General features: G+C 29.4%; 46 protein-coding genes and 1 riboswitch (2 of these 47 only partly in view). Of the genes, 32 read left to right on the top strand and 14 right to left on the bottom strand.

Annotated features, from left to right (window positions below):
• Window positions 1-289: the final stretch of a uroporphyrinogen decarboxylase family protein gene (locus tag FNZ64_RS01685; protein ID WP_142413151.1), read on the top strand. Its footprint begins 794 nt before the window's first position; only the last 289 of its 1083 coding nucleotides appear in the window; its start codon lies off the left edge, out of view; it ends in the stop codon at window positions 287-289.
• Between the two features lie 112 nt (window positions 290-401).
• On the opposite strand, the gene FNZ64_RS01680 is transcribed toward FNZ64_RS01685, so the two are convergent.
• A complete protein-coding gene (locus FNZ64_RS01680; protein WP_142413150.1) occupies window positions 402-1718 on the bottom strand; it encodes a hemolysin family protein in 1317 nt (438 codons plus the stop codon).
• Between the two features lie 278 nt (window positions 1719-1996).
• Window positions 1997-5005 (bottom strand): vitamin B12-dependent ribonucleotide reductase, encoded by a 3009-nt coding sequence (locus FNZ64_RS01675; protein WP_142413149.1) that lies wholly within the window; start codon window positions 5003-5005, stop codon window positions 1997-1999.
• A gap of 331 nt (window positions 5006-5336) precedes the next feature.
• On the opposite strand from FNZ64_RS01675, the gene FNZ64_RS01670 reads away from it, so the two are divergent.
• From FNZ64_RS01670 to FNZ64_RS01655, 4 genes are all read left to right on the top strand, one after another.
• Entirely contained in the window at window positions 5337-5843 is a 507-nt protein-coding gene (locus tag FNZ64_RS01670) for a gamma carbonic anhydrase family protein (protein ID WP_142413148.1), read from the top strand.
• 157 nt (window positions 5844-6000) lie between these two features.
• Window positions 6001-6074: riboswitch (Fluoride riboswitch) on the top strand.
• 39 nt (window positions 6075-6113) lie between these two features.
• Entirely contained in the window at window positions 6114-7289 is a 1176-nt protein-coding gene (locus tag FNZ64_RS01665; RefSeq protein WP_142413147.1) for a cation:proton antiporter, read from the top strand.
• Between the two features lie 86 nt (window positions 7290-7375).
• Window positions 7376-7858, top strand: coding sequence for a GAF domain-containing protein (locus FNZ64_RS01660; protein WP_142413146.1), 483 nt, complete (start codon window positions 7376-7378; stop codon window positions 7856-7858).
• Between the two features lie 15 nt (window positions 7859-7873).
• Window positions 7874-8923, top strand: a complete 1050-nt coding sequence (locus FNZ64_RS01655) for a S1-like domain-containing RNA-binding protein (RefSeq protein WP_142413145.1) — start codon at window positions 7874-7876, stop codon at window positions 8921-8923.
• Window positions 8924-9283: 360 nt separating this feature from the next.
• On the opposite strand, the gene FNZ64_RS01650 is transcribed toward FNZ64_RS01655, so the two are convergent.
• Window positions 9284-11953, bottom strand: coding sequence for a calcium-transporting P-type ATPase, PMR1-type (locus FNZ64_RS01650; RefSeq protein ID WP_142413144.1), 2670 nt, complete (start codon window positions 11951-11953; stop codon window positions 9284-9286).
• A gap of 982 nt (window positions 11954-12935) precedes the next feature.
• Between FNZ64_RS01650 and FNZ64_RS01645 the strand changes: the two genes are divergently transcribed.
• From FNZ64_RS01645 to FNZ64_RS01630, 4 genes are all read left to right on the top strand, one after another.
• A complete protein-coding gene (locus tag FNZ64_RS01645) occupies window positions 12936-14273 on the top strand; it encodes an MFS transporter (protein ID WP_185903645.1) in 1338 nt (445 codons plus the stop codon).
• 108 nt (window positions 14274-14381) lie between these two features.
• Window positions 14382-16445 (top strand): helix-turn-helix domain-containing protein, encoded by a 2064-nt coding sequence (locus tag FNZ64_RS01640; protein ID WP_142413142.1) that lies wholly within the window; start codon window positions 14382-14384, stop codon window positions 16443-16445.
• Window positions 16446-16676: 231 nt separating this feature from the next.
• Complete coding sequence (locus tag FNZ64_RS01635) at window positions 16677-18089, top strand: MATE family efflux transporter (protein WP_142413141.1); 1413 nt, start codon at window positions 16677-16679, stop codon at window positions 18087-18089.
• A gap of 97 nt (window positions 18090-18186) precedes the next feature.
• Window positions 18187-18609: a YaaR family protein gene (locus FNZ64_RS01630; protein ID WP_142413140.1), complete on the top strand. Its 423-nt coding sequence runs from the start codon at window positions 18187-18189 to the stop codon at window positions 18607-18609.
• 265 nt (window positions 18610-18874) lie between these two features.
• On the opposite strand, the gene FNZ64_RS01625 is transcribed toward FNZ64_RS01630, so the two are convergent.
• Window positions 18875-20806 (bottom strand): NAD(+) synthase, encoded by a 1932-nt coding sequence (locus FNZ64_RS01625; protein ID WP_142413139.1) that lies wholly within the window; start codon window positions 20804-20806, stop codon window positions 18875-18877.
• Between the two features lie 439 nt (window positions 20807-21245).
• On the opposite strand from FNZ64_RS01625, the gene FNZ64_RS01620 reads away from it, so the two are divergent.
• The 15 genes from FNZ64_RS01620 to FNZ64_RS01550 all read left to right on the top strand — a co-directional run bounded on the left by FNZ64_RS01620 (window position 21246) and on the right by FNZ64_RS01550 (window position 36355).
• Window positions 21246-21674, top strand: coding sequence for an NfeD family protein (locus FNZ64_RS01620; RefSeq protein ID WP_142413138.1), 429 nt, complete (start codon window positions 21246-21248; stop codon window positions 21672-21674).
• Between the two features lie 21 nt (window positions 21675-21695).
• Window positions 21696-22643, top strand: coding sequence for an SPFH domain-containing protein (locus FNZ64_RS01615; RefSeq protein WP_142413137.1), 948 nt, complete (start codon window positions 21696-21698; stop codon window positions 22641-22643).
• A gap of 180 nt (window positions 22644-22823) precedes the next feature.
• Window positions 22824-24449 (top strand): YceG family protein, encoded by a 1626-nt coding sequence (locus FNZ64_RS01610; protein ID WP_142413136.1) that lies wholly within the window; start codon window positions 22824-22826, stop codon window positions 24447-24449.
• A 16-nt stretch (window positions 24450-24465) separates the two neighbouring features.
• Complete coding sequence (locus tag FNZ64_RS01605; RefSeq protein WP_142413135.1) at window positions 24466-25563, top strand: toxic anion resistance protein; 1098 nt, start codon at window positions 24466-24468, stop codon at window positions 25561-25563.
• Between the two features lie 43 nt (window positions 25564-25606).
• On the top strand, window positions 25607-26368 hold the full coding sequence (locus tag FNZ64_RS01600; RefSeq protein ID WP_142413134.1) for a tRNA threonylcarbamoyladenosine dehydratase: 762 nt from the start codon (window positions 25607-25609) through the stop codon (window positions 26366-26368).
• Window positions 26369-26957: 589 nt separating this feature from the next.
• The gene (locus FNZ64_RS01595) at window positions 26958-28298 is read left to right on the top strand and encodes a Na+/H+ antiporter NhaC family protein (RefSeq protein ID WP_142413133.1); all 1341 of its coding nucleotides are present in this window, start codon (window positions 26958-26960) and stop codon (window positions 28296-28298) included.
• Between the two features lie 357 nt (window positions 28299-28655).
• A complete protein-coding gene (locus tag FNZ64_RS01590) occupies window positions 28656-29453 on the top strand; it encodes an amino acid ABC transporter substrate-binding protein (RefSeq protein WP_142413770.1) in 798 nt (265 codons plus the stop codon).
• 9 nt (window positions 29454-29462) lie between these two features.
• On the top strand, window positions 29463-30104 hold the full coding sequence (locus tag FNZ64_RS01585) for an amino acid ABC transporter permease (RefSeq protein WP_142413132.1): 642 nt from the start codon (window positions 29463-29465) through the stop codon (window positions 30102-30104).
• Window positions 30105-30120: 16 nt separating this feature from the next.
• Window positions 30121-30801 (top strand): amino acid ABC transporter ATP-binding protein, encoded by a 681-nt coding sequence (locus tag FNZ64_RS01580; RefSeq protein WP_185903679.1) that lies wholly within the window; start codon window positions 30121-30123, stop codon window positions 30799-30801.
• Between the two features lie 198 nt (window positions 30802-30999).
• Window positions 31000-32979, top strand: a complete 1980-nt coding sequence (gene tkt, locus FNZ64_RS01575; protein WP_142413130.1) for a transketolase — start codon at window positions 31000-31002, stop codon at window positions 32977-32979.
• A 169-nt stretch (window positions 32980-33148) separates the two neighbouring features.
• Window positions 33149-33721, top strand: a complete 573-nt coding sequence (locus tag FNZ64_RS01570) for a xanthine phosphoribosyltransferase (protein WP_142413129.1) — start codon at window positions 33149-33151, stop codon at window positions 33719-33721.
• A gap of 43 nt (window positions 33722-33764) precedes the next feature.
• A complete protein-coding gene (locus tag FNZ64_RS01565) occupies window positions 33765-34304 on the top strand; it encodes a ribonuclease FAU-1 family protein (RefSeq protein WP_142413128.1) in 540 nt (179 codons plus the stop codon).
• 122 nt (window positions 34305-34426) lie between these two features.
• Complete coding sequence (locus tag FNZ64_RS01560; protein ID WP_142413127.1) at window positions 34427-35458, top strand: FAD:protein FMN transferase; 1032 nt, start codon at window positions 34427-34429, stop codon at window positions 35456-35458.
• Entirely contained in the window at window positions 35442-35822 is a 381-nt protein-coding gene (locus FNZ64_RS01555; RefSeq protein ID WP_185903644.1) for a NusG domain II-containing protein, read from the top strand. The genes FNZ64_RS01560 and FNZ64_RS01555 overlap by 17 nt, the downstream gene beginning before the upstream one ends.
• Window positions 35823-35851: 29 nt before the next feature.
• Entirely contained in the window at window positions 35852-36355 is a 504-nt protein-coding gene (locus FNZ64_RS01550) for a Gx transporter family protein (protein WP_142413125.1), read from the top strand.
• A 90-nt stretch (window positions 36356-36445) separates the two neighbouring features.
• Here FNZ64_RS01550 and FNZ64_RS01545 read toward each other — a convergent pair whose 3' ends face one another.
• From FNZ64_RS01545 to FNZ64_RS01515, 7 genes are all read right to left on the bottom strand, one after another.
• Window positions 36446-37273, bottom strand: coding sequence for an RnfABCDGE type electron transport complex subunit B (locus FNZ64_RS01545; RefSeq protein WP_142413124.1), 828 nt, complete (start codon window positions 37271-37273; stop codon window positions 36446-36448).
• Window positions 37274-37288: 15 nt separating this feature from the next.
• Complete coding sequence (locus tag FNZ64_RS01540; RefSeq protein WP_142413123.1) at window positions 37289-37867, bottom strand: electron transport complex protein RnfA; 579 nt, start codon at window positions 37865-37867, stop codon at window positions 37289-37291.
• Window positions 37868-37892: 25 nt separating this feature from the next.
• Window positions 37893-38564 (bottom strand): electron transport complex subunit RsxE, encoded by a 672-nt coding sequence (gene rsxE / locus FNZ64_RS01535; protein WP_142413122.1) that lies wholly within the window; start codon window positions 38562-38564, stop codon window positions 37893-37895.
• On the bottom strand, window positions 38564-39142 hold the full coding sequence (locus tag FNZ64_RS01530; RefSeq protein WP_142413121.1) for an RnfABCDGE type electron transport complex subunit G: 579 nt from the start codon (window positions 39140-39142) through the stop codon (window positions 38564-38566). Before FNZ64_RS01530 ends, rsxE begins: the two co-directional genes overlap by 1 nt.
• A gap of 1 nt (window position 39143) precedes the next feature.
• The gene (locus FNZ64_RS01525) at window positions 39144-40082 is read right to left on the bottom strand and encodes an RnfABCDGE type electron transport complex subunit D (RefSeq protein ID WP_142413120.1); all 939 of its coding nucleotides are present in this window, start codon (window positions 40080-40082) and stop codon (window positions 39144-39146) included.
• Between the two features lie 14 nt (window positions 40083-40096).
• Window positions 40097-41422, bottom strand: a complete 1326-nt coding sequence (gene rsxC, locus FNZ64_RS01520) for an electron transport complex subunit RsxC (protein WP_142413119.1) — start codon at window positions 41420-41422, stop codon at window positions 40097-40099.
• A gap of 702 nt (window positions 41423-42124) precedes the next feature.
• Window positions 42125-42670, bottom strand: a complete 546-nt coding sequence (locus FNZ64_RS01515; protein WP_243129171.1) for a QueT transporter family protein — start codon at window positions 42668-42670, stop codon at window positions 42125-42127.
• A 283-nt stretch (window positions 42671-42953) separates the two neighbouring features.
• Between FNZ64_RS01515 and nadA the strand changes: the two genes are divergently transcribed.
• From nadA to FNZ64_RS01480, 7 genes are all read left to right on the top strand, one after another.
• Window positions 42954-43862 carry a quinolinate synthase NadA gene (nadA, locus tag FNZ64_RS01510; RefSeq protein ID WP_142413118.1) on the top strand — a complete coding sequence of 303 codons (909 nt, stop codon included), beginning with the start codon at window positions 42954-42956 and terminating at the stop codon, window positions 43860-43862.
• A gap of 185 nt (window positions 43863-44047) precedes the next feature.
• Window positions 44048-45376, top strand: a complete 1329-nt coding sequence (locus tag FNZ64_RS01505; protein WP_142413117.1) for an L-aspartate oxidase — start codon at window positions 44048-44050, stop codon at window positions 45374-45376.
• Window positions 45354-46193 carry a carboxylating nicotinate-nucleotide diphosphorylase gene (gene nadC / locus FNZ64_RS01500; RefSeq protein WP_142413116.1) on the top strand — a complete coding sequence of 280 codons (840 nt, stop codon included), beginning with the start codon at window positions 45354-45356 and terminating at the stop codon, window positions 46191-46193. Before FNZ64_RS01505 ends, nadC begins: the two co-directional genes overlap by 23 nt.
• A gap of 338 nt (window positions 46194-46531) precedes the next feature.
• Complete coding sequence (locus FNZ64_RS01495) at window positions 46532-47794, top strand: M16 family metallopeptidase (RefSeq protein WP_142413115.1); 1263 nt, start codon at window positions 46532-46534, stop codon at window positions 47792-47794.
• Window positions 47784-48419 (top strand): recombination regulator RecX, encoded by a 636-nt coding sequence (gene recX / locus FNZ64_RS01490; protein WP_142413114.1) that lies wholly within the window; start codon window positions 47784-47786, stop codon window positions 48417-48419. Before FNZ64_RS01495 ends, recX begins: the two co-directional genes overlap by 11 nt.
• The gene (locus tag FNZ64_RS01485) at window positions 48420-49598 is read left to right on the top strand and encodes a transglutaminase domain-containing protein (protein ID WP_142413113.1); all 1179 of its coding nucleotides are present in this window, start codon (window positions 48420-48422) and stop codon (window positions 49596-49598) included.
• Between the two features lie 101 nt (window positions 49599-49699).
• A complete protein-coding gene (locus tag FNZ64_RS01480) occupies window positions 49700-50713 on the top strand; it encodes a polysaccharide deacetylase family protein (protein ID WP_142413112.1) in 1014 nt (337 codons plus the stop codon).
• Window positions 50714-50850: 137 nt separating this feature from the next.
• Here FNZ64_RS01480 and FNZ64_RS01475 read toward each other — a convergent pair whose 3' ends face one another.
• The 3 genes from FNZ64_RS01475 to FNZ64_RS01465 form a co-directional block, all read right to left on the bottom strand.
• Window positions 50851-51219, bottom strand: coding sequence for a tetratricopeptide repeat protein (locus FNZ64_RS01475; RefSeq protein ID WP_279233253.1), 369 nt, complete (start codon window positions 51217-51219; stop codon window positions 50851-50853).
• Window positions 51220-51280: 61 nt separating this feature from the next.
• Window positions 51281-52072, bottom strand: a complete 792-nt coding sequence (locus tag FNZ64_RS01470) for an ABC transporter permease (RefSeq protein ID WP_142413110.1) — start codon at window positions 52070-52072, stop codon at window positions 51281-51283.
• Window positions 52056-52826 carry an ABC transporter ATP-binding protein gene (locus FNZ64_RS01465; RefSeq protein WP_142413109.1) on the bottom strand — a complete coding sequence of 257 codons (771 nt, stop codon included), beginning with the start codon at window positions 52824-52826 and terminating at the stop codon, window positions 52056-52058. Before FNZ64_RS01465 ends, FNZ64_RS01470 begins: the two co-directional genes overlap by 17 nt.
• 546 nt (window positions 52827-53372) lie before the next feature.
• Between FNZ64_RS01465 and FNZ64_RS01460 the strand changes: the two genes are divergently transcribed.
• On the top strand, window positions 53373-57671 hold the 5' portion of the coding sequence (locus FNZ64_RS01460; RefSeq protein ID WP_142413108.1) for a 2-hydroxyacyl-CoA dehydratase. The gene runs 9 nt beyond the window's last position; 4299 of the gene's 4308 nt are visible here — the first part of the coding sequence; its start codon is at window positions 53373-53375; its stop codon lies off the right edge, out of view.

The raw sequence follows: 57671 nt of genomic DNA, 5'->3' as shown, positions 1-57671 counted from the left end.
CATAGATAATGTAGAAGACTTAAGTGAAGCTAAAGAATTAGTTGGACACAAGGTTTGCTTAGTTGGGAATGTTAGACCAGTAGAAACTGTGAAAATGGGTACTCCAGAGCAGATATATGAAGAGTGCAAGAGCTGTATAGAAAAAGGCTGGGATAATAAAAAAGGTTACATATTAAGTACAGGATGTCAAATCCCAATAGGCACACCAAGAGAAAATATACAAGCTCTAATTGATGGAGCTAGAATATATGGTAGGAATTATAGAAAACCTAGAAATTCTTATCTATAGAGGTATATGTTATTTTATTTAACTTTTAAGAAAAATAAAGCATTAGAGCAGATAATCATTGTATAAGTAATAAAAATAAAACTCCTAAGACTTTTGGTCTAGGAGTTTTACTTTATATAGGATCATTAATACAAATTTTTAATTTTTCAATTCTTTTTTCATCTATTTTTTTTATTTCAAAGGTTAGATTTTCATATTTTATTATTTTATTTTCATTTTCCTTTGGAACTCTTCCTAAAAGAGTCATAACAAATCCACCAATGGTATCTGTTATTTCTGAATTTAATGAAAGATTTAAGTTTTCATTTAAATCATCTATAGAAAGTAAACCATTTACAATATACACATTATTATCTATTTTTGATATTTCAGGTTCGTTTATATCATATTCATCAAATATATTTCCCATAACCTCTTCTGTTAAATCTTCTATAGTTACGATTCCTGAAAAACCACCGTACTCATCTATTAAAATAGCCATATAATTTTTTTGGCTTTGTAGTTCTTTAAATAAATCGTCTATATTTTTAGTTTCTGGAACAAAATAAGCAGGTCTTAATATTTCTTCAAGATTTAAATTCTCTTTTCCATATTTAATAATGTTTACAAAGAGATCCTTAGTATAAAGCATACCAATAATATTATCAATATCTTCTCTATACACAGGTATTCTTGAATATTTTTCACAAAGAATTTCATCTACTATTTCATCTATAGGATCATCTATGTCTATTAATAATACCTCTGTCCTTGGTGTCATGATCTCTTTAGCGAGAGTATTATCAAAATCAAATATACCGTTTATCATTTCTTTTTCTATTTGATTTATTACTCCATGTTCCTCTCCAACTTCTATTAGTGATCTGATTTCTTCTATAGATATTTTTTCTTCTAAATTATTAGTATCAATTCCAAAAATTCTTACTAAAAAATTAGTGGAAGCTGAAAGTAATTTTATAAAAGGTAAACTTATTTTATACATAAATATTATTGGCCTTATAGAAAACATGGAAATTTGTTCTGAATATTGAAGCGCTAGTCGCTTTGGAAATAATTCTCCTAGAACCAAAGTTATATAAGATAGCAACAAGGTTACTATTACAATAGAGAGCTTATTTGCATAAGGTATATTATTCTCACCAAAAAAAGTACTTAAAGAGCGAGATATACCAGTAGCAGCAAAAGCACTAGCAAAGAAACCAGCTAAGGTAATACCTACTTGAATTGTTGCTAAGAATTTACTTGGTTCTTCTAGAAGTGATTTTAGAAGATCAGCTTTTTTATTTCCTTCCTCTGAAAGAAAATTTATTCTACTTTTGTTTAAAGAAACAATGGCCATTTCTGCCGCAGCAAAAAAGGCATTTATAAGGATGAGTATAAATATTAATAAGAGATTAAAAAGAATGTTACTACTCGGACTACCGTCCATTACATATTCCCCCTTAAATAAGTTAAAATTTATGATATTAATATTTTAATTATTATACCATAATTTTATATTTTACTACAATTACAAAAAACATTAAAATTCAATGCTACAGTATAATATTATGAGATATTTTTATAATATCTTTAAATTCAATACCATAGAGTAATATTATACTAGCTATTCTCAAAGATTAAAACTTCCGAGAGTAACATTTACCACAGAAATAATGAAAAGGAAAAAAGAGGCTTAAACCTAAAGCCTCTTTAAGAAAAATTAATTTAGCTACATCCTGTAGTGGTTCCACAGTCTAAACATACTTTACATGTTCCATTTCTAACCATTCTTGTACTTGCACAATTAGAACATACTTCAGTATATAATCTTTCTCCTGTTACATTATCTTTACTTTTATTGTCCACTGTAAAGCTTGCTTCATTTGATTTAGTTATTTCAGTATTACTGAGTGCAGAGTTATAGGGTAAATTATAGCTATCAGGTTTAACTTGACAACGACTAAAATCACCTATTTCAATATCAATAACCTTACTTATTAAATCTGAAATTGAACTTACAGATTTAATATATGGATGTCTTTGTACAAATCCATAAGGCTCATATTTTTGACCTCTTAGCATTTTTGCTATATCTTGAGGTGGGACATTATATTGGAGCATTACTGAAATTGATTTAGAAAGAGAATTTAATAGTCCTGTTATTATGGTTCCTTCTCTATCTGTAGTTATATATATTTCACAAATTTCACCATTTTCTCTTCTATTGACAGTGGTATATATTTTTACATCATCAATTTGAGCAGGGTGAGTAGTTCCAACTCTAATTCCCTCTGGTTTATCCCTCTCTGAGTACTTAGAATAATAAAGTTCCTTAGCCTTAGCTAGAAGTTCATTATAGTTTAGATCTTCTAATTTTTTATGTTCACCATCATTTAAACTTGTGTTAAGTGGTTGACTTGCCTTTGAGGAATCTCTATATAGTGCAATTCCCTTAACTCCTAATTTCCAAGATAACAGTACTGCATTTTTAAAATCTTGAACAGAAGCATTTTTAGGAAGATTTACAGTTTTAGAGATAGCTCCAGAAATTAAAGGGGTAATACAAGCCATCATTAAAACGTGACCTTCAGGTGATATATATCTTTTTCCTGACCCACATTTATTTGCAGTATCAAAAATAGGTAAATGTTCTTCTTTTAGGTGAGGTGCACCTTCTATTTTTCCATCTACTATTTTTTCGTATTCGTAACCATCTTCTTCTACGGTTTCTTTTCTTAAAATATATTCTAAAATATCATTTATTTCATCTTTGCTATAACCTAAGTTTTCAAGAGTAAGCTCTATAACTGGATTAACTATGGTCATATATCCGCCACCAGAGAGCTTTTTATATATAAAATGACTAAAATACGGCTCAATTGATGTAGCACCACAGTCCATTGCAAAAGAAATGGTTCCAGTTGGAGCTATTACAGACACTTGAGCATTTCTATAACCGTATTTTTCTCCATATTCTAAAGCATTAATCCAAGTCTTTTTAAGTTGCTCTCCAATATATTCTAAACCTTCTTCTTTTAGAATGTTATGTTTAACTTTAATTGGTTCATAGTTTAATCCTTCATAATTTGATTCTACTGCACCAGCAACTCTTGAATGGTTTCTGATAACTCTAAGCATATGTTCTTTATTTATACTGTATTTTTCAAAAGCGCCTAATTTTTCAGCCATTAAAGAAGAAACATAGTAAGAGTGACCTGTTAATAGTCCAGTTAAAGAAGAAGTTAAGTTTCTTGCTTTTTCTGACTCATATGGGTAACCCATTACCATTAACAAGGACGCTATGTTAGATATTCCAAGGCCTGTAGTTCTAAAAAGGTAAGTTTTTCTTGCAATATCTTCTGTTGGGAATTGACCCCAATGTATAGAAGCTTCAAGAGCTAATTGTAATAACCCAATTATATGAGTGTAACTATTTAAATCAAACTTTTTAGTTTTTAAATTATAAAATTTAAATATATTTATTGAAGCTAAGTTACATGCAGTATCATCTAGGAAAGCATACTCACCACATGGGTTTGTTGAATTTATTCTATTATATTTTGCATTATAAATTCCATCTTCTCCAGAAGGACATGTATGCCAAGCATTAAAGGTATCATCAAATTGTGGAGCAGGGTCAGCACATTTCCAAGCAGCTTCATTAAATGCATTCCAAAGTTCTTGTACTTTTATAGTTTTATCTAAATTTTTATCGACTCTGCCAGCTAGTTTAATTTCAGCATCAGGTTCATTATTTAGATTTTCTACCTTTTTCATAAACTCATCTGAAAATCTTACAGAATTGTTTCCATTTTGTCCTGATACAGTTTCATAAGCTTCACCTTCAAAACTTATATCATAACCCATTTTTCCAAGAGCACGAACCTTATCCTCTTCCTTAGCTTTCCAAGTGATAAAGTCCATAATTTCTGGATGATCAACATCTAAAATTACCATTTTTGCTGCTCTACGAGTAGTACCACCAGATTTTATAGCTCCTGCATTTCTATCAAAAGATCTTAAAAAGCTCATAAGACCAGAAGAGAATCCCCCTCCAGATAGCTTTTCACCCTTAGCTCTAATATTTGAGAAGTTTGTTCCAGTACCAGAACCACCTTTAAATAATTTTGTTTCTGTTACAAATTGCTCAGAAATAGAGTGATCTCCAAGTAGTTTATCCTCTATAGAAAGTATAAAGCAGGCAGAAGCTTGTGTTCTTGTATAAAAATCCTTTGACTTAACCACTTTACCTTCTTTTTCATCATAATAATAATTATTATTGCTATTTCCCTTTATACCATAAGCTAGTTTTAATCCTGTATTAAACCATTGAGGTGAATTAGGAGCATACATTTGATTTAAAAATGCATATACCATTTCATCATAGTAAATAGATTTTTCTTCTTCTGTTGCTATTATTTTTTCATCCACTAGGGCTTCAGTCCAGAAGTTAACTATTCTATGAGCTACTTGCTTCATACTGTTTTCATAACCTAATTTATTGTTAACACCGGCTTTTCTAAAATACTTTGATGCTATTATATCACAAGCATTTTGAGAGTAATGAGTCGGAAATTCTAAATCTTTCATATCAACTAAAACTTTATTAGTTTTATAATCTTTTAAAGTTACGTTTACCTTTTTCCAATTAAATAAATCGTAAACTGTAATATCATTTCTATTTTCTAGTTCTTTAGTAAATACTCTTTTAAATATACTATGAATTTTATGCATACTTTACCATGAGAAAACTTATAAGATCAAGCTTCCCATAGTGTTTCACCTCCCATTAAATTAAATATATAAAAAATACTATATGTAGTATAAATATATTATGTAAACACCACATATAGTATTATAAAAGAAAAAAATTATAATTACAATACTAAATCATTAATAAAAAATATTTATGAACTAATAAAAATTATCCTTATATATAATATCATATTAAAAGAGGATAATCTAATTTTCAGTATTTTTAATTAAATGAAATTGATTTACAATATGGAACATGTAAAATATAATTTATATGTATTATTATTATTTGAAAAGGGAGAGAATATCTATGTTTTTAGAGTTTAGAAATAAAAAACCTTTGGTTAATAGTGAAAGTTTTATTGCAGAGAATGTAGTATTAATAGGAGATGTAACCATAGAAAAAGATGCTAACCTTTGGTATGGCACTGTTTTAAGAGGGGATATTAATTACATAAAAGTAGGAGTAGGAACTAATATTCAAGAAAACTCCATGGTCCATGTAGATAAAACTTATGCTGCAATCATAGGGAACAATGTAACCATAGGGCATAACTGTATTATACATGGATGTACTATTGGGGATAATTCCTTAATAGGTATGGGATCTATAATATTAAATGGTGCTGAAATAGGTGAAAATACATTAATAGGTGCAGGCAGCATGGTAACAGGTGGAAAGAAAATACCTTCAGGAGTTCTTTGCATGGGATCACCAGCTAAGGTTATAAGAGAACTTACAGAGGAAGAAATTTTATCATTAAAACGATCAGCTGAAAATTACATAAATTTATCTAAAGAATATAAAGAGTTATAAGGGTATAAAGAATTATAAGATATAAAAACTTATAATCAATATAAATTTTGGTAAATTTACTACCTAAATAGGATATTATAAATTTTAGTTATAGAAAATTTTATATAAAAGTATATTGAAATATATTTTAGAGTATAATATTATATATATTATGTAATACATATTTGGAGATGAAGCTCTCCTGAAGAAAATTCGAATCGCGTATAATATGCTAATGGCTTCTACGATTTTTTCGTAGGAGTTTTTTGTTTTTAGAAGGGGGAATATAAAATGATTCAAAGTATATTTATAATCCTGTTTTTTGGGTTTATTTTTAGCAAGATATTTATGAAGTTTAAATTGCCAGGATTATTAGGAATGATAATTTTAGGTATAGTAGTAGGTCCTTATGGATTAAATTTTTTACATAAATCTTTATTAGATAATGGAAGTGAAATAAGAACTATAGCTTTAATAGTTATTCTTCTAAGAGCAGGACTTGGCATAGATAAAAAAATGCTTAAAAAGGTTGGCAAGACTTCAATTAAAATGAGTTTTATTCCTTGTTTAGTGGAAGGCGTTACTATAATGATTGTTGCAAAAGCTATTCTAAACTTTTCCTACATAGAGTCAGGAATGCTAGGATTTATCTTAGCTGCAGTATCTCCTGCTGTAGTTGTTCCATTTATGTTGAGATTAAAAGAAGAGGGAAGAGGAATGGATAAAGGGATTCCAATTATAATTCTTGCTGGGGCTTCTATTGATGATATTTTTGCAATTACATTTTTTAGCGTTTTTCTTGGGGTTTTTGGAAATGCAGGTAAAAATATAACTAACACATTATTACATATACCTATAGAAATAATAGGAGGAGTGGCTTTAGGTATACTTTTAGGATTTATCCTAAATTATATTATGGTAAAATTTAAACATAAATTAACTTCTTTAGAGAAATTATGTTTACTTGTTTCCACTGCATTTTTATTGCAGATTTTAGGAAATTATATAAGAGTTTCTGGGTTACTAGGTATAATGACATTAGGGTTTTATCTTTTAGAAAAAAATAAAGATGAGGCAATTAAATTAGAGAAAATGTTAAATTCTATATGGTTTTTTGCACAAAGTTTCTTGTTTGTATTAATAGGTGCTACAGTAAATATAAATGTAGCTTTAAAAGCTGGAACATTAGGGGTAATTATAATATTTGTAGGATTAATAGGAAGAAGCATTGGAGTGAACTTAGCTTTAATAGGCTCTAATTTAAATTTTAAAGAAAAATTATTTTGCTGTATAGCATATCTACCTAAAGCTACAGTTCAAGCAGCAATTGGTAGTATTCCTTTAGCAAAAGGAGTGCCTTCAGGTGAAATAATCCTTGCTATAGCAGTACTTGCTATAATCATAACAGCTCCATTAGGTGCGGTAATAATGGAATGTACAAAAGATAAATTACTTACGAAGTTATAGTATACACTATTGAAAATAAATTGAATAAGTTTAGGCTTGATGGTATACTTTTCATATGATAATTGCCATTATAATGAGGTGAAATAATGTTTAAATTAAAAGGAATAGAAAAGATGACAATAGAGCAAAAATATAAATATATGTTAAATCTATTAGAAGCTCAATTAAGTTCAGAGAAGGATGTTTTAGCAAATTTATGTAATGCTTCTGCCATAATAAATGTTATCTTTAACAGTATAAACTGGGTTGGTTTTTATTTAATGAAAGAAGGAGACTTAGTTTTAGGGCCTTTCCAAGGTTTACCTGCTTGTAACAGGATAAAATATGGAAAGGGAGTTTGTGGTACTGCAGTAAGGGAAAAAAAGGTTTTAAGGGTTTATGATGTGGAAGAATTTCCAGGTCATATAGCTTGTGATGAGGCATCAAAATCTGAAATAGTACTTCCTATAGTGGTAAATGGAGAAGTTTTTGGAGTTTTAGATATTGATAGTCCTTATGTAGGGAGATTTACTGAATTAGAAGAAGAGTATTTAATAAAGCTTGTAAAGATTTTAGAAAAATACTTATAGATAAAGGAGAAATTAATGATAAAAGTTGGAGAATTTAATAAGTTATTTATAAAGAAAAAAAGGGATTTTGGTTATTTTCTAGTAGAGGATTTACAGAGCGTAAAGGGGGAAGAAATTTTACTTCCTTTCGGTAGTTGTGATAATAAGGAGTTTGAAGTTGAAGAAGAAGTTGATGTATTTATATATAAAGACTCTAAGGATAGGGTTATAGCTACATGTAAAACCCCTCTAGCTAAGGTTGGAGAAATAGCTTATTTAAAAGTTGTAGATGAAACTCCTGTAGGCTATTTTGTAGATTTTGGACTTGAAAGAGATATTCTTGTACCTTTTAAAGAGCTTGCTTACGAACTTCAGGTTGGAAATAGTTATTTATTTTATTTATATTTAGATAAGACAGAAAGAATAACAGCTACTACATTTATAGATAAATATCTTGAAAATACAGATAAATTCAGCACAGGTGAAGAATTAATGGGAACCGTATATGGTGAACAAACCAATGGCAGTGTTATGGTAGCTATTCAAAACCTATATAGAGCTGTAATTTTAAAAAAAGAAAATTACATGGGAGCAAAATCAGGAGAAGTTGTAGATGTAAGAGTTAAAAAATATTATGAAGACGGGAAAATGGAAGTAACTCCTAGAAAAAAAAGATTAGATGAAAAATCTGACTTAGAAAATGCTATAGTATTATATTTAAAGATTAATAAGGGATATATGAAGTTTAACGATAACTCTTCACCAGAAGAGATAAAAGCAAACTTTAAATGTAGTAAAAATGCATTTAAAAGAGCCTTAGGTGGACTTATGAAAAGTGGAGTAGTAGTTCAAAAGAAGGATGGAACTTATCTACAAGAAGAAAGCCCTAAAAAACCAACAACAAATAAAAAAGGTGATTATAGCAGTAAAGAACATAATAAGGGTAAGGAATTCAAAGAGAAGAATTTCAAAGATAAAAAGAAGTTTACAAAAGGTAAAGAGTCTAAATATAAAGATACAAAACAGAAGGATGCAAAAAAAGAAGACACAAAAAATAAATTCTACAATAAGTTTACAGGAAAGTAGAAATTATAAATAAGAGGCTGTTGCATTAAGAATAAATACTACAATATATTGTATGTAGATTCCTTAGTGCAACAGCCTCTTTTATCTTTTAAATTTACTATGAATTATACAATAGAGATTTAAAGTTTAAGCTTCGTTATAGAATTTTGTTGATATGATGGTTACGCAATCACCTATGAACAAGTTTTAGAATTTCATTATTTTTGTAGTAAATATTACGTTAAAAAGTTTTAATGTTTGAGCATAGCGAGTTTTAAAACTTTAGTAATATTTACGGAAGAAATAATAGAAATTCTTAACGTAGTGAATCAGTGATGTAGTGACTTTCATATCAACATTTTTATCTAACACAGCCAAACTTTAAGATACTTTATTTTCTCTAGCTCGTTTAAAGATTTTTGCTATTTCGTTTAATATTAAAGGTATAATACTAAGACCGCTTACAAATAACCAATCTTTAGCAGTTAAATCATGAACATTAAATATATTAGCTAAGAATGGAACTGTAATTATAACATCTTGTAGGAATATTCCTATTAAGATGGATATAACTAAAAATCTATTTGTAAAGAAGCCAATTTGGAAAATTGATTTTTTATCATTTCTCATATTTAGAGAATGAACCAATTGAGAAACACTTAAAACTACAAAAGCCATAGTTTGCGCATGTCTTAGAGCATCTTCAGTAATATTTTTAGGGAATAATGGGAATAATCCTTTAGTTCCACTAAATACTCTAGCACCAATTACAAAGGCTGCTAAGGTTAAAAATCCTATAAGAATACCATTTAAGATTAGGCTTAAAGTTGAACCTTTAAATAAGCTATCTTCAGGATTTCTAGGTTTGTTTTTCATAACATCAGGATCACCAGGATCTATACCTAGAGAAAGAGCCGGTAATGTGTCTGTAATTAAGTTAACCCATAATATATGAATTGGTTCTAGTGGAGTTTTCCATCCAAGTAATATTGCAAGGAATAGGGCTATTATTTCACCTATATTACAAGAAATAAGGAACAGTATAGATTTTTTTATATTGTTAAATATATTTCTTCCTTCTTCTATGGCACGGATTATAGTTGAGAAGTTATCATCAGTTAGTACCATATCAGAGGCACCTTTTGCAACGTCAGTTCCTGTTATTCCCATGGCTACTCCAATATCTGCGATTTTTAGAGAAGGAGCATCATTAACACCATCTCCAGTCATAGAAACTACATTCCCTTTTGATTTAAAAGCCTTTACTATTTTAACTTTGTGTTCAGGAGATACTCTTGCAAAGACTCTTAAGTTGTCTATAGTAGACTTTAATTCATCTTCAGACATCTTATCAAGGTCAGCACCAGATATAACTTGGCTTTCCTCTTCAGCTATGTTTAATTCTTTTGCAATAGCAAAAGCTGTTTTTTTATGGTCCCCTGTAATCATTATAGTTTTAATTCCAGAGTCTTTACACATAGCTATGGAGTCTTTAACCTCAAGTCTTGGAGGGTCTATCATACCAACAAGGCCTATAAAAGTTAAATCTTTTTCTAAGGCATCTATCTCTACATGAGAATTTGGAAGAGTTTTAAAGGCAGAACCAAGAACCCTTAAGGCATCATCTGACATATCATAAGAACTTTTTAGTATCTTTTCTTTTATATCTTCAGTTAAATCTTTTATTTCACCATTTTCATAGTATTTTGTACAAATTTTTAAAAGGTTATCAATGGCACCTTTGGTCATTACTAAAAATTCATCAGTAAATTTATTTACTGTGGTCATAAGTTTTCTATCAGATTCAAAAGGAATTTCATCTATTCTTTTATGTTCTTTTTCTAAATCATCTTTATATAGGCTATTATTAAATCCAACCTCTAAAAGTGCAATTTCTGTAGGGTCTCCTGTTTTAGAGTCTTCAGAATAAGTAGCATCGTTGCAAAGAATTATATTTTTAAGAAGTAACTCTTCAGCTTTATTTTCAGTATTAAATTTATTAACATCCTGTAGGGTACCATTTACATAATACTTTACAACAGTCATTTTATTTTGCGTTAGGGTACCTGTTTTATCTGAACAAACTATATTTACAGCACCTAGGGTTTCAACTGCAGGAAGTTTTCTAATGATAGCATTTTCTTTTATCATCTTTTGAACTCCCATGGCAAGAACTATGGTTACAACTGCAGGTAATCCTTCAGGAATAGCAGCAACGGCTAAACTTATAGCTGTTAGGAACATTGTTAAGATATCTCTACCTTGTAATAATCCAACCGCAAGCATTACAGCACATATTCCAAGGGCACCAAAACCTAGGAATTTTCCAAGTTCCTCAAGTTTCTTTTGAAGAGGAGTTTGATCATTTACATCCTCATCTAACATTTTAGCTATTTTACCAATTTCAGTACTCATACCAGTTCCTACAGCTATACCAATTCCTCTACCATAAGTAACTAGGGTAGACATAAATGCCATGTTTTTCTGATCTCCAAGTGGAGTTTCTCCATCTTTAAGTACTAAATCACTGCTTTTATTTACAGGCACTGATTCACCTGTAAGGGCAGATTCTTCAACTTTTAAATTAGCTGATTCCACTAATCTTAAATCACATGGAATATACCTTCCAGCATCTAAAATTATTACATCACCTGGAACCACTAATTCTGATGGTATTTCCTTTAGGGAACCATCCCTTTTTACAACAGCTTTAGGTGTGGATAATTCTTTTAATGCTTCTAGAGCTTTTTCAGCTTTAGATTCTTGAATTACTCCTACTATAGCATTGATTAAAATAACAATACCAATAATAATTGCGTCGCTTACTTCTCCTAAAAATCCTGAAATTAATGCAGCGGCTACAAGTATATAAATTAAAATATCATTTAACTGGGAGAAAAACAGTTGAATCATGGTCTTTTGCTTTTTACCAGCTAACTTATTTTCACCATACTTCTCTAGACGCTTTTTTGCTTCTTCAGAACTTAAACCAAGCTTAGGGTCAGTGTTAAGTTCTTTTAATACATCTTCAGTACTTTTACTAAACCACATAAAATCACCTCTTTCATAGTATTAAATATAATTACAAAATTTATTATAGAATATTAAAAAAGACCTTTGTCCTAAGTAATTCTTAAGACAAAGGTCTTGCAAACTCACAAAACACCTAGAGTAGTTGCCCGGGATATACCGTAATGACGAACAACCTGAAGCTTAAAAGCTTTTGCTACTCCCCTTTGTAAAATAACTAAAATAATTATAACATAAGTTAATAGGAAAATTCAATATTAAAAGGATAAATTTATATCATGACTATTCCTTCTAATATTTCAATGTTTTTAAAATTATAGTATTAGGGAAGTAAAAATCTTGGAGAATAATTCACCACTTTATTAGGAGCAAGGGAGTAAAAAATCCCTAGGAAGATTAAAAATTAAATTATTAATCAATATCTAACATATATGATTTACATAGTTAACATATTAAAGTGTTAAAATATTAACTTAATTATAAAGGATATCCATAAGAATAAATAGAAATTACTTAAAAAAATAAAAAAACTTATTGAAATAACTGTTTGTTTATTCCAAAAAAGTTCTTAAGATACATAAAAATACATGAAAATATAAGAAATTTGAAATTTATATACAAGGCACTTTCAAGAAAATTAAATTAATTTGATTAAATTAATCAGTAAATTATAAGTTGTTAATTATATAAACATAATACAAACCATTGAAAGATATAATATTAACAATCTTCCTAATTATAAGATAACAATGAAAATGACAAAATTCATCAAAAAAATTAGATGTATATAGATATTTTTCTTGTAAAATAGAAATATATCAAGGCTAATAAAATCAATTGTTTGACTATTTTATAAAGTATTGATTTTCTAAATAGAATAGTCTATATTGATTATGGAATTAAAATTCTTACATGGCCAGTAAGGGGAAATATGATCTTAAGTTTTATTTTTTTCAAAAAAGTTAATTATATTAAAAGCCAAAATGTGTTTGGAGGAAAAGAAATGGATAAAAGGTTTAAACGTAATAGTTGGATGTTTATTGTTGCATATATATTTATGGGAATATTAGGGGGAGTATCCTTAGATACTATGGTAACCTTCCTAGATGCATCTTCAGCTACAAAAGGTATTGCTGCTAGTATGTCCATTATAATGGGTATAGGTTTTTATGGTGGAGCAGCACTTTTATTAGTAGTACCTAAGCTAGGGTATAAGAAAATTTTAGCCCTATCTCCAATATCAATTGTTATAGGAATACTTATTATTACTAAGTTTGAATCAGTTACATTAGTTGCAATAGCAGCTTCAGTAATTATGATAGGCGTATGTATGTTTGATGCTATTTTATCACCATTCTTAAGTTGTTATACTTCAGAAGAAAAGAGAGAAAAGATATTCTCAACTACTCTATGGACTAATATTGCTGGTATGGTATTTGGTACATGGTCAGGCGGTAAGTTAATTGCAAGTAGATTTGCATCTAGATTAAACATAGATTATGCTCAAGCAAAGGCTCTAACAGGAAAAATAGCAGATTTTAACCCAGAACAATTATCTGCATATGTAGGAGCTCATAAGGATGCACTTTTAATTTATGCTGTGGTTGCAGCAATAACTCTTATACCTATTTTATTTATAAAAGAAGTTGATACAGATTATAAAAAGGTTAAGAATGCTGACGGTAAAAAAGAAAAAATTAACTGGAGTGCTTTCTTTAATAAATATATAATATTATATGTAGTTTTCTCATTCTTAATAAGATTAGGAGCATCATTAATTACTCCATACTTCTCAGTATTCTTAAGCAGAATGGGTATAGACAGAGATACAACATCACAACTTATTTCTTATCAGTATTTTGCTATGGTTATATTCATATTTGTATCACCTTGGATTGTTAAGAAATTAGGAAGAGTTATCTCTTTAGGTGGACTAGCATTATGTTCAATACCATTTATGCTTATTATAGCTAATGGTGCAGCTTTTGGTGGCAATATGGTTATGGCAGTTGGACTTGGATTATTCTTCAGATCAGGATTCATGAATGCAGCTCAACCAGTTCAACAAGCTTTACCAATGGAGTTTGTTACTAAAGAAGCTAGACCTGCATATAATGCAGTAATATATGTTGCACAAGGTCTTGCGCAAGTAATAGCTGGTATTTTAGGAAAGCAATTCCTATTCAACAAGCCAAATGGATATTCAATTGCTTATTATGTTACAGGTACAATTTATGCTATAGCAGCTATTATGTTAATAGTAGTATTTACTAAGAATTATAATAGACCTAAGGTAAAAGAAGAAAATTCACAAGAGAATTTAGTTGGAGAAACAGTTTAATTCTAGCATTTTAAAACGCCGTAGGATATACGGCGTTTTTTTTATTTCTATTGTAGTATATAATATATAGTGCATTAGGGATTAATAATAATAAAAGGAAGTGATAATGTGAGAAATGAATACATAGCTTACGATAACTTACCTATAAAAATTGAATTAGTTAATATAAAAGAATATCCCATACACTGGCATGATGCTATAGAAGTACTTATGGTTTTAAAAGGTGAAGTTAATGTAACCATAGAATCTGGAATTTATACAGTTAGGGAAAGAGAAATTGAGATTATAAACGTAGAGGAAGCTCATAGAATATTTTCAGAGGAAGATAATAGGGTTTTAATGTTCCATTTAGATCCTGGATTTTTTAAGAGATATTATGATGATATAAAGAATATGTTTTTCTATACGGATACATCTGAAGAAGTAACTCAGAACGATGAGAAATATGAGGTTTTAAGAAAGTATTTATCTATATTGCTTTGTGAATTTGTTCAAAAGAGTGATGATTATGATGAATATATTGAAGAAACTATGATTGAACTTTTATATCATTTAATAAATAACTTTCATTATCTTATGTATGAAAAAGAAGAACTTAGGCAAAATGAAGAGCAACTAGAAAGATATCATAGAATAATAAAATATATATACAATAATTATGACAGTAAAATAAGTCTTCAAGATATAGCTAAAAAAGAATTTTTAAGTTCTCACTATCTATCTCATGAAATTAAAAATACCATGGGATTAAGTTTTAAGGAGTTCGTTAACTTAACTAGGGTAGAAGAATCTATAAAGCTTTTATTAGATACAGATATGACAATAACTGAAATATCTCAAGAAGTAGGTTTTTCACACTCAAGATATTATAATAAACATTTTAAAATACATTATAATATGACTCCTATTCAATTTAGAAAAAAATATAAGATAGATAATGAAAAGTTGGAAGAAATAAGAGATATAAAGTATTATGACTTAAAGGAAGCCTTAGAAGAACTTTCGTCATATTTGGAGGATTATGATAGATTTAGCTATGAAGATAGAATAATTAAGATTTCTATTGATGGTTCTAAAAAAAGCTCTGAATTTAGAAAAGAGTTTAAAGAAGATATTATATTGCCTAAGGCATACGAAATTAAGAATGAAAAGTATAGAAAATTACTAAGTTATATTCAAAGAGAAATAGGTTTTGAATATGGAAAAATAGGGGGATGGTTTTGTGAAGAAATGGGCTTTTTCCCCGGTAATAGTTTTATAAACTTAAGCAATGCCATGGAAATTATAGAATTTTTATTATCCATAGAATTAAGACCTCATATAATATTGGAAGAAGACATTGAGATAGGAAAGCACGTAGAATTTTTAGTTAAATTTATAGAATTTTTTATTGATAAATGTGGAAGTTATGAAGTTGGAAAATGGAGATATTCAATAAGTAGTAAGATTTCAAAAGAAAAAAGCTTAGAGCTTTTAAAAGTGCTTCAAGAATATAATCTACAAGCTATAGATTATAATATAAAAGATGAGATTAATCCTATATATGATACTTCATATATGCTTCCATATATAGTACATAAAGTGATAAATAATAAGAGTATTTGTGGAATAAATACAATGGATCATATAAGTTTAGGTAAAAATGCTAAAAATGAAGTGCTCTGGGGAGGAAAATCTCTTTTAACTTGGCAGGGAATAAAGAAGCCTTCATATTATGCTTATTACTATTTAAGTAAATTAGGTGATACCTTAGTTGAAAAAGGTGATGGATATATAGCAACATCAAAAGGAGATAAGTTTCAGGTTCTTTTATATACTTATGATGAAACTATGGAGGAGATAATAGATTTTAATAATTTAAACAAATTAAGAGGTAAAAGAAATGTAGCACAGAAAAACATATCTCTTAATATTACAAATCTTCCTGGTGATTATAGATTAACAATATATGAGATAAACGAAAAGTTGAATACTGTTTATAGTCAATGGTTAGCTATGGGTTCTCCTGAGAGACTAGATGATGAAGAGATAAAAACAATAAGCATAGCATGTGAGCCTAGGATTAAATTTATATGTAGTAGGAAAAATACAGTTCATCATTTAGGTACAAAAATAAAAGGATATGGTGCTGTTTTAATAGAGCTTACACCTATAAATGTACCTAAAATATAATTAAAAGTACAAAAACACCTTTAAAAAGGTGTTTTTGTGCTTTATATATAAAAAACGATTTTGAGAAACTCCTTAAAAATGTACAATTTTATTCACAAGTAAGTGAGTGTAGGGCAACAAAATAGAATATATAATAAACTTACAAGGTATGTATTGAAAGGAAGTGGTTAATTAAATGGAAATAAATACTAAGATTGAATATATAAAATATGATAATAGGAGAGGGATATTATGGGAATTGACGATAGGATATTTACTGACGGGAAGGTAGAAAAAGTTTTATTAAAGTTTGCCATACCAGCGGTAATAACTTTACTTGTATTAGAGCTGTATAATATGGTTGACACTTTCTTTGTAGGGAGATATGTAGGACCTAATGCTATTGGAGCTTTAACTATAGCCTTCCCAATACAAAAGTTATTAGTTTCTACTGGATTACTTATAGCGGTTGGTACAAGCACTACAGTTGCTAGATATCTTGGAGAAGAGAACTATGTAGACCTTAAGAAGACCATAAAAAGTGCTTTAAGTTTAGGTGTTATTTCAATGATTATTTTGCCAGTAGTTATATTTTTATTTTTAGATTGGATATTAATAAAAATCGGATCAACTCCAAATATTTTACCCTTGGCAAAAGAATATGTAACAATCATATTGTTAGGTGGTATATTTCAGTGCTTAACACTTATTATGTGCTATATAATGACAGCACTAGGAAATACTAAAATAATGCTTATTTCTACTACAATAGGTGCAATATCAAATATGATAGTAGATTTTATATTAGTTAAAATATTTGGAATTGGTGTGAAAGGCGCTGCTATTGCAACGGTAGGTTCACAAATTGTAAGTTTCTTAGTTGCTTATTATGCTTATAGAGATGTTCATAGTAGATTTAAATTAGGATTTAATTTTAGATTTTATGGTAGCATAGGTACAACTATATTAGCTGTAGGATTTACTACTTTTATAATAGAATTTTCTGATGCTATAGTTGCTATTTTATTAAATAATATGTTAGCAGACTTTGGGGGAGATGGAGCTATAGTTATAATAGGTGTAATTACTAGGATATCTATGTTCCTTTATATAACTATGCTTGGAATAAGCTCTGCAATGCAACCTATAGTTGCATTTAATTATGGAGCTAATAATTTTAAGAGATTAAAAGAAACAGTGAAAAAGACTATTAGAACTGCATCAATTACTTGTATTATGTTATGGGGAACCATGATGATATTTACAAGAAAAATAATAGGTAGTTTCTTAACAGATCCTGCACTTTTAAATGAGGCTGTTAGAGCATTTAGAATATGTATATCTGTATTCCCTATAGTAAGTCTTTACTATATAGCAACTTATTATTACCAATCTATTGGACAGGCTAATGTAAGTTTTGTTTTATCTATATATAGACAACTAGTGATATTTATACCTGTATCCATACTTTTTGTGAAGTTATGGGGATTAAATGGTGCATGGATCACTTATCCAGTAGTAGATATTATAGCTGCTGTTACAGGGTATATTTATATTAATAAAGCAAACAGAGAGCTTCATGAAGAATATGAAGAGTATAAAGAATCCAAGGAATATAAGAAGAATAAAAAATCTGAGAGTTCAGGAAAGATATTAGAAGCATAGTTGTAAACTATGCTTTTTTTCTATTGATATAGAGATTTTATTGGTTTAAGATATAATTATAGTAAGGGAAAATATATAGGAGAATTGAGGTGATATTTTGGAAATAGGAAGAATTACCGGAAGTAGAGAAATAAGAACTGAAACTAAGAAGGTTACTGAGAAAAAAGATTTTTCTAATAGTATGAACTTTGCAAAACAAAAGAAGTCAGAAGAGGAACTTAAAAAGTTATTTGAAAGTATAAAGAAAAAAGGGAATAGACTTGCTATAACTAAGTGTTATGCTGATGTAAAGGCATATAAAAATCTTATAAGGGAGTATCTTGAATCTGTGCTAGAATATATGTATAGTGTAAAAAAAGATATTAGTTTTTGGCAAGCGGGATATTTTATTACTGTAGAGACTATAGATCAAAAATTAGAGGAATTAACTGAAGGTTTACTAAAAGAGGAAAAAGAGAGTTTAAACATAGCTGCTACCATTGATGAAATTACAGGGCTTTTAGTAGATATATATAGATAAAATTTTATAACATGCCTTAGTGCAAATATTTATATATAAATATTATATAGTAGCTAGATTTTCTAATAGATTTTTAATAAACTTGCAGGTAAATAAATAGTAAATAAATCATGGATAAAAGGGAAGGTTATTTCCTATTTATCCATGGTTTTTCTACTATTTATTCTTATGATGTATTAGATTTTTTTAATTACATATATTTTCAAAATAACTTTATTAGATGTTTTTGTCCATATGATGGTTAAGTGATGAAGTAATTTTTATATTAATATTTTCCACTAGCATAGTCTAAAAAATCTACATAACTAGCATCAGAAGGCATTTTAAGGTCTCCTCTTGGAGAGAGACTTATGCTACCAACCTTTGGTCCATCAGGTAAGGCTGAACGTTTAAACTGTTGAGTAAAGAATCTGACTAAAAATTTATCCAACCATTTTTTTATGGTTTCATTATCATAAACTTCTTTAAATGCTTCTTTTGCTAAGAAGTAAATCCTTTCAGGAGAAGCCCCTTCTTTCATAAGATGATATAGGAAAAAGTCATGTAATTCATAAGGTCCCACAATATCCTCTGTTTTTTGTACTATATTCCCTTCGCTATCCTTAGGAAGTAATTCAGGACTTACTGGAGTATCTAAAATATCAATTAATATATCCTTACATTTCTTAAATTCCTCTGAATATAAGGCAGCATATTTTACTAAATATCTAACTAAGGTTTTAGGTATTGAGGTGTTAACAGCATACATGGACATATGATCTCCATTATAGGTACACCAGCCTAAAGCTAATTCTGATAGATCCCCAGTTCCTATTAATAGGGCAGAGTTTTTATTAGCAATATCCATTAATATTTGGGTTCTTTCCCTTGCTTGAACATTTTCATATGTAACATCATGAACTTCAGGATCATGACCTATATCTTGAAAATGCTTTAAACAAGCCTCTACAATATTTATTTCTTTTAAGGTAGTTCCTAAATCTTTACAAAGCTCTATAGCATTATTATAGGTTCTATCAGTGGTTCCAAAGCTAGGCATTGTAATTGTAATTATATTTTCATGAGGTATATTTAATAAATCAAAGGTTTTAACTGCAACTATAAGTGCTAGAGTTGAATCTAGACCACCAGATATTCCAAGTATTACTTTATCCATTTTAGTATGCTCTAAACGTTTAGCAAGAGCCGAACTTTGAATGTTTAAAATTTCTTCACAACGATCTTCCATAACTTTTTCGTTCTTTGGTATAAAAGGATGCTTATCAATAGGACGATCAAAGTTATTAAGGGAAGTATCCTTAAAATGAACTTTTATTTTTCTAAAATTTAAATTTAAATTATTGCTATTTCTAAAGCTAGTATTTTTTAATCTTTCCCCTGAAATTCTATCTAAATCTATTATAGAGTATATAACTTCATTTTCACGATTAAACCTTTTATTTTCATTTAATACAGAGCCATTTTCTGTTATAATTAAATGGCCACTAAAAGTTAAATCTGTTGAAGATTCATGGACTCCAGAAGAAGAATATACATAAGAACACATGCAACGAGCACTTTGATTTTTTATTAAGTCTTTTCTATATTCATACTTACTAACCAATTCATTTGAAGCAGAGAGATTACATATAATATTTGCACCATATAAGGAAGCATAAGAACTAGGCGGTATTGTAACCCAAAGATCTTCACATATTTCAAAGAAAATATTTACATTTTCATATGAAAAAATTAAATCTGTACCAAAAGGGATTTCTTTTTGAAAGTCTAAATCTATATAAGAATTTTTAATATCTAAACCTTCCCTGAACCAACGTTTTTCATAGAATTCACTATAATTAGGCAAATAACTCTTTGGCACAATTCCAAGAATTTTACCCTCATGAATAATTATAGCGCAATTATATAAATTATCTTCATACAGAATAGGTGCACCAACTGAAATTAAAATGTCTTTATTTAAGGAAACATCACATAATTTTTTTAGTGCTTCATTAGATTCATTTAATAATTTATGCTGAAAAAACAAATCACTACAAGTATAGGAGGTAATAGAGAGTTCAGGAAAAACTATTAATTTAGAATTATTTTCAAAAGCTTCTTTTATGCAAGATTCTATATTTTTTATATTATAACTAACTTCTGATACCTTAATTTTAGGACAACTAGAGGCTACTTTTATAAAGGGAACTTTCATGTTAATTCACTACCTTCCTTTGCAAAATTATAAAATATTTTGATATAATAAAAGATAAATATAATTTTAAAATTATTATAGCACTTATTACAATTATACAATAATACTTATATAATAATATATATAAGCAATCTATTCTATAATAGGTATAGGAGCCTATTATATACACATTATATAATAACATATATATAATTAACTTATAAGTAAGAGTATAATGTAGTATAAAAAAGCTTTACTAAGAAAAGTAATAAAATAATTAGAAAAACAACTAAAAGAGGTATTAAATATCACTTTAAGAGTCTAAATCAAACTTTTAAAATATGATTAAAAACTGTATTATAATATCAATAAACAGAGTTTCTAGATTCAGAGGGAGTTTTAGAGCATATAGCCATGGGATAAATTTTCAGTAATATTTATATAGGGGAGGTGAGGAATAATGGAATGGGGGATGCTTTTATTATGGGTAAGTATTTCTTTAGTAGCTATACTTATAGATATTTTTACAAGTTCTATTTTATTTGTATGGTTTGCTATTGGAGGTATTGTGTCCTTAGTTGGTTTAAGTTTAGGTGCTTCAAACTCTATTCAAATTATTACTTTTATATTAGTTAGTGCAATTGGACTTATTATTGGATATCCAGCAGCAAAGAAAATAACAAGAAAATCAGTTAATGCTTTAAAAACTATGGAAGAAACTTATATTGGAAGAGAGTTTATTGCAGAAGAAAATATAAAAAATAAGGCTAATATTAAAATTGACGGAATATATTGGAGTGTAGTCAATAAAGGGGGGAATATAGAAAAAGGTGAGAAATTTGAAATTATAGGTATAGACGGAAATAAATTTTTAGTTAAAAAAATATAAATTATATTAGGAGGAGAACATATGGGATTTATAATATTAATAGTAATTTCAGTTTTAGTTATATTAGCTGTTTTATCATCAATTAAAGTTGTTAATACAGGATATGTTTATATAGTTGAAAGGTTTGGTCAATATCATAGAACCTTAGAACCAGGATGGCACACTACAATACCTTTTGCTGATTTTGTTAGAAAGAAAATTTCTACAAAACAACAAATATTAGACATACAACCTCAAAGTGTTATTACTAAGGATAATGTAAAGATTTCTATAGACAATGTTATATTCTACAAAGTTTTAAATCCAAGAGATGCTGTATACAATATTGAAGATTATAAGTCAGGTATTGTTTATTCAACTATTACTAACATGAGAAACATAGTTGGTGATATGAGTCTTGATGAAGTTTTATCAGGTAGAGATAAGATAAACTCAAAGCTTTTAGAGATTATAGATGAGATAACAGATGCTTATGGTATAAAAATTCTTTCTGTTGAAATTAAAAATATAATTCCACCAGCTGAAATTCAACAAGCTATGGAAAAGCAAATGAGGGCTGAAAGAGATAAGAGAGCTATAATTCTTCAAGCTGAAGGACAAAAGCAAAGTGAAATTGCTAGAGCTGAAGGAGAAAAGCAAGCTAAAATACTTGAAGCTGAAGCTGCAAAAGAAGCTAATATTAGAAGAGCAGAAGGACTTAAAGAATCACAACTATTAGAGGCTGAAGGTAAAGCTAGAGCTATAGAAGCTATTGCAGAAGCAGAGGCAGAAGCAATACAAAAAGTAAACAAGGCTATAATAGAATCAGGAACAAATGAAACTATAATAGCTTTAAAACAAGTAGATGCTCTAAAAGAGATGGCTAAGAACCCAGCTAATAAGTTAATATTACCTAATGAAACTCTATCAAGCTTAGGTAGTATAGCGGCTATTGGGGAAATGCTAAAGGGCAGTAAAGAAAATAAATAGTAAAAAATAAATAGACATATTAAAACCCTGCTAATTTTTATTTTAGCAGGGTTTTATAAAAAGTTAACTTTTATAATTAAGTTTTTTCAATGGGGTCAGGGGAAATTTAATTTAATTAATAATAAGTAATATGGTATACTATATAATATAAAACTAAGGGTATTTGAAGGGTGAATTTAGATGAAAGCTACAGTAAGTAATATGCAAATAAATGCAAATAACCTACAATTAGATGACAAAATTTGGGAGGCACTAAAAACTCCTTTAACACAGAGAAAAGGATATAAGATTAGTTCAAATGTGGTCAAAATTCCAGCTTATTTTTATAGATTTATAGGAATAAAGGAAAATGAAGAAGAATATTTTGATGAGATTATAAGAACCCACAAAGAACTTATGTTTTTAGGAACTTTGTATTTAAGTGTTTCGTCTGGCTTTAAAAGAGATGTAGGCATAAAGGTTCAAAGTGTACTTTGCAATATGAAGGAAGAAAACCTTATAAATGATATAAGCTTTTTGATACAGAAAGCAGAGGAAAATAACTTATTTGCAAATATAAAGAATATATATTTTAAAGATCAAATAAAAAACAACCTAAAGGTAGTCTTAGAATATTATAAAAATATAATTAAGGAAGATATAAGATTAAATGAAATTTTGGCATTTTTAGTTTATTGGATTAATTTATATATTCCTAGCTTAATTTTAAACTATGATTATAAAGAATATAATCCTAAAGTTATTTATTATGGGAAAGCTAAAGAAGAAGAAGGATTGTTTTTAATACTTCTTTGGACCTTAGGAATAGATGTATTATATTTTTCTACTGAAGAGGATGAAGTTTTTTCTAAAATAGATCCATATAATACGTTTTCAAGGGAAGTCTTATATTCAAGGCGTTGTAATATGAAAGATTTACCAGAAAGTTTTACAAATAGAATAGCTACTACTGCTTATGAGACAAGAGAAGAGTTAGATAAAATATTATATAATGAAGAAACTAATTTTTATAGACCATGGCAGTTTGCAGATTATAAGGTAAAAGCAGTTACTTTAAAGACTACATATGAAGAGAGCTTTATATGGATGAAGGAAAAAGGAAGTATAAGATCTGAATGGAAAGTAGCAGATAATACTGTATATATACCTAATATATTTGCTAAGGTTATTGGGACTAATGAAGATTTAGAAGAGTACTTTAAAAGTATAGATAAAGTATTAAGTGAAAAAAATACATTATTTATAGATAAGCTTCCTATAATAGAGTATACACATTTAGAGTATGGTAAGTTAAATCAGATATATCCTAAAGAAAGTTTATATTTTGATGTGGATAAAATGATAAATTCACATTGGTGGCCCTACAAAGAATTAAGAATAGGACTTCAAAGGGCACTGGGTGAGAATATAAAGGAATTATGTTTAAATCCTGTTATTTATAATAAGCAAAATGAAAATGCTAGGGATTTTCAAGTGGAAATATTCTCTGTTTTAATAAATAATTTAGATAAGAGATTTCAAGAATTATTACAGAGCTTTGATTATTCAGAGGAAGTTCCTAAAATTCTTATATTTAACAATGAGCAAAATGGGAATTTATCTATGGAAGATTGTATAATGTTGACCTTATTAAATTATATGGGGGTTGATATATTTATATTTAATCCTTCAGGTTATAGTGATATAGAAAATTATATATATAAGGAGTTATATGATATTCACACCTTAGATAAAATGAGCTTTAATTTAGAGTTTAGGAAGCCTAAAGGGAAGAGGAACTTGTTTCAAAGAATTTTTGGAATTTAATTAGGAGGAATAAAGCATGGAAAATGGAAATGCAGATAACAAAATAATTGAAATAAATGAAAATGAAATGACGGAGGTTTCTAACAAGGTAAAAGAAGAATTAAAGGACTCTAAAGAAGTTATGGCCCTTACAACTAAGGTTAATATTTCTGATGGGAATGCTATTCTAGAATTTGGAAATGAGCCAGCAGTAAAAATAGCAGAGTTTTCAGATAGGATTTTAAAAACTATAAAAACCTCCAGTGTAGAAGGTTCTAGTGAAATGATAAAACAACTTTCTTCAATTATGAAAAGATTTGATAAAAATGATTTCATTGAGGAAAAGCAAGGATTTTTCCAAAAGCTATTTAACAAGCCTTCTAAAACTATAGAAAAAATAATGGGAAAATACAAAACCATAGGTGGAGAAATTGATAAAATATATACAGAACTTACCACATATAAAAAAGATATCAATGATGTTAATTTAATGTTAGATGCCATGTACGAACAAAATGTTCATTATTATAGAGAGCTTGAAAAATATATAGCAGCAGGAAACATTATAGAACAGGATATAGTAAATCATCTTTTACCTAAGTTAGAAAGCAAGGCAGCTACAAGCGGAGATCAAATGGATGTTATAAATGTGGAGAATATGAAAAATTCCCTAGAACTTTTAAGGCAAAGAATATATGATTTAGAGATGGCAAAAATGGTATCTCTTCAAACAGCTCCACAAATTAGATTAATTCAAAAAGGAAATTATAAGCTTGTATCAAAAATCCATTCAGCTTTTATAGTAACTATTCCTATATTTAAAAATGGAGTAATTCAGGCGGTTGCATTGAAGAGACAAAAAATAGTAGCAGATTCCCTAAGTGAATTAGATAAAACTACTAATGAATTACTTATGAAAAATGCAGAGAACATAAAAACTCAAAGTATTGATATAGCAAGGTTATCGGGTTCTTCTAGTGTTAAAATAGAAACCCTTGAAAACACATGGAATACTATAATGGAAGGTATAAACGAAACAAAGCAAATTGAAGCTGAAAATAAGCAAATAAGAGAACAAAGCCTAGTTAAATTAAAAGATATGCAAGAAAAAATAAAAGAAAAATCCATAGTATAAAAAATTTATAGTATAGAAAAAACTAAAGCGAAGGGAAAAAATTATGTTACAACATTCATTATCAAGAACAGAACTTTTAATAGGCAAAGAAGCCTTAGAAAAATTAAAAAATAGCAAAGTTGTAGTGCTAGGAATTGGTGGTGTTGGAAGTTTTGCAACGGAAGCTTTGGCAAGGGCCGGAGTTGGAAAATTAATTTTAGTAGACGATGATACAGTTTGTCTTACTAATTTAAATAGACAAATTATTGCAACCTACGACACTATTTCAAAGGCAAAAGTAGAGGTTATGAAAGAAAGAATACTTAGCATTAATCCTAAATGCAATGTAAAGCCACTTCAGTGCTTTATAAATAAGGATAATATTAAGGATATAATAGAAGAGGATGTAGATTATGTAATAGATGCCATAGATACAGTTTCTTCTAAAATTGAAGTTATAGATTATTGTTATAAAAATAATATTAAAATTATTAGTTCCATGGGTACTGGTAATAAGTTAGATCCTACAAAGTTTAAAATAACTACTTTAAATAAAACAAAAGTATGTCCTCTTGCAAAGGTTATGAGGCATGAACTAAGAAAAAGAGGAATTGAAAAGGTTAAAGTTCTTTATTCAGAAGAGCTACCTAGAAAACCTAAAATAGAAGAAACCATTACATGCAAAGAAGGATGTGTATGTAATGGAGGAAGCAAAAAATGTTCGCAAAAAAGACAAATTCCTGCAAGCATATCCTTTGTTCCACCAGTAGCAGGCATGATAATAGGTGGGGAAGTAATAAAAGAAATAATAGAAGAATATATTTAAATAAAAAAGAGCTCCTTTTATCAGTAAGGAGCTTTAATAATTTGTGTCACTACTTATTCAACCATTACAATAATGGGGGGCACTGAACAAGCTTATGACGTGGTGTGATGAGGAAACTTTAGTTAATTTTCTTTGTATTCACATATTTCTGAAAAATAACTAAAAGTTTATTTGTGATATAATGTTATCATATAATGAACTAGTTGTAAATATAAAAGAGAGAAAAAATATAAAAATATTGTAATTTTACAGAATATTAATAATAGACACAATAATAAAACATTAGTAATGATAGCTCTAAGTTTAAGAGGAAATTCTTACATTAAATCTTAGAATACTTATACATGGACTGATTATCTTTTATCTCAATTAAAGATAAGTAGGAATCAAATCTTAGGTTTGGTAGGAGTAGCTCTCATAGAATGTGAAGGGCGTATTATGTCGGATAAGTATATAGATAAAACTTACTTATAGATATCCACAATAATACTTTTTATCCTTATTGTTATGTGATATATTCATTTATGGAATTATCCTAAATATAGTATAGGGGGTGAAATATTTAGTCAAATTTTGACTAAATATAAGTATGGGCACAGAAAAAAATAAAATTAATAGAGGGAATCCAGTGGCACTATTGCCAATGGGAGTATTTTTAGTATTATATCTTGCTACATCTATAATTACTAGGGATTTTTACAAAATGCCTGTAATAATTGCACTATTAGCTGCCTGTATAGTTGCATTTATAATGAATCCTAAAGAGTCTATAGATAGTAAACTTGAATTGTTTTGTAAGGGGGCAGGGAATTTAGACATTATAATAATGTTACTTATATTTATATTTTCAGGAGCCTTTGCCAGTGTAGCAAAATCCATGGGAGCTGTAGAATCTACAGTAAATTTGGGTTTAAAGTTCTTACCCAGTAATATTTTAATCGCAGGAGTTTTTCTAATAGCTTCATTTATATCCTTATCTATTGGAACTTCTATGGGAACTATAGCTGCACTTGCACCTATAGCTATGGGAATTGCAGAAAAAATAGGAGTTTCTAGTGCTTTAGCCATGGGAGCTGTGGTTGGAGGGTCTATGTTTGGAGATAATCTATCTATGCTTTCCGACACAACTATAGCAGCTGTTAGAACTCAAAGCACAAATATGAAAGAAAAATTTAAGATCAATCTCTACATGGTAATTCCAGCTGTAGTTATAACTACAATTATTTTAGTATTTATGACTAGGGGGGCTAAGGTAAATTTAACAGGAAATTATGAATATAACATAATAAAAGTAATTCCTTACATAGTAGTACTGGTAGGAGCTTTATCAGGAATAAATGTTCTTACAGTGCTTGCAACAGGTGTTGGACTAGCTGGAATTATAGGCATGGCTACAAAATCCTTTGGAATTTGGGAATTTTTAAAAGCTGCAAATGATGGAATATTAGGAATGTCAGAACTTATAATAATTTCTATGTTAGTAGCGGGACTTGTTCAAATAATCAGCCACAATGGTGGAATAGATTATATGTTGTATATTATTAGCAAAAAAATGAAGAGCAAAAGAGGTGCGGAACTGGGGATTGCTTTTCTAGTAAGTTTAGTGGATTTGTGTACAGCAAATAATACAGTATCCATAGTAATAACGGGTTCTATAGCTAAGAATGTAAGTGAGGAATATGGTATAAGTGGTGCAAGAACCGCTAGTATATTAGACATATTCTCCTGTGCTTTCCAAGGAATAATTCCTTATGGAGCACAATTACTTCTAGCTTCTACTCTATCAAAGCTATCACCAATAGAAATTATGAGATATCTTCATTATCCATATTTAATGTGTATAACTGCCATAGTATTTATAGCAATAGGTTTTCCTAAGGAAAAAAATCTTTTAGGTGTATTAGAAAAAGAAGTAGCTACAACAAAATAATTTGATTTTAAAAGTAGGGTTGTCGTACTAAGAAATCTACATACAATATATTGATTTGCAAATTTAAAATTAGCACAGTATATTGAAGTATTTATTCTTAATACGACAGCCTTATTATTTTATTAATTTAATGCTTTACAACTTTATCATAATAAAGTATAATGAGATTAATTGATTGCTAGATAAAAATTAAAAGCTTAATTTCTAGAGCATTTTAGGGAAGTTTTTAAGATAAAATAGGAACTTAAAAAGGTTAATAGTTAAGGTTCTAGATTATTTTATTAAAGACTAGAAGACATTGAAAATATTATGTTCTTAATAGGAGTAGAAATTTTTAAAGGGGAGAAGAGGATGAAAATGAAAAAATATAAGATTTTAAACTTTTTAATGGTAGTAATTATTTCTTTAACTTTTATTGCTTGTGGCAATAAAGAGAAGGGAAACACTTTAAATGACATAAAAAATAAGGGGAAATTTGTTGTAGGATTAGATGACAGCTTTCCACCTATGGGATTTAGAAGTGAAAAAGAAGAAATAGTAGGTTTTGATATAGACCTTGCAAAGGAAGTAGCAAAACGTATGAAACTTAATGTAGAGTTTAAAACTGTAGAGTGGGATGGGGTTATAGGAAGTTTAAATAATGGAGACATAGATTTAATATGGAATGGGCTTACAATAACTGAAAATAGAAAAAAACAAATAGAATTTTCAAATCCATATTTAGAAAATAAACAAATAATAGTAGTTAATAAAGAGTCAAATATAGGAAGTAAAAAAGGGTTAAAAGGAAAAATCGTAGGAGTACAAATGGGAAGTAGTAGCTATGAAGCTTTTAGCAAGGATGAAGAAATTTCAAATGATGTAGTAGAAACAAAAAAGTATTCTAAAAACACGGAGGCACTTATGGACTTAGAGGCTAAAAGGATAGATGCTGTTGTAGTTGATGAAGTAGTAGGAAGATACTATATTTCTAAAAAACCAGGACTTTATAAAGTATTAAGTGAAGATTTTGGAAGGGAACAATATGGTGTTGGTTTTAGAAAAGAGGAGATCGAGTTTAAAAAAGAGGTTGATAAGATATTAGATCAGATGAAAAAGGATGGAACTACAGAAAGTATATCAAAAAAATGGTTTGGGGAAAATATTATAAAATAGTTAGGAGAAATTATGAGAATTTTTAATATAAGTCTATATTTAATAAAAGGATTGAATATAACCTTAAGTATATATTTTATAACTACCTTAGTTGCTATGCCTTTAGGATTAATATTTTCCTTAGGGAAGGTAGGAAGTAGTAGAATAATTAAGGGCGTTTTAGAAGGGTATACCTGGATATTTAGGGGAACCCCTCTACTTTTACAACTAATATTTATATACTTCGGTTTAGGAACTATAGGAATTAAGTTTACACCTTTTATGGCAGCTAATTTAGCTTTTATATTAAATTATGCTGCATATTATACAGAAATATTTAGAGGAGGAATAACTTCCATAGATAAAGGACAATATGAGGGAGCTTATGTTATTGGATTAAATAGAAGGCAGACTATGATTAATATAATTTTTCCACAGGCTTTTAAAAGAGTTATACCTTCTATAACCAATGAATCTATAAATTTAATAAAAGATACAGCCTTAGTTTCTGTAATAGGTATGGGGGACATGCTTAGAAATGCTAAGGAAATAGTAACGAGGGAGTTTGACATAACCCCTTTATTTATAGCAGGATTATTATATTTGATCTTAACTTACTTAATTTTATATTTATTTAAAAGTTTAGAGAAAAAATATGGATACTTTAATTAAGAGGTGAGATATGGAGATTTTAAGATTAGAAAATATAAATAAATATTATAATAAAGACTTGGCTTTAAAAGATATAAATATTTCAATAGAAGAGGGAGATATAGTATCTATTATAGGTCCATCAGGTTCAGGAAAAAGTACCTTATTACGTAGTATTATAGGCTTAGAAGAAATATCAAGTGGTAAGATTTTAAAAGATTCTACAATTGAAATGGGCATGGTATTTCAAAGTTTTAACTTATTTCCACATAAAACTGTATTAGAAAATGTAATTATAGGTCCCATGTTAAATAAAAAAATTAAAAAAGAGGAAGCTATTAAAATAGGAGAGAAATTTTTAGAGAGAGTTGGACTATTAGGGAAAAAGAATGATTACCCGGGAAATTTGTCAGGTGGACAAAAACAAAGGGTAGCTATTGCAAGGGCACTAGCTATGAAACCTAAAATTATATTATTTGATGAACCTACCTCTGCCTTAGATCCAGAATTGGTTGGGGAAGTACTAAAAGTTATAAGGGAATTAAAAGAGGATAAAATAACCATGATAATAGTGACTCATGAAATTTCCTTTGCAAGGGATATTTCTTCTAAGATTATTTTTATGGAGAAGGGTAAAATTTTACTAAATGATTATGTAGAAGAGGTTTTTAATAATAAAAACACTAGAATTCAAGAGTTTTTACAAGGAGCTATGTAAATTATCAGGAAAAGAATCTATCAGCATTTTCATCTAATACAGTATTATTTAAAAATCTTTAGGGAAATATAAAAAAACTGTCTAAATATATAGATATATTCTACCAGCTGTTTTATAATTAGTATGGGAATATATTTATTATTATTAAAGTACAAAATAAATAAAGTAAATCACCGCATAATAATGGGAGGTAAAGTGATGGATATTAATGAATTAGTCGTAAAAACTATAAGGGTGCTTTCAGTTGAGGCAATAGAAAAAGCAAATTCAGGTCATCCAGGTTTACCATTAGGGGCTGCTCCTATGGCGTATACTCTTTGGGGTAAAGTTATGAATCATAATCCTGAAAACACTAATTGGATAAATAGAGATAGATTTATTTTATCAGCAGGTCATGGTTCAGCATTACTATATTCTTTACTTCATACTTTTGGATATGATATTTCAATTGAAGATTTAAAGAATTTTAGACAATGGGGAAGTAAGACACCAGGACATCCAGAATACGGTCATACTGCAGGAGTAGAAGTAACTACAGGTCCTCTTGGTCAAGGAGTTGCAAATGGTGTTGGAATGGCTATGGCTGAAGCACATTTAGCAGCGAAATTTAATAAAGAAAATTATAATGTAATTGATCATTATACTTATGTTTTAGCAGGTGATGGTTGCATGATGGAAGGTATAGCATCAGAAGCATCATCCCTAGCTGGAACATTGGGATTAGATAAATTAATAGTTTTATATGACTCTAACAATATATCTATAGAAGGAAATACTGATATAGCATTTAGAGAAAATGTAGCTAAGAGATATGAAGCTTATGGATGGAGTGTATTCCATGTAGAAGATGGAAACAACATAGAAGAAATCGAAAAGGCTATTTTAAAGGCTAAAGAAGATAAGGAAAGACCTTCTCTTATTGAAATTAAAACAACAATAGGATATGGATCTCCAAAACAAGGTACATCTGGTGTTCATGGATCACCATTAGTTGGCGAAAATATGAAATCTACAAAGGATTTCTATAAGTGGAATGAAGCAGAAGATTTTTCTGTTCCATCAGAAGTAAAAGAATTTACAGAAAGCATGAAAAAACTAGGTAAAGAAAAAGAAGAGGCATGGAATAAGTTATTTGAAGAGTATAAAAAAGCTTATCCAGAATTAGCTAAGGAATGGGAAAGATATTTCAATGAAAACCTATCTGAAGTTATAAATAATGAAGATTTATGGAATTTTGAAAGTGCTGTAGCTACAAGAGCAGCTTCAGGTACAGTTATAAATAAATTAACTAAACTTATGCCTAATTTATTTGGTGGTTCTGCTGACCTTGCACCATCAAACAATACTAATATGAAAGGCTTAGGAGAGTTCTCTAAAGAAGATAATAGCGGAAGCAATATTCACTTTGGAGTAAGAGAGCATGCTATGGCAGCTATAGGAAACGGTATTATGCTTCATGGTGGATTAAGAAGTTTCGTTGCTACCTTCTTTGTATTCTCAGACTACATGAAAGGTTCTATGAGACTATCAGCTTTAATGAAACTACCATTAGTTTATATATTAACTCATGATAGTATCGGTGTAGGTGAAGATGGACCAACTCATGAACCAGTAGAACATTTAGTAGCTTTAAGAAGTATACCTAACTTTACTGTATTTAGACCAGCAGATGCTAGGGAAACAACAGCAGGTTGGATTTCTGCATTAGAACGTAAGGATGGACCAACAGGACTTGTACTTTCAAGACAAAATCTACCTCTATTAGAGGGTACAGGTAAAGAGGCTTTAAAAGGAGCTTATATATTAAAGGATAGTGAAAAGGACGTTCCAGATGCTATTTTAATGGCTTCAGGTTCAGAGGTTTCATTAATATTTGAAGCTGAAAAAGTATTAAGAGAAAAAGGTATAGATGCTAGAGTAATTAGTATGCCATCATGGGAGATTTTTGAAGAGCAAGGAAAAGAATATAAGGAAAGAATTCTACCAAGTGCTGTAAGAAATAGAGTTGCAGTAGAAGCTGGCTCTTCTGTGGGATGGCATAAATATGTAGGTTTAGATGGAGAAGTAATATCTATAGATACTTTTGGAGCATCAGCACCAGGAGAGATATTATTTAAAGAATTTGGATTTACTGTAGATAATGTAGTTGAAACAGTATTAAAAGTAGTTAATAAATAATTTAGATCAAGTAACAAACTAAGTCTAAGGATTTTAGTTTAAAACTCCTATAGAGTATGCTTTTAAAAGGCTACTATCTATAGGGGTTTTTTCAATAAAGCATATTAAAAATCTAAATAAGCATGTTTCGAAAGCACTTCATTATACATATATAGAAAGGATGAGTTACTTGAAAATATTAAAGGAAAAAATCTTAGAAGAAGGTAAAATCTTAGAAGGAAATATACTAAAGGTAGATATGTTTTTAAATCATCAAATGGATGTTAAGTTGTTTAATGAAATGGGAAAAGAATTTAAAGAAAGATTTAAAGAAGAAAAAATAGATAAAATATTAACAATAGAGGCTTCAGGAATAGGAATTGCTTGTATAATATCTCAGTATTTCGATTATGTTCCTGTAGTTTTTGCAAAAAAATTTCAAAGTGCAAACTTAGATAGTGAATGTTATCAGGCAGATGTATTTTCTTATACTAAGCAAAAAAGGTATAATGTAAGAGTAAGTAAAAATTATTTAAAAGAAGGAGAGAGAATTTTAATAATAGATGATTTTTTAGCTAATGGAAGAGCTGCCCTAGGTCTTATAGATATTGTAAGACAAGCTGGTGCCGTACCAGTAGGAGTAGGTATTGTAATAGAAAAAGGATTCCAAATAGGAAGAAGTGAAATTGAAAAAGAAGGAGTTAGGGTAGAATCCCTTGCTATATTAGATAATATAGAGAATAATAAAGTTATATTTAAATAGTTATATTTTCTTAGTTTAGATAAAAGGAAAAGAGTGTATAAATATGAAGGTTAAATATGCAGATTATATTAAAGGGAATAGTATATTAGAAAAAGATTTTAATTTTCAGTACATAGATAATAATAAATTTAAGGGGTATGCCGCTATATCTTATTTTAGAAAAGTTACAGAACCACGTTATGCTGAAATGAATGGAAAAAAATATTTAATTTTAGATGAGGGATATACTTGGATTCAATATTTTCCGAAGGGACTTAATTATGCAGTTACTGTAATGTTTAACACTGAAAAAGAGATTATACAGTGGTATTTTGATATTTGTAAGGGAAACGAAATAGATAGTAGAGGAATTCCTTATTTTTATGATCTTTATCTAGATGTGGTACTTTTGCCACAGGGGAAAATTATGCTTTTAGATGAAGATGAGTTAGAGGAAGCTTATAATATAGGAGATATTACAAAGGAAGACTTCTTTATGGCAAAGGAGCTCGCTTATAGGATTTTAAGTGAATTAAAAAAAGATGAAAATTCTATTGTGGATTTTAGTAAAAATCATATAGAAGAAATGGAAAAATTACTTTAAGCTTTATGAAAATGATAATTTCACATAAGTTCCTTTAGTTAGAGTATAATATAAAAATATAATTAAGAGAATAAACATAAAAAATATATATAAATATGAATCTTAAATAAAGGGTGAAATATATGAAGAAGAGATTAATTAGTTTTATTGTGGTTTTTATATTTTCCTTTAGTTTAACAGGGTGTGAAAAGGATGAAAAGCTTTCAAAGAGAGATACATATATGCTTGGTACCATAATAAGTCTAAAATATTATGGAGAAAATGGAGAAAAAGCAATTGAGGAGTCCTTAGATAAACTAAAGGATATAGAAAATAAAATGTCTTTAAATATAGATAGTAGTGAAATATGTAAACTAAATAAAAATGCGGGGAAAACTTATACAAAGGTAAGCAAAGATACCTATGAAGTTATAAATGAAGCTTTGGAGTATGGTGAATTATCAAAGGGAGCATTTGATATATCTATCCTTCCCGTAAGTTCTCTTTGGAATATTGGTACTGATAATCCTAGGGTTCCAGAAAGTGAAGAAATTAAAAATGCTTTAAAATACGTTAATTATAAAAATATAGTTTTAAATAAAAAAGATAATAGTGTATTTTTAAAAGAAGGTAATATGGCTATAGACCTAGGAGGAATAGCTAAGGGGTATGCAGCAGATCAGTTAAAGAGTATAGTAGAAAAATATAAAATTAAAAGAGCTTTTATAAACCTTGGTGGAAATCTCTATGTTTATGGAGAAAAGGAAAAGGGTGAGCCATGGAATATAGGCATACAAGATCCACTAGGAGATAAGGGGAAATCTTTTGCCACATTAAGAGTTAAAAATAAGTCTGTAGTAACATCAGGAAACTATGAAAGGTATTTTATTAAAAATGGGAAGAGATATCATCATATATTTGATCCTAAAACAGGATATCCTGCAGAGAGAGGAATTATAAGTAGTACCATAATATCTGATAAGTCTATGGATGGAGATGCTCTATCTACAGCTACCTATGTTTTAGGAGTAGATGAGGCTATGAAGCTTATTAATTCTTTAAAGGGAGTAGAAGCTGTATTTGTAACTGCAGATAAGAAAGTATACACTACAGAAGGTATAAAAGATTCCCTTGAAATAACTAATGGAGAGTTTACTTATGAAAAGGGGAGATAAGTTTATTATAAGTTTTGTAGTAGTGGTTTTTCTACTTAGCTTAGCCTCTATGGTGTTTTATAAAAGTGGAAAAGATAGAAATCTAATAGCTGTGGTTGAAAAGGAAGGGAAGGAAGTTTATAGATTTAATATAACTAAATTTGAAGGGGAGAAAGAAATAAAAGTAGAACTACATAAGGGAGAATATAATTTAGTTGAAATCCAAAAGGGAAGAATTAGATTTAAAGATGCTAATTGCAGTGATAAAGTCTGTGTAAGAAGTGGATGGCTTTCTAGAAAAGGAGATATGTCCATATGCTTACCACATAGGATAGCTATTAAAATATTAGGTGAAAAAGAAGATTTGGATGAAGTAACTTATTAAGATTATTTAAGTTAATTGGATGTGATTTTATGAAGGATACGAAGAAACTATTGTATTTAAGTTTTTGTATAGGTATAGCTCTTGTAATTTACTTTATAGAAGCTCAGATACCCGTACTTTTTCCAGGAATAAAGTTAGGACTTGCAAATTCAGTATCCCTATTTGTTTTGATGTATTTTGGATGGAAGGAAGCCTTAGTAGTAATGATAATAAGGACCTTTCTAGGTTCTGTATTTGGAGGAAATATCTTTGCTTTCTTATTTAGCATTTTAGGAGGACTTTTTAGTAACATATCCACAATAATAGCCCTAAAGTATTTTAAAGAAGAAGTAAGCATAGAATGGCTTAGTGTTTTTGGTGCAGTATTTCATAATATTGGACAACTTTTAGTGGCAGCTTTTATAATTAGAGATTTTAGAATCTATTTCTACTTTCCTATTTTAACCTTATCTGCAGTTGCTACAGGTTACTTCACAGGTACAGTTACTAAAAATCTATATAGTAGACTAAATAAAACCAGGTTGCCATTTTAAAATAGCAACCTGGTTTTATTATTCTTAACGTAGTGAAGTAGTGATGAAGTGACTTTCATATTAAGATTTTCATATGGCAAAGCCTTTCATTTAAAGAGTTTCTTTTAATTCTATTTTTTCCCCATGAGCTCTTATTACTTTTGTAGGACACTTTTGAACACAAGTCATACATAAAGTACACTTATCTTTATCCACAACTGGTAGATTGTTTTCCATAGTTATGGCACCTTCTGGACAATTTCTTGCACATAATCCACAGGTTATACATCCTACATTACATACATCTTTAACTTCTTTAAGCTTGTCTCTTGAATTACAAGAAACTCTGATTACTGCTGACTTTGGTTTTAACTCTATTAGATTTTTTGGACAGGCTACAGTGCAAGCACCACAAGCTGTACATTTTTCTTCATCTACAATGGCAACGCCATCTACTACATGAATAGCATCAAACTTACAAGCTTTAACACAGGTTCCTAAACCTAAACATCCATAAGTACAAGATTTACTTCCACCACCAGGAATTATAGCAGCTTGAGCACAATCCATTTCTCCATAATATTGTCCACTTGTCTTTGCCTCAGTGCAAACACCTGAACATTTTACAAAGGCTTTTTTAGGCTCTCCCATTTCAACTGAAACCCCCATAATTGTACCGATTTTTTCAGCAGCAGGAGCACCTGCTACAGCACAAAGATTGGCTTCAGCTTCTCCACGCACTACAGCTTCAGCATATGCATCACAGCCAGCATATCCACATCCTCCACAGTTTGCACCAGGTAGACAATCTCTAACTAGAGGTACTCTTTCATCTACAGGAACGTGGAATTTTTTTGATGCATATCCTAAGATTATTCCAAATACTAGTCCTAATCCCCCTAAGCTAAGGGCAGGATATAATAATAATTTTAATTCCATAATAGCACCTCCAAATTAGTGAATTAAACCTTGGAATCCTAAAAAGGCAATAGACATTAATCCTGCTGTAATTAAGGATATTGGAAGGCCTTTCATAGATTCAGGCATATATTCATTTTCATCTAATCTCTCTCTTATACCTGCAAGTAATACTATGGCAAGCATATAACCAAGACCAGAAGCAAAACCAAATACTACAGATTCTAACATATTGTAGCTTTCATTCATGTTTATAATAACAGCACCTAGAATAGCACAGTTAGTTGTTATAAGAGGTAAAAATATACCTAATGCACTATATAAGGCTGGACTTGACTTCTTTAAAAACATTTCTACAAATTGTACTAAAGCTGCAATAACTAAGATAAAGGCTATGGTATACATGTAGCCTATACCAAGTGGAAGCAATATTACATTATAAACTACATAGGATATAAAGGAAGCTAGTACCATAACAAAAGTAACAGCACACCCCATACCAAAGGCAGTTTTTATTTTTTTAGAAACACCAAGGAAAGAACAAATTCCTAGGAATTTTGAAAGAACAAAGTTATTTACAAGTAAAGCAATTAAAAATATCTTAAGTAAATTCATTTATATTACCCTTCTTTCTATTAGGTTACTCCCCATGTTTTACAGAACAATGAGCACAGTTTCCATCACAACCAGCAAATTCTTTAATCCTTTTATTTTCTTTCTCTTTTTTAGCATTTCTATAGTTAATTAAAGCCATTAAAATACCAAGAGTAAAGAAAGCACCTGGTGCTAGAATCATTATAATAGCAGGTTGAAAAGAAGCAGGCATTATTTGATAGTCAAATACTTTACCAGTTCCAAGCAATTCTCTTATTATACCTATTACAGTTAGGGAAAGTGTAAAACCAAGACCTTGTCCAAGACCATCAAATATAGATATAATTGGACCATTTTTAGAAGCAAAAGCTTCAGCTCTACCAAGGATTACACAGTTAACAACAATAAGAGGTATAAATATTCCTAAAGATTTATAAAGTGAAGGAACAAAACCTTGCATTAAAAACTGTAGCAAGGTAACAAAACCTGCTATAACAACTATAAATGATGGAATACGTATTTTATCAGGAATAAGTTTTCTAAGTAAAGATATAACAAAGTTAGATCCCATTAAAACTACAGTAGATGCAATTCCCATTCCAATACCATTTTTAGCACTAGTAGTTACGGCTAGGGTAGGGCACATTGCAAGCACTTGAACAAAAGTTACGTTTTCTGTTATTACACCATTTTTAATTCTCTCTAAAGGAGTATACATTATTTACTACCTCCTTCTAATTCACTTTTATAGTATTTCACCGCTTCATTAACTGCTGAAGTTACAGCTCTTGAAGTAATAGTAGCTCCAGTAATAGCTTGTATTTCATTATCCTTTGAAGGGGTGGTTTTTATAACTTCTATATCCTTATCAATAGATTTTTCTTTATATTGATTATAGAAGTTTGGATTTGTTGAGTTTGCACCAAGACCAGGAGTTTCAGATTGATTTAATATTTTTATCCCTTCAACCTTACCGTCCTTTGATATACCTACCATTAAGTCTATTTTTCCACCATAACCCTTTGTTTGGATTTTTATTGCATATCCTATGGTGTCATTACCAAGCTTTGCTTCATTTAATTCTAATATATTTTCTGGTAATTTAGCATCTTCCTTTTTCTTAAAGGTTTCTGCTTTTGTTAGTATTTCTTTCATAGCTTCATTATTTTCTTTTTCTGTTTGTTTCGCTATAGGGTCTTTGGTTATACTATAAGCAAAACCAAGGATTAGACCAGCACAAGCAGTAATAATAAGAAGTAAGCCCCCTAATTTTAGTGAATCAGATTTTTTATCCATACTACTTCACCCCCCCAAATTTTTTAGGAGTAATGAACTTATCAATTAGTGGCACAACTAGGTTCATAATTAATATGGAATAAGATACACCTTCAGGATATCCTCCAAAAATACGAATAACAGTTGCAATTATACCACAGCCTATAGCAAAGACTATTTGACCTCTTTTTGTAACTGGGGAAGTTGTATAATCCGTTGCCATAAAGAAGGCTCCTAACATTAATCCTCCAGTAAATATTTCATATAATCCATTACCATATGAAAATCCACTATTTCTTAATAAAGTAGTAAGTATAGCCACAGTACCTATATAAAATACTGGAATCTCCCAAGAGATTATTTTTTTATACAAAAGGTAAGCTGCACCTATTAAAATAGCTAAGGCAGAGGTTTCTCCAATACAGCCACCGATATTTCCTAAGAATGCATTTGCTAGAGAAGGCAGTTCTTGAAAGTTAGCTCCACTTTTCAAAAGAGCCAGTGGGGTAGCTGTAGTTGAACCATCTAAGGTCCAAGTAGTCATGGCTACAGGCCAAGAAGCAAGCAAAACTGCTCTAGCAGCTAATGCTGGGTTTACAATGTTTTGACCTAATCCACCAAATAGTTGTTTTACTACTATAATAGCAAAAACACATCCTATGACTACCATCCAAAGGGGGATAGTTGGTGGAGTATTAAAAGCTATTAGTATTCCAGTAACTACAGCACTATAATCATTAATAGTAATCTTTCTACCAGTAAATCTTTGCCATAAATATTCTGATAAAACAGAAGATATTATAGCAGTTAAAATAACTATTAAAGCTCTCAATTTAAAAAAGTAAACTCCAGCTATACAAGCAGGTATAAGAGCTATAACTACATCTCTCATAATAGTTTGAACAGAATCATTTGACCTAATATGAGGAGATGATGACAAAGTTAAAATTGGTTCATTCATTTAAGTCACTCTCCTTATTTAGCTTTCTTCTTATTTGCTATAACAGCACGTTTTGCAGTTCTTATAGACTGTACTAAGTGTTTTTTAGCAGGACATACAAATGTACAGCAGCCACATTCTATACAATCTAAACCATTAAAAGATTCAAAATCTTCTAGTTCGCTTCTATTAGCAAGTGAGTCGAGCTTACATGGTATAAGTTCCATAGGGCAAGCTTGAACACATCTTCCACACCTAATACAATTTGATGAGTCAGGAAGTACTGCACCTTCTTTTGTAAGGCATAGAATTCCTGAAGTTCCTTTCATAATAGGCATGTCCAATGTACTAATAGTCATACCCATCATAGGGCCACCAGATATAATTTTAACTGGATCTTCTTTAAAGCCACCACAAGCTTCAATAAGTTCCTTTACAGAAGTACCTAATTTCACTTTTAAGTTTTTAGGATTACGTAGAGCCTCACCAGTTACAGTAACAACTCTTTCTGTAAGAGGAATATCTAGAACTATAGCTTTATAAATAGCATTCATAGTAGCTATATTTTGTACTATACACCCTACATCTGCAGGAAGTTTTCCAGAGGGTACTTCTCTTTTAGTTATAGAGTAGATTAATTGTTTTTCAGCACCTTGAGGATACTTTGTTTTTAAAGCTTTTACCTCAATATTTTGTTCATCTTCTGCTAGTTTTTTCATGACTTCAATAGCATCTAGCTTATTATTTTCAATACCTATATAACCCTTAGCTTTTGGAAACAGTTTAAGAACTATTTTTAAACCTTCAATTATATTTTTTCCCTCTTCCAGCATAAGCCTATGATCGCAAGTTAAATAAGGCTCACATTCAGCACCATTTACTATAATGGAATCGATTTCTTTATCCTCTGGAGGGGAAAGTTTTATATGAGTTGGGAAAGCAGCGCCACCCATACCAACAATTCCTGAATTTTTAACTATTTCTCTTATTTCTTCAGCGGAAAGTTTATTATAATCCCTTTTTATATGTTCAGTATTTACATTTTCATATTCTCCATCATTTTCAATGATAATTGACATTACTTTCATTCCACTAGGAGTAATGACAGGAGCAATATTTTTAACGGTTCCAGAAACACTACTAAAAATAGGAGAAGAAACAAAAGCCTTAGATTCCGCTATTTTTTGTCCAACTAATACCCTATCTCCTTTTTTCACTAGGGATTCACAAGGAGCACCAATGTGTTGTGATAAAGGAAATACTAGATCTCCTTTTGGCATATACTCCTCTATTTTTTCTTTCTCTGTAAGATATTTTCCATGAGGAGGATGAATGCCTTTTTTAAAAGTTAGTAGATTCATTTTATTACTTCCTTTCTAATTTATTGATTAGAAAAATAAGTTTAAACTGTAGGCTAAATTAAATTTTAGCCCTATGTATTAATGTATAAAGGGTTAAATAAAAAATTTATTTATTTAAAATAAATTTTAAATAGGTATTAAAAAGTCTGAAAAAACAATTATACAAAATTTTCAATAAAAGCTTAATTTTATATATATGAAATTAAGTTTTGCTATATGAATTATATTGTAACATAGATATTTAAAAATTTATAGTAGTGAATTTTCCAAAAATTTTGATAAAAAAATAACAATGTCGAGTTTTGAAGGAAAAAAATAAGGGGTGGTAGAAAAGAGTGGCTACGTCCCTAGAGAAGGATTTCCCCTAAAGGATAATGACTTCTTAGGAGTAGAACTCCTAAGAAGTCTGTTAAGAAGCTTCAGAGGAAGTAAAAACTCCCGCTGAAACAAGAACTTTGTTTATAGCCTATTAATATAATGAAGAATTCAATTATTAATATAATAATAAGTACTTTTAATAATTTTTTGAATTTAGGATTCATATAATAGCCTCCAGTGCAGTACTCTATTACTATATTTATTAAATAAACAGGCAAAATATAAATAAATATAAAACCATAAGTAAACATGCAAAATATAAATATAAAACTATAAATAAAGGCTTAGAATTTAAAAAAATTCTAAGCCTACATTGTCCTTATTTTATTTAAAAAAATCTTTTAATACTTCGTTGTTCTCCATAACTGACATTAGAGGTAACCCAACTCCATAGCAACATACAAGCTGACCAATTCCTACATAAAGCATATTTAAATAAAGTGGCATATCTTTAACATAAAGTAATTTTAGCATAGTTCCAATTACAAAAGCATTTACAATTACTGAAGGAAGTGGTGCTAAATATTTTTTGTACTTTAAGTTGCTTTTGCCTATGTAGTAAGTGATTATAGCAGCTATTAGGGTTGCTAGGGAACCAAATATTAAATCAGGTAGCCCCATAGGACTTATTATATTAGAAGCAATACATCCAATAAAAAGTCCATATATTGCATAGGGTGAGAAATAAGGTAAAACTGTTAGTCCCTCTGCAATTCTAAATTGAATAGGTCCATAACTTAAAAAGCTTAGGCTTACAGTTATGGCTGAATAAATTGCAGCAAGTATAGCTGCAAACACAATTTTTTGCGTCTTAGATTTAGTTTGACCTATCATACTAGTCTTAGACGCCTCCTTTGAGTTTTCTATCATAACAAATACCTCCGTAGTTTTATTTAAAGACAGGATATTGCGAACTGTCCTATAAAATTTTAATATAATAAGACTCAATAGTCAAAACAAATTTTATACCATCTTCTTCAAAATGGCACAAAAGAGCGGTTATCTACTTAGATAATAAGTTCTAAGCTTTAGGAGAGTAAAGATTTATCTTAAAGTCAAGAACTTCCTTTATTGATTAAATGAATTTAAAATGATATATTATTTCTGATAGGTGTATATACACTTGTAAAGATAAAATATAAGGGGTGTAAATATGAGTACAAATATAGTTGAAAAAATACAGAAATTAAAAGAGGAGAAAAATGCAATTATTTTAGCACATTATTATCAAAACCCTGAAATACAAGATATAGCAGATTACGTGGGAGATTCTTATTATTTAAGCAAAGTAGGTATGGAAAGCAAAGCGGATGTAATTGTATTTTGTGGAGTAAAATTTATGGCTGAGGGAGCTAAAATATTATCTCCAGAAAAAAGAGTTTTATTAACTCATGAAGATGCTCTTTGTTGCATGGCTTTAATGGCAGATAAAGAGGGTATAGAAGAGATGAAAAAGAAACATCCTAAGGCAAAGGTAGTTTGTTATGTAAATTCCTCCTCAGAAGTTAAAGCGGTTTCAGATGTATGCTGTACTTCAGCCTCTGCACTTAATATAATAAACAATTTAGATACAGAGGAAATTATATTTGTTCCAGATAAAAATTTAGGCTCTTATATTGCTGAGAAGGCTCCTAATAAAAATATTATACTATGGCATGGATGTTGTAATATACACGATATTATAGAACCTAAGGATATTATCGAAGCTAAGAATAAATATGGACAAGACATAGTAATCTTAGCCCATCCAGAGTGCAATAAAGAAGTTAGGGATATGGCTCACTATGTTGGAAGCACTTCAGGCATAATAGATTATGCTACACAGTGTAAAGCTAAAGAATATCTAATAGTTACAGATGAAGGAGTTATTCATGAATTAAAAAAGAAAAATCCTAATAAAACTTTTTATAGCCTAGGTATGAGATGCAATAGTATGAAGATAACTACTTTAGATAGAGTTTACAACTGTCTTTTAAACATGGAAGGAGAAATCTTTGTAGATGAGGATATAAGAATTAAAGCCTATAATGCACTAGACAATATGCATAAACTGGGTTCTTAGAAGTCGTTATCCAGGGACGTAACTGCTCTTTTCTCTAGAGCGGGTAGTCATCGGATAAACAGAATTCTTAGGAGTTTTACTCCTTAGAAGTCGTTATCCAGGGACGTACCTGCTCTTTTCTCTAGAGCAGGTAGTCATCGGATAAACAAGGTGGATAAGCTACAAATTATAGAAGGTGATTTTATATGATTAAAGATACAGAGGTTTTAATAATTGGTGCTGGTGTGGCAGGGTTATATTTTGCACTAAATTTGCATAGCAGTATAAAAGTTACCATAGTTACAAAAGAGGCTTTAGGAGTGTGTAACTCAAGTCTTGCACAGGGAGGAATTTCAACTAGAAAAGATATAAATGATACGGAGACCTATATAGAAGATACTTTAAGAGCAGGGTCTTATAGAAATGATTTAAATGCGGTTAAAATATTAGTAGAAGAGTCTAATGAAAATATAAATAAATTATTAGATTTCAAAGTTCCCTTTGATAAGGAGGCAGGAAATCTTCATTATACAAGAGAAGGTGCACACAGTATTTTTAGAATAGTTCATTGTAAGGATCAAACTGGTAAAGTTGTTACAGATACATTGATAAAAAGGATTAAGGAAAAAGAAAATGTGGAAATACTAGAACATATAAATATAGTAGATTTACTTTCCATTAATAATACATGTTATGGGGCAGTAGGAATTGATACTAAGAAAAATAGTATAATTAGATTTTATTCTAAGGAAACTGTAATAGCTTCAGGGGGGTTAGGTGGAATATTTAAGAATTCTACAAATGAAAGAGAAATTAAAGGTCTATCTTTATCCTTAGGAGTAAAACACAATATTGAAATGCAGGATATAGAGTTTATACAATTTCATCCAACTTCCCTTTATGAAGAAAATAGGAGTAAAAAATTTTTGATTTCTGAATCCTTAAGAGGGGAAGGTGGAAAACTTTTAAATTCAGATAATAAAAGATTTATTGATGAACTCTTACCTAGAAATGTGGTTTCAAGAGCTATATTAGAGGAAGAAAAAAAGACAGAAAAACCTTATGTTTTTTTAGATATGACTCATGTAGGAGAGGATTTTATAAAAAATAGATTTCCAGGGATTTATTCTGTATGTTTAGAAAAAGGCATTGATATAACTAGGGAAAAGATAAAAGTAACCCCAGCACAGCATTACTTTATGGGAGGACTAAAGGTAGATACTCTTAGTAGAACTTCTATGAAAAATCTATTTGCAGTCGGGGAAGCTAGTTGTACGGGGGTTCATGGAGAAAATAGACTTGCAAGCAATTCACTTTTAGAAGCCTTAGTATTTTCTAAAAGAGGTGCAGAGTTTGTAAATGAAAATATACATAAGGTTCCCCCATCAAACTTTAAAAATCATATTAAAAATTATATTTCTCAGTATTCAATAGAAGAGGCTGTAAATGAAGATAAGAAAAACATTAAACTAGCTACTAAAAAAATAGAGGAAGTTAGGAGTGATCTTAAAGATGAATTGGTTAATTGTAGATAATATTATAAAAGAAGCTTTAAATGAGGATTGTCCTTTTGGGGATGTTACAACAGAAGCAATAGTAGATAAAGATAGTACATGCACCGTAGATTTAATTTCAAAAGAAGAGGGGATTATAGCAGGTATTGAGGTGTTTAGCAGAGTTTATCATATACTTCAAGATGTAGAGGTTACTTTTTTTATAAAAGAGGGAGAAAGGGTTAAAAAAAATCAGGTAATAGGTAAAATTAAAGGAAATACAAGAAAGGTTTTAATAGGAGAAAGGGTAGCCCTAAATTTAATTCAAAGATTAAGTGGAATTGCAACGCTTACTAATAAATTTATTAGTAAATTAGAGAACACTAAAACTAAACTCCTAGACACTAGAAAAACCACTCCCAACTTAAGAATTCTAGAAAAGTATGCAGTATCCATAGGTGGAGGCAATAACCACAGATTTAATTTAAGTGACGGAGTTTTGATAAAAGATAATCATATAGACGCAGCTGGTGGAATAAAAGAAGCTGTATTTAAGGCAAGAGAATATGCACCCTTTGTTAGAAAAATAGAAGTTGAAGTTGAAACTTTAAGTGAGGTTAAAGAAGCACTACAGTGCGGAGTAGATATTATAATGCTAGATAATATGGACATAGATACCTTAAAAGAGGCAGTGAGCTTAATAGGAAATAGAGCTAAAACTGAAGCTTCTGGAAATGTAACCCTAGATAATATCGAAGAAATAGCTAAAACAGGTGTGAATTACATATCTTCAGGATACATTACACACTCATATAAGGCTTTTGACTTAAGTATGAAGAATTTAGAATTGATAGATTGAGTTAAATTTACTATAATAGAAACTAAGAGTAAGAGAATAAAAGAATAAAAATAAAAAAATAAAAGAATTTTACTAATAAAAAGTTAATAATATTTAAAAGTATGTTATTTTAAAGATAGCATACTTTTGTTTTTCATAAGAAATTCTAAAACTTGTTCATAGGTGATTACGTAACTGTCATATCAAGAAAAATTTCTAACAGAGTAAAATATGAAATATAGTCTTTATTGGAAATATATTGATATGAAAATTACTTCATCACTGATTCACTACGCTTTGAATTTCTAATAAGGCTTTTAAGTAAAATAATTATAGGGGATATCTGAAGGAGAATAAGGATGAATGAAAAAATTTTTGATTCAAAGATTATAGAAATGGATAATGGACTTAAAATATTAAGTATAAAAAAAGAAACAGGATTAATGTCTATAAATTTAGGTATAAAAATAGGTGCACTTTATGAGAATAAAGAGGAAAAAGGTATTAGTCATTTTATAGAGCATATGTTATTTAAAGGTACCCAAACTAGGGATAATGAAAAATTAAATAATGAATTAGAGAATATAGGTGGAGATTACAATGCCTATACAGATTATACTTGTACAGTATACAGCATTGATGGATTAAATAGTGAGATGGAAAATTCCCTAGAAATAATTTCAGACATGGTTATGAATTCTAAATTTAAGGAAGAAGAAATAGAGAAGGAAAGAGGAGTAATACTATCAGAACTAAGAAGTAGTAAGGATGATATAGAAGATTTAAGTTTTAAGAAGATAAATGAGTATGCATTTAGAAAAAGTGGATTAAAGATGGACGTGCTTGGCACAGAGAAGATTATAAAAAGTTTTAATAAAGAAAAACTTGTAAAATATTATGAAGAATACTATGCACCTAATAATTCTGTTATATCTATTGTGTCATCGTATAGCCATGAATATGTACAAGCTTTAGTAAAGAAATATTTTGGGGCTTGGAGTAGAAGAAAAATTAATAAGAAAATATTAGAAGATGAAAAGAATAGGGAAGGTGTATTTGAATCATATAAAAAAGAAATAGAACAGAGTACCATAGTATATTTATATACATTTTATGGTTTAAGTAAAGAGGAAGAATTAAGTCTTAAGGTATTAAATCATAAATTAGGGGAGAGTGCAAACTCCATATTATTTAGAGAACTTAGGGAAAATAGGGGGATTGCCTATGATGTTTATAGCCATATGGATTCTTCAGAACACATAAAGACCCTATATATTTATACAGCAGTTGAGGAAGAAAATTTGGAAGAAGCTTTGGATATTATAGATAAATCTATAGTTAATATAAAATCTAGGGAAATTAAAACTCATGAAAATACACTAAGCCTAATGAAAAAGATTTTTAAGACTTCCTTAATAGCTACCTTAGAAAGTGGAGCTGAACTAGGTCATTATGGTCTTATGCAACTAATGGAAAATGAGAGTGTTTATGAGTTTATAGAAGATATGAAAAGGTTAGAATATATAAATAGTGAGCATATTTATAATATAGCTGAAAAAATTTTAAGAAATCCAAGTATACATATTTTAAGATCGGAAAAGAGTGAGGAATATGAGCAATAAGGTAAGCAAAATAGAAGTTCAAAAGAAAAATAAAGAAAGAGTAAACATTTATGTGGATGATGAATATTTTATAAGTTGCCATATGGAACTAATTTATAAGGAAGGTATAAAAAAAGGAGAGTCTATAGATAAGGAAAAGTTAAATTCCATAGTTGAAGAGGATAATTTTATTAAAGCTAAAAGTAGAAGTTTAAGATATTTGGGAAGAGCTTATAAAGCTGAAGAAGAAGTAAGAGAAAAGTTAATAGGAGAAGGATATGATGAAAAAATCATAGAAAGAACAATTAACTTTTTAAAGGAATATAATTTTATAGATGATAATAGATATGTAGAATTATTTATAAAAGAGAAACTAAAAAAATGGGGAGAGAATAGAATAAAGTATGAGCTTTTAAAAAAAGGAGTAGATGAGAAACTTATAATAAGTAAAATGGAACATATAGATGAAGAGGATAAGGAAAATATTCTTAGTGAAATTGCTATTAAAAAGTATAATTCACTAGTTAAAAGTGAAAAAGATTTATTTAAAGTTAAGAAAAAATTAAATGATTACCTTTTAAGAAGAGGGTATAATTATGATGAGGTAAGAGCTGTAATTATAAATATATTAGAAGTAGGTGAATAGATGAAGATAGATCCTATAACTTTAATTTTATTTTTGGCTATGTTTTTACCAATATTAAAAGGATTTTTAGTAAGTTATAGATCAAAGGATCAGAAGGAAACAATAAATAGCTTACTAAGTAGCATCTCTTTTATTTTAGCAATTTTTATAGGAGTAAATTTATTTAAAGAAATATTTTTAAATAGAAATTCATTTTTCTATTCAGTCATTGAAAAGTTTTCTAAAGGAGATCTAGTGCAGTTTATAGATAAAAATCCAATAATATTGTATTTGGTTATTTTTCCTGTATTCATTTTAATAATTTATATAGTTCTAAGATGGTTTACTATAGGGGTATGCTCCATATTATTATATCCTATTTTTGATATTATAGAGAATTTTGCAAAAAAGAGAAGTAGTATTTTTAAGCGAGTTTTAGGGGCTTTATTTCAAGTACCTAGAGCTATTGCATATGTAACCATGTTATGTTTTGCTTTAAATTATTTTTCTGCCTTTAATATTTTTTCATCTAAGTTAGATATAAATGAGCATTTAGAAAAGTCTAAACTATATAATGAACTTTCCGCTAAAGTAGTTGTTCCTATATCAAATTCTCCACTAGCTAAAAAACTACCTAACATATTAAGTAATTCCTTTAAAATTGAAGTTACTGAAAATAAGTCTTCAGATCATAAAAGTAATAATAATAAAAAGGTAATAATATATTATAATGGTGTAACCTTGGAAGAAGCAATTAAGTCCAATGAGGATATAGATACATTTAGTAGAAAATTAGTAAGTAATAAAAAAGGTACTTATAATAAGTCCCATGAAATATACTCTTGGATATGTAAAAATGTACACTATGATTATGATAAGGCAAAAAGAATCTTAAGTGATGACTTTTCAAAGAAATCAGGGGCTATAAATACATACAACACAAAAAAGGGAATTTGCTTTGACTATTCTTCCCTATTTGTAGCTATGTGTAGAGCTAACAATATTAAAGTTAGAATGGTAACAGGAAAGGGCTTTGATGGTCGTAGTTGGGTAAATCATTCATGGAATCAATTTTATGATTCAGAGAAAAACACTTGGATTAACGTTGATCCTACCTTTGGTGTAGGTGGTAATTATTTTGATAGTGAAAAATTTTCCTTAGATCATAAAGAAGATAAAGTAGCAGGAGAATGGAAATAAACTAAAATTGAATATTATAGCAGAAAATTACCGAGTAAATGGTTCTAAAAATGTGAAAAAGTGGTATAATATTTATTAAGAACTTATTAGGGGGTAGTTATATGAAGGTAGATAATGAGGTAGAGCATAGTAGGAAAATAAGAAAAGCAAAGAGGAATGAATTAATAAGGAAAAAAAATAGACGTAGGGATTTTATTATATATTCATTTTGTATTTTGGGTATCTTTTCTTTGGGAGCTTTTATAGGGTTGCAATTATTTAATGTGTCTACAGAAAACTATAAAGCCTATGCTGGTGTTAAGGAGAAGAAGCCAGTAGTGGAAGAGAATACAGACTTAAAAGAGCCTAAAAAAGATAATATAAAAGGCAATAAGGATGATAATAGGGAAGAAGAAAGCTTTAAGTCTAATAAATTTAAAAATAATAATAAGCAAGAAATTAAGGAAGAAAAAGAAACTAAGGGGGAACCTAAAAAAGAGGTAAGTAAAAATTATAATAGCGAAAAATTTAAAAATGAAAAAGTATGTTATTTAACTTTTGATGATGGTCCTACAAAAAATATAACTCCTGAAATATTAAAAGTTTTAAAAGAGAAGGATGTAAAAGCAACATTTTTTGTACTTGGCAAGATGGCAGAAGTTAATCCAGAATTAATTTTAAAAGAAAAACAAGAAGGGCATTTAATTGCAAATCACACTTATTCTCATGATTATAAGTATGTTTACTCAAATCCTGATAATTTAATTAAAGATTTTAAAAAAGCTGATGAAGTTATAAAAAAGATTATTGGAGAGGAACCAGCTAAGATAGTTAGGTTTCCAGGAGGGTCTTTTAAGAAAGTAGAGTTTCAAAAAAGAGTAAATAAAGAAGGATTTCATTATGTAGATTGGAACTGTTTAAATGGGGATGCTGAAGCATTAAATGTACCAGAGGAAAAATTAATTAGTAAGGTTAAAGAAACCATGGGGAATCAGGAGCATATTGTGATTTTAATGCATGACTCTGGAACAAAACAAACAACTGCAAGGTCCTTAGGAAGAGTTATTGATTATATTAAATCAAAAGGATATAGTTTTAAGACTTTAGATGAAGCTTTTGACACTGAATATAAATAAAAATAAAAGTAACTTCAAACTAAAGAGGGGGTTTGAAGTTACTTTTGTAATTTATAAGTTATAATTTATAAATTTAAAGGAAGCACTAGATGAAATTGAGAATTTATAGTTTTGAAGTTATTTTTGTAGTTTATAAATTAATCAATATAGTTATCTAATATAAGATTAATGGCTTTTTCACAGTCTTTATCATCGTTATTTATACTCCATGCCAAATTAAAGTGGTATAAAGCTTTTGGATTGTCATTTAACATGGCATAACAATATCCTAGATTAAATATATATTTACTGTCTCTTTTTAAGTTTATAGCATTTTTCAAGAAACCTACTGCCTTTTTATAATTTTTAAGCTTAATATGACAAACAGCAGTATTATAAAGTGAACTTGATTCATTTTCATTAACTTTTAGGGCTCTCTCATACATAGATATGGCTTTTTGATATTCTTTAGCATTATAAAGTTCATTAGCTTTTTTGAAGTAATTCATTTTATCCTCCTTATGCACATAAAGGTTTTCTATTTTTAATAATACCCATGTTGAGAGATTTTAAACATTATTAGTAAAATTAAGCTTTAAGTTTTTGTTCTATTAGGGACACAGCTCCATACATTAAATAGGCCAATAATGAAAGTAAAACTACACTCATCATAACCATATCTAACTCAGAGATTTGGCCACCATATATAATTAAGAAACCTAAGCCTTCTTTGGCAACAAGAAATTCTCCCATAATTACACCAACCCAAGAAAGACCTACATTTATTTTTAGTGCAGAAATTAGAGTAGGTATAGATGAGGGAATAATTAAATATTTTAGTATTTGGAATTTAGTAGAATTAAAAGTTTTCATAAGCTTAATTTTTTCTTTGTCTACTTCATTAAAACCTGATAGCACTCCAATTATAGTTACAACTATAGAAATTAAAAGGGCTATAACAATTATTGCACTTATACCATTTCCCACCCAGAATATTATAATTGGTGCAAGAGCAACTTTTGGAAGCGCATTTAAAACTACAAGATAAGGATCTAAAACCTTACATAAGAAATCTGACCACCAAAGCAAAATTGCAATTAAAGTTCCTAGTATAGTTCCTAGAAGAAATCCTAGAACTGTTTCAAAACAAGTTATAAATACATGCTTTAGTAAAGTACCTTCACTGTAAACTTTTACAAAGCTCTTAACCATACGAGAAGGAGTGCTTGTTAAGAAGGGATCTATCCATCCTAGATTTCCAGCAACTTCCCAAAAAGCAAAAATAAATACCAATAGAAGAATTCTAGTTATTGTAATTTTTCTGTTTTTCTTTTTCACTAGATTTAAGTATTCTAGATGTTCCTTACTGTATTTTTCCATAGTTATTTAGCTCCTTCCATAACAAATTGAAGTATATACTAAAGTTTGGTGCTTCACGTTTTTTTAACGGCGTATTATATTTAGGATCAAATTCTATTTTTATATTTTTATTTATTGTAGCAGGACGTGGAGTTAAAAGTATTATTCTATTAGACATAGAAATAGCTTCTGAAATATCATGGGTAACCATAATAGTGGTTTTATTTTCTCTCTTTATTATCTCATGAATTTCATCACTAATATTTAATCTAGTTTGGTAATCAAGGGCGGAAAAAGGCTCATCTAACAGGAGAATCTTAGGGTTTAAAGCAAGAGTTCTAATCAAGGCAACTCTTTGTCTCATACCACCTGAAAGCTGAGAAGGGTAGTGATTTTTAAAGTCCCAAAGTTCATATTTTTTTAGTAAATCCTCTATATATTTAATGGATTCAGGATTCATTTTATTTTGAATTTTTAAACCAAGGCATACATTATCCCAAAGTGTAAGCCAAGGGAATAGATGGTCTTTTTGAAACATATATCCTATAATGTTAGTGTGTTCTTCTATTTTTCTATTGTCCATATATATATTTCCAGAGGTTGGTGATATTAAACCAGAAATAATATTTAGTATAGTGGATTTACCGCAACCTGAAGGACCGATAATACTTAGAAACTCCCCTTCTTCTACTTGGAAGTTTATATCTTTTAATGCTGGTGTCTCTGCGTTTAGAGTATGGTAGTTCATATAAACATTTTCTACAGTTACTTTCATATTTTTTTCAACTCCTTTACATAGATAAATTCTATGAAATGTCTGTTATAAACTTTATAGCATCCATATAATAAAATATGACTATAGAGTGAGAAAGGTTAATGCAAAGAAGCATAATAAACAGAGTTCTTGGCTTTAGAGGGAGTTTTTATTCCTTCTAAAACTTAGAAATCGTTATCCAGGGACGTAGCCGCTCTTTTATCGCACTTTAAAGAAAAGCAGAGAGTCCAGATCTTCTATTTGGTAGAATTCGCTTTCACAGAGTGTTATGGGAGTATTAGAGCGGATAGTCATCGGATAAACATAGTTCTTGTCTTTAGGGGATAGTCATAGGATAAATGTATAAAATTAATAAGATTCATTAGTATATGGAACTAATTTGCTTAAATAAGTATTAGTAGAATTAAATAGCTATTATCCTTTATAAATTAAAATTGAAAAAATTTAACTTGAACCTTATAATAGTAAGAATATACGTAATAAAGTTCAAGTTAATAAATATATAGTAAATATTTATAAAATAATAATTGGAGAAGTGATAGTATTATGAATAAAGTCTTAAGATTAGGATTAGATGTGGGGTCAACTACTGTAAAAGTGGTTGCATTAGATGGTCAAGAGGTAATATATTCAAAATACCAACGTCATTTTTCGGATATTAAGAATTCAGTAATGGAGATTTTAAATCAGTGTTATGACAAAGTAGGAAATAGATATATTAGAGTTGCTATTACTGGTTCTGGGGGACTATCTGTGTCCGAATGGCTAAAATCTACTTTTGTGCAAGAGGTTATCGCATGTACAAAAGCTATAGAAGAGACCTTAAGTGAAGTAGATGTGGCTATTGAATTAGGTGGAGAAGATGCTAAAATAACATATTTTAAAAATGGTATAGAACAGAGGATGAATGGAACTTGTGCAGGGGGAACAGGAGCATTTATAGATCAAATGGCAACATTACTAAAAACAGATCCTAAGGGCCTTAATGAACTTGCAAAGGATTATAAAACTATATATCCTATTGCAGCAAGATGTGGGGTTTTTGCAAAAACTGATATACAACCACTTTTAAATGAAGGGGCTAGAAAGGAAGATATAGCAGTTTCTATATTTCAAGCTGTAGTTACTCAAACTATTAGTGGACTTGCTTGTGGACGACCTATAAGGGGAAAAGTTGCTTTTTTAGGAGGCCCTTTATTTTTCTTATCAGAACTTAGAAAAAGATTTATAGAAACTTTGGGTTTAAAAGATGATGAAGTTATATTTCCCGAAAAATCTCAACTTTATGTGGCACTTGGTGCAGCTTTAAGTTCAGATAAAAGTATAGAGATTTCTTTTAAGGAACTTTTAGATAGATTACATAATAAGGATAAAAATTTAGAAGAACACATAGTCTCCCTTCCAGCACTTTTTAAATCAGAAGAAGAATATTTAAGTTTTAGAAATGAGCATAATAAGCATTGTGTACAAAGAAGGGAACTAGAGCATTATGATGGAAAATGTTTTCTAGGTATAGATGCAGGATCTACAACCACTAAAGTAGCCTTAATATCTGAAAAAGGTGAGCTTCTTTACTCTCATTATAAAAGCAATGATGGAAATCCTCTTATATCAACTATTGAGATATTGAAGGACTTATATACTAAAATTCCTGAAGGGATTGAAATATCTAATTCAGCTATTACAGGGTATGGAGAGGGACTTATAAAGGCAGCTTTAAAAATTGATATTGGGGAAATAGAGACTGTAGCACATTTTAAAGCAGCAAACTTTTTCCTTCCAGGAGTGGATTTTATATTAGATATTGGTGGACAAGATATGAAATGCCTAAAGATAAAAGATGGAGTAATTCAAAGCATAATGCTTAACGAAGCTTGTTCATCAGGATGTGGATCTTTTATTGAAAGTTTTGCTAAGTCCTTACACATAAGCGTAGAAGAGTTTTCAAAAAAAGCCTTATTTGCTGAAAAACCTGTAGACTTAGGATCAAGATGTACTGTATTTATGAATTCTAAAGTTAAACAGGTTCAAAAAGAGGGAGCTACCATAGGAGATATCTCTGCAGGACTTTCTTATTCTGTTATAAAAAATGCTATATATAAGGTGATAAAAATTAGAGACCCTAAACAAATGGGAGAAAATATTATAGTCCAAGGGGGAACCTTTTATAATGAAGCTGTATTAAGAAGTTTTGAATTAGTCTCAGGCAGGAGAGTAGTAAGGCCCGACATATCAGGTATAATGGGAGCTTTTGGAGCTGCATTGATTGCAAAGGAGAATTATAAAGAAGGATATATTAGCACTATTGTAGATAAAGAGGAGCTCTATGAATTTAGTATAAAAACCAGTATGAGAAGATGTGGACTTTGTGCAAATAACTGTCTTCTTACTATAAATGACTTTGGAGGGAGAAATTTTATAACAGGAAATAGGTGTGAAAGACCTTTAGGAAAAGAAAAAAACAATAGAAATATTCCTAATTTATATAATTACAAATATAATAGAATTTTTAAATATAAGCCTTTAGACTTAGAAAAAGCTAAAAGAGGAGTTATAGGTATACCTAGGGTTTTAAATATGTATGAAAATTATCCCTTTTGGTTTACCTTTTTAACAAACCTTGGCTTTAGGGTAGAATTATCTCAAAGATCATCTAAAAAAGTTTATGAGATGGGGATGGATACCATACCTTCAGAGTCAGCGTGTTATCCTGCAAAATTATCTCATGGTCATATAAGTGATCTTATAGAGAGAGGAGTTAAAACTATATTTTATCCTTGCGTAGTTTATGAACAAATCGAAGATAGTAAGGCTGATAATCACTATAATTGTCCTATAGTAACTTCCTATGCAGAGGTTATAAAAAATAATATGGATGATTTAAAAGAGAAAAACATAAAGTTTATGAATCCTTTTTTAGCACTTCACAATAAAACAAAACTTCAATCTAGGTTATATGATATATTTAAAGAATTTGGAGTAAGTAAGGGTGAAGTAAAATATGCTCTTAATAAAGCTTATGAGGAAGACCGTGTTTTTAAAGAAGATATAAAAAGAAAAGGAGAAGAGACTTTAAGATATATAGAAGAAAACCATATTACAGGAATAGTTCTAGCAGGAAGACCATACCATATAGATCCTGAGATTAATCATGGTATAGCAGAGTTAATAACTACTTATGATATGGCAGTTTTAACTGAAGATTCTATAAGTCATATGGAGGAAATAGATAGACCTCTTAGAATTGTGGATCAATGGATGTATCATTCAAGACTTTATAGAGCTGCTAGCTATGTAGCTAAAAATCCTAATTTAGAGCTTGTACAGTTAAACTCCTTTGGTTGTGGACTTGATGCTGTAACTACAGATCAAGTGGAAGAAATCTTAGAGGCTCATAATAAGATATATACCTTATTAAAAATAGATGAAGTTAATAACTTAGGTGCTGCAAGAATAAGAATAAGATCTTTAAAAGCAGCTATAGAAGAGAGGGCTACTTCGAAAAATGATAAAAATATAAAAATTAAAAAAGTACCTTATGTTAAGAAAGTACCTTTTACAAAAGACATGAGAAAAACTCATACTATATTATCACCACAAATGTCACCTATACATTTTGAGTTTGTTGAAAGTGCTTTAAATTCAGAGGGATATAATATAAAGTTATTAAAGGAAGTAGATAGTTTAGCTATTGAAGAGGGGCTTAAGTATGTAAATAATGATGCATGCTATCCATCTATAATAACTATAGGTCAAATAATGAGAGCATTAAAATCAGGGGAATATGATTTAAATAATACTTCTGTTATAATATCTCAAACTGGTGGTGGATGTAGAGCCACAAATTATATATCTTTTTTAAGAAAGGCATTGAAAGAATCAGGAATGGAACATATTCCAGTAATATCTTTAAATGCATGTGGGCTTGAAAGTAATCCAGGATTTAATTTTAATTTAAATATGCTTAGAAAGTCTTTAATGGGACTTCTATATGGAGATTTATTTATGAGGGTACTATATGCTACAAGACCTTATGAAAAGGTAAAGGGCTCCGCAGATAGGCTCTATAGAACTTGGGCAGAAAGGTGTAAGGAATCTATTAGAGTAGGTAAATTTAAGGAGTTTAAAGAAAATATATATGAAATTGTAAAAGACTTTGATAACTTAGAATTACTAGATATAAAGAAACCTAAGGTAGGTATAGTAGGGGAAATCCTTGTTAAGTTCCACCCAGATGCTAATAATGATGTGGTTAAAGTTATAGAAGAGGAAGGTGGAGAGGCTATTATGCCTGATCTTACAGACTTTTTCTTATATTGTGCTTATGATCAAACTTTTAAGCATAAGTATTTAGGGGCAAGCTTAATAAGTAAAATAGGCAGTGATATAGGTATAAAATACATTGAAATGTATAGAAAGCCTCTAAAAAATGCTTTAAAATCCAGTGAACGTTTTTCAGCTCCAAATTCTATTCATGAATTAGCTAAGGGGGCAGCGCCTATTTTATCCATAGGAAATCAAACTGGAGAAGGATGGTTTTTAACTGCTGAGATGGTAGAACTTATAGAGAGTGGTGTTCATAATATAATCTGTGTCCAACCCTTTGCCTGCCTTCCTAATCATGTAACAGGAAAGGGCATGATAAAAGAGTTAAAGAGAAGGTATCCAGTAGCTAATATTGTGGCAGTAGATTATGACCCAGGAGCTAGTGAAGTAAATCAAATTAATCGTATAAAATTAATGCTTTCAACAGCTTTTAAAAATTTAGAACTAAAAGAAAAAGATGAAAAACTAAGTATGCAAGAAAAAGAACTAAATGAGGCATTACTAGAAGCAGCTCCCGTA

The sequence above is a fragment of the Hathewaya massiliensis genome (genome assembly GCF_902143515.1).
Taxonomy (GTDB): Bacteria; Bacillota; Clostridia; order Clostridiales; family Clostridiaceae; genus Hathewaya; species Hathewaya massiliensis.
Note: the sequence above shows the minus strand (reverse complement) of the source record. Positions and strands in the feature narration are given on the sequence as shown.

Bases quoted from the DNA above. Each gene is read 5' to 3' on its own strand.
- FNZ64_RS01470 (WP_142413110.1), bottom strand. From the start codon at position 52,072: ATGGAAAAATACAGTAAGGAACATCTAGAATACTTAAATCTAGTGAAA.
- FNZ64_RS01545 (WP_142413124.1), bottom strand. From the start codon at position 37,273: ATGGAATTAAAATTATTATTATATCCTGCCCTTAGCTTAGGGGGATTA.
- FNZ64_RS01515 (WP_243129171.1), bottom strand. From the start codon at position 42,670: ATGATAGAAAACTCAAAGGAGGCGTCTAAGACTAGTATGATAGGTCAA.
- FNZ64_RS01595 (WP_142413133.1), top strand. From the start codon at position 26,958: ATGGGCACAGAAAAAAATAAAATTAATAGAGGGAATCCAGTGGCACTA.
- FNZ64_RS01610 (WP_142413136.1), top strand. From the start codon at position 22,824: ATGAAAGCTACAGTAAGTAATATGCAAATAAATGCAAATAACCTACAA.
- tkt (WP_142413130.1), top strand. From the start codon at position 31,000: ATGGATATTAATGAATTAGTCGTAAAAACTATAAGGGTGCTTTCAGTT.
- FNZ64_RS01615 (WP_142413137.1), top strand. From the start codon at position 21,696: ATGGGATTTATAATATTAATAGTAATTTCAGTTTTAGTTATATTAGCT.
- FNZ64_RS01665 (WP_142413147.1), top strand. From the start codon at position 6,114: ATGATTCAAAGTATATTTATAATCCTGTTTTTTGGGTTTATTTTTAGC.
- FNZ64_RS01560 (WP_142413127.1), top strand. From the start codon at position 34,427: ATGAAGAAGAGATTAATTAGTTTTATTGTGGTTTTTATATTTTCCTTT.
- FNZ64_RS01655 (WP_142413145.1), top strand. From the start codon at position 7,874: ATGATAAAAGTTGGAGAATTTAATAAGTTATTTATAAAGAAAAAAAGG.
- FNZ64_RS01590 (WP_142413770.1), top strand. From the start codon at position 28,656: ATGAAAAAATATAAGATTTTAAACTTTTTAATGGTAGTAATTATTTCT.
- FNZ64_RS01465 (WP_142413109.1), bottom strand. From the start codon at position 52,826: ATGAAAGTAACTGTAGAAAATGTTTATATGAACTACCATACTCTAAAC.
- recX (WP_142413114.1), top strand. From the start codon at position 47,784: ATGAGCAATAAGGTAAGCAAAATAGAAGTTCAAAAGAAAAATAAAGAA.
- FNZ64_RS01660 (WP_142413146.1), top strand. From the start codon at position 7,376: ATGTTTAAATTAAAAGGAATAGAAAAGATGACAATAGAGCAAAAATAT.
- FNZ64_RS01555 (WP_185903644.1), top strand. From the start codon at position 35,442: ATGAAAAGGGGAGATAAGTTTATTATAAGTTTTGTAGTAGTGGTTTTT.
- rsxE (WP_142413122.1), bottom strand. From the start codon at position 38,564: ATGTATACTCCTTTAGAGAGAATTAAAAATGGTGTAATAACAGAAAAC.
- FNZ64_RS01525 (WP_142413120.1), bottom strand. From the start codon at position 40,082: ATGAATGAACCAATTTTAACTTTGTCATCATCTCCTCATATTAGGTCA.
- FNZ64_RS01495 (WP_142413115.1), top strand. From the start codon at position 46,532: ATGAATGAAAAAATTTTTGATTCAAAGATTATAGAAATGGATAATGGA.
- rsxC (WP_142413119.1), bottom strand. From the start codon at position 41,422: ATGAATCTACTAACTTTTAAAAAAGGCATTCATCCTCCTCATGGAAAA.
- FNZ64_RS01620 (WP_142413138.1), top strand. From the start codon at position 21,246: ATGGAATGGGGGATGCTTTTATTATGGGTAAGTATTTCTTTAGTAGCT.
- FNZ64_RS01540 (WP_142413123.1), bottom strand. From the start codon at position 37,867: ATGAATTTACTTAAGATATTTTTAATTGCTTTACTTGTAAATAACTTT.
- FNZ64_RS01550 (WP_142413125.1), top strand. From the start codon at position 35,852: ATGAAGGATACGAAGAAACTATTGTATTTAAGTTTTTGTATAGGTATA.
- FNZ64_RS01680 (WP_142413150.1), bottom strand. From the start codon at position 1,718: ATGGACGGTAGTCCGAGTAGTAACATTCTTTTTAATCTCTTATTAATA.
- FNZ64_RS01480 (WP_142413112.1), top strand. From the start codon at position 49,700: ATGAAGGTAGATAATGAGGTAGAGCATAGTAGGAAAATAAGAAAAGCA.
- FNZ64_RS01625 (WP_142413139.1), bottom strand. From the start codon at position 20,806: ATGAAAGTTCCCTTTATAAAAGTAGCCTCTAGTTGTCCTAAAATTAAG.
- FNZ64_RS01645 (WP_185903645.1), top strand. From the start codon at position 12,936: ATGGATAAAAGGTTTAAACGTAATAGTTGGATGTTTATTGTTGCATAT.
- FNZ64_RS01670 (WP_142413148.1), top strand. From the start codon at position 5,337: ATGTTTTTAGAGTTTAGAAATAAAAAACCTTTGGTTAATAGTGAAAGT.
- FNZ64_RS01675 (WP_142413149.1), bottom strand. From the start codon at position 5,005: ATGCATAAAATTCATAGTATATTTAAAAGAGTATTTACTAAAGAACTA.
- FNZ64_RS01530 (WP_142413121.1), bottom strand. From the start codon at position 39,142: ATGGATAAAAAATCTGATTCACTAAAATTAGGGGGCTTACTTCTTATT.
- FNZ64_RS01505 (WP_142413117.1), top strand. From the start codon at position 44,048: ATGATTAAAGATACAGAGGTTTTAATAATTGGTGCTGGTGTGGCAGGG.
- FNZ64_RS01485 (WP_142413113.1), top strand. From the start codon at position 48,420: ATGAAGATAGATCCTATAACTTTAATTTTATTTTTGGCTATGTTTTTA.
- FNZ64_RS01605 (WP_142413135.1), top strand. From the start codon at position 24,466: ATGGAAAATGGAAATGCAGATAACAAAATAATTGAAATAAATGAAAAT.
- FNZ64_RS01650 (WP_142413144.1), bottom strand. From the start codon at position 11,953: ATGTGGTTTAGTAAAAGTACTGAAGATGTATTAAAAGAACTTAACACT.
- nadC (WP_142413116.1), top strand. From the start codon at position 45,354: ATGAATTGGTTAATTGTAGATAATATTATAAAAGAAGCTTTAAATGAG.
- nadA (WP_142413118.1), top strand. From the start codon at position 42,954: ATGAGTACAAATATAGTTGAAAAAATACAGAAATTAAAAGAGGAGAAA.
- FNZ64_RS01565 (WP_142413128.1), top strand. From the start codon at position 33,765: ATGAAGGTTAAATATGCAGATTATATTAAAGGGAATAGTATATTAGAA.
- FNZ64_RS01600 (WP_142413134.1), top strand. From the start codon at position 25,607: ATGTTACAACATTCATTATCAAGAACAGAACTTTTAATAGGCAAAGAA.
- FNZ64_RS01635 (WP_142413141.1), top strand. From the start codon at position 16,677: ATGGGAATTGACGATAGGATATTTACTGACGGGAAGGTAGAAAAAGTT.